This is a genomic window from Bacillus sp. UNC322MFChir4.1 (genome assembly GCF_000746135.1).
Lineage (GTDB): Bacteria > Bacillota > Bacilli > Bacillales > Bacillaceae_G > Bacillus_A.
In genome coordinates, this window is sequence record NZ_KN050815.1 from 1 (window position 1) to 48,224 (window position 48,224).

Consider the following 48,224-nt stretch of genomic DNA (forward strand, 5'->3'; position numbering starts at 1 on the left):
TCTTTATACTTTTTCTGTTTTGGATACTTTGCATCTTTACGAAAGAAATGATCAAACGCTTTTTTTAGACGTACAAACACTTCTTGCAAAGGCTGAGAAGGCATTTCTTTTAGAAAAGGATACGTCTTCTTGTCCAATGTAAGTTGTCTTTGCATATCATAACGATCGTAATTTTCTTTGTTTTGCTTATATTTCCGTTCTTTGTCTAGCAAGGCAGAATTATAGGTTTGACGACAATATTGTAACCAACAGCCTAACACTTCTTTTTGTGTTTCTGTTGGAAAGATTTCATATTTTTGATTCAACAACATTGTCATCCCCTCCCATTCGTTTTGCCCTTGTGTTTCGATGGATTGTTTTAGCATTTCTAATGGTGCACCGCCCACAGCCAGCAAACGATAACTTTGAGATCCAAATCATTCTTTACATACTTTCTATCTGATTCGAGGAAATTCCTTTTTCAATCCTTTGGCTTACGCCAACAAAAATTCATCCCCTCCCTACTCATTGGGCTTCACCCTTCTCATTCCTTGAGGAAGGGGAATTCTTTTGGAAATATGTTAAATTTTGATTGTATTGCTGTTTATTTTTTTCTTAAAAAATTCAAATTTGGCTTAAAATCGAATTGTCCACCCCTTGGTATGTAAAGCCGAAGTGCAACTGGTTCTTTGTTTTCCCGACATTATAAGCAATATTAAGGGCAAATGTTGTTTTTCCCATCGATGGTCTGGCACCAACAAAAATAAAATCATCTTCATGATGTTGCATAAATTTTTCAACACATCCTGTACAAAAGATACAAATTAAAATCCATAAGAAAAAAGAGTACTTTTCTTCAAAGCACTCTTCCAAAGAGATTTACCATTCTCGCCAATCGTCATAAGCACGATGATGTCTGCTTTTAAAATTATTTTCATCAAAATCTCTTTGTTTGTGTTTGTGTTTGTGTTTGCGTTTGTGTTTACAATCTTCACAGTCACAATCTCGGTGATGACCGCTTCTAAAATCGCAGTCTTCACAATCTCGATGATGGCTGATTCTAAAATCGAAATCGTCAAAATCTCTTTGTTTATGTTTGCGTTTACGATTACAGTCATTACAATCGCAATTATGATGATGGCCACTTCTAAAATCACAATCATCAAATTCTCTTTGTTTGCGTCTGTGTTTACGATTACAATCTTCACAGTTACAATCACGATGATGTCTGCTTCTAAAATCGAAGTCATTGAAATCCCTATGTCTACGTCTACAAAACATGAAATCATCAAAATTTCTATGTCTACATCTACCGAACATTAAATCGTCTCAAAATCTACTACAATCTCGGAAGCGTTCGAAACAACAATCCTCTCTCATGAACATGATTCTCCCCTCTTCCAAATAGGATTATCATATTCTATGTTTAAATCCCAAAAACAGATTGTTTACTAGTCTATATTTTCTATTTTAAAGTGAATAAAAACCCCGTTACCTTCCCAGGCAACGGGGTTTCCCTTATTCATTTTCTTTAATAGCTGTTTTAATCGTCCCTGATTTTGTTTTATTTCCATCAAAGAAGCGTAACAAATCACCTTGTATAATATTATCGGACATCTTCAATTCTGACTGCGCTCTATCAATAAGTGATTTTGCCTCTTGTTCTGGTACTTGAACGACTTGACCGTTTTCACGGTTGTAGAATGTGTTATTGTAATAAATATATTTGTCTGTAATAAAGCTTCCATCACGTTCTACAACAAATGGTTTACGTTCTGGTGAAAATAAATCATGACCAAACTCAATATCATTAGAAGTATCAACCCCTAATAAGTGAAGAATTGTCGGTTTTACATCTACTTCACCAGCAGGAGCAGTCATCGTTTTCCCCTCAGTTTGACCTGGAACATGAATAAATAATGGTGTACGTTGTAACAACATATGATCATACGGATTAATCTCATTTTTCCCTAAAAATTGTGCCATTGCACGGTTATGGTTATCTGAAATACCGTAATGGTCACCGTAAAATACGATAACTGAATTATCATATATTCCCGTTTCTTTTAAGCGTTCAATAAAATGTTTTAATGCTTCGTCTTCGTAACGTGCTGTAACAAAATAGTTATCTAATGTTTCGTCACCTGAATTAAATGGTTCAATCATTTTAATGCTGTCATCATACGTAAACGGGAAATGATTCGTTAACGTAAGAAAGCGAGTATAGAACGGCTGTTTAATCTTTTGTAATTTATCCACAGATTGATCAAAATATTCTTTATCCTTTAATCCCCAGCCAATTTTCGTCTCAGGCGTAACTTTATAATCTAATTCATTGTAGTATCGATCATATCCTAAAGATGGATACATCATATTACGATTCCAGAATGTAGCATTATTCGCATGAAATACAGCTGTATAATAGCCTTGCTGGTGTAAAATTTCTGGAGTTGCTACAAATTCATTTCCAGCATTTGTAAAGAATACAGAACCACGATCTAACGGATATAAAGAATTATCAATCATAAATTCTGCATCCGATGTTTTCCCTTGTCCTGTCTGATGATAAAAGTTTTCAAAATAATAACTTTCTTTTTTAAATTGGTTTAAAAACGGCGTAACTTCTTGTCCATTTACTTTCGAATCAATTAAAAAAGACTGCGTTGATTCTAAAGAGACAACGATAACATTTTTCCCTTTTGCCATCCCAAACATATTTGGATCAGGCTTTACATCTACTGTCTTCATATAATTTTCTGCTTCTTGAATTTTACTTCCATCTGCAAATACTTTTTGTGAACTTGTCTTTGCTTGCAACCCAAAATCGTATACTTGATGAACATATAATCCAAGGTTTTTCACAAGCATCACGCGGTCAAATGAACGAGTTAATAATTCAGGGCGTTCTTTTTCTGCAAAACTAAGGTTTACCATAAAAATTGCAATGCAAATTAAAAAATATAATGACTTCATAGAGCCAGAAACACGTTCAGTTTTTGCAAAGTTCGGCTTCTTTTTAGCAATGTAAAACAAAACAATAATATCGATAAACATTAATATAAATTTAAAGTTTAACAATGCTTTAACACTAGATCCTAATCCATCCATATTCGATGTTTGCATTAATACGGGCAGTGTAACAAAATCATTATAAAAACCATAAAACATTACATTACCGATTAAGATAATGGTCATAATAAGGTTAATAACGATAGCTATATAATTCCGTTTTTGCCCCTTTGCAAATAATGCAAGTCCAACTAACAATAAAGAAGACGCTAATGGACTAATAAAAAGAATCCATTCCTGCATTGCAGATTCTAGCTTTAAATCAAAACTAGTTCGCGTAACAATATATGTTTTTAGCCAAATCAAAACAGCGACTAATAATGGAAAACGCATATTTTGAAATTGTTTTTTTAACGCTTCTTTCATTTTCCTCTCCCTTTCTGACTGAACAGTGGTAGTAATAGTAATTTCTCATTATATTTATGTCTTTTTTCTCACCGCCACATTGTATCGGATACATTTGTATTCCGTGTGAACTTTTTCGTTTTTTTTTTTGTAAAATGAAAACAGAAAAAAGAAGCTTTTCTATATAAGCTTCTTTTTTACAAAGCTCCTTCAAATTCCATCCTATTAGAAATTTATGGTCATCCTCCAAATCGAAGAATCACCTTCCTTATTATCCTATATGTTAATTTTTCTTTGCCTCAATTTTTTCTTTTACTTTTTCAGCTTTATCTAAAGATTCCCCAATTTCTTTTTGCTTTTCTCTTATTTCCCCGACGCTATCTACCGCTTTAATCGCTTTATCAATCCCTTGTTCTTCCACTTTCTTTCTCTTTTCTTCTCTCGTTATTTCCTTTTTCTCAATATCTTTTGCCTTTTGCAACATATCTTCAGCATTGGACTTTACTGCTTTTTCAAGTGTCGGATCTTTTTTCATATTTATCACTTGATTCGAATCTTCCATCGCTTGTTTATACTCTCCATCTTTTAATGCAGTCGCGCCATGTTCCATCCGTTTTGCAACTTTCATAAATGTTTTTGTTTCATAAGTAGATTTTTCTTGGTCAGCTTTTTCAAACCACATTATTGCATCACTATACTTCTCATCTTTCAATGCTTTCATACCAGCTTCAACATGCGCATCATAATTGCTAGTACTGCAGCCAGCTAACATAATACATAAACATCCTATAGTTAAAATGATTTTTTTCAAGCTATTTTCCCCCTACAACCTTATACTACTATATCATATTATTTCCGAATGCTTTTACTATCAAATGAAAACTCATTAATTTTTTTATTTTTCAACATATGAGTCTCTACTATACCGAACTTTTCACTTAAAAAGCTCTAATTCTTTCTTTGTCCACATAAAAAGAAGCCCTTCTATATGAAGCTCCCTCGTTCTATAATCCCTTTTCAAATTCCTTTTCTAACTGCTCTGGTTTCGTCTGCGGTGCAAAGCGATTCACTACTTTGCCATCGCGACCTACTAAAAATTTTGTGAAATTCCACTTCACCGCTTTCATTCCTAATAATCCTGGTGCTTGCTCGGTTAAATAGCAAAATAATGGATGTATATTATCACCTTTTACATCAACTTTCATAAACATAGGAAACGTTACACCATAATTTAATTCGCAAAAATTCGTAATCTCCTCTTCTGTACCAGGATCTTGCCCTCCAAATTGGTTACATGGAAATCCGAGTATTTCAAAACCTTGTTTTTCATATTTTTCATACAAATCTTGCAATCCTTTATATTGCGGTGTAAAACCACATTTACTGGCAACATTCACAATTAATAATACTTTTCCTTCATATTCGCGTAACGACTTTTCTTCTCCTAAAATTGTTTTTGCAGAAAAATCATAAATTGTCATATTATATCGACTCCTTCATGTCATACAATTCTATAGTTCTATCATAAAATGTAGGGTTTATATTGTCTAATGAGAGCGTTTTATTTCTGTTCAAAAAATCGTCACAATTCACTAGACATTTTCCTCGGAAAGTTTTACAATAAAAGTGTGAACAAAATGTGACAGTTTAACTTCTAAATTGTGACATTTTCAATTCCATTATAAAAAAAAGGGATGGTGTTGATAATGAAAACTGCACAACGTGAAAAGCTTTCTAATCGCGAATTTTATTTCGTACTATACATGATGATGTTACTAGTTTTAGGTTGGTTTATGGATGTTAACGGTATTTTCTTAAGCAAATACTTTACACTTGCAGGGATAATTACTGTTCCAACAATTGGTGGTCTTGTCGGCTTCTTTATTATGACACTTAGCAAACAACAAAATAACTAAACGTATTACATAAAGGCAGAAAACGATTTTTCGTTTTCTGCCTTTTCTTTTATAATAAAATAATAATAGGACACAAGGAGTGATAATTTTGAAAAAAGTAGAAAAACTATCTTCACAACTATACCTTATCGACGATCACGACCTACAACATGAACAACGTACAGGTACATATGTCTTACTAGGTGATGAAATCACGATAGTTGAAACGTGCGCCTCACCATCTGTTCCTTATCTGTTAGATGGATTACAACAATTGAATATCCAACTGACCGATATAAAAAATATTATTGTTACACATGTTCATTTAGACCACGCGGGTGCTGCTGGCTTAATGATGGAAAAATGCCCAAATGCAACGCTGTTCGTTCATTCCAGAGGCGCTCGTCACATGATTGATCCAACAAAACTCATTCAAGGTGCAAAAGCTGTTTACGGTGATTCGTTTGATAAACTTTTTCACCCTATTTTACCTATTCTCGAAGAACGTGTTCACATCGTACAAGATGGTGAAACATTACAAATTTCAGAAAACCGGACACTGACATTCTACGATACGCCTGGTCATGCAAAACACCACATTAGCATTCATGACTCTTTAACAAACGGTATATTTACAGGCGATACGATTGGTATTTACTACCGTCAATTAGCAGAACTAGCTGTTGAACTTTATTTGCCAACAACATCTCCTACACAGTTTCAACCTGAAGCTATGTTAGCTTCAAAAGACCGTATTCGAAATATGAATGTCGATTTTATTTATTTCGGTCATTATGGTGCCTCTTCTCATATTTCTGAAGTTTGCACGCAGCTAGAACATTGGCTCCCAATATTTGTTGAATCAGGAGAGCAAGTGTTTGAACATGAACAAAACTTTGAAAAAGCGAGCCAAGAACTATCCCTTTTATTACTTGAAAAAGTTTCATCGCATCTGACAAATCAAGGTGTTCCATCGTCACATTCTATTTATGACTTGCTAAAACTCGATTTAGAAATCGGGGCTATGGGAATTATTGATTATTTGATAAAACGAGAACAAACAGAAACAACTTCAAAATAAGAATTTTACTATCTTAGACAACATATTGATCATTGTAACAAAAAAGAGTCCATTTTTCTTGTCATGGACTCTTTTTTTGAAGTTCATTCGATATGTTACTTATGTACTTTCTCGCTGACATAATTCATAAAATGATCCGCTTCTTGAAATTCTGCTTTATATTCTTCAGGCACCTTATCTATCGTTATAGGTTCACTTGATTTCATTTTCACTTGTATTTTTTCATCTGTCATTTGGGCATGTATATATTGCTTAAATTCTTCAGGAGTTAACACTTCTTTACTTGATTTCTCTCCGTTTAACTTATCAAAATAAGGCTGCAGCACCATTAAAACTTTCACCATTTCCTCTTGCTTCTCTTGAGAAAGTTGATCGTAATCAATATTACCATTTGTATCTCCATACTTCATTTTCGCATCCATTAGGCCTTTTAATAGTGTTGTAAACTCTTTATATTCTTCTTTTCCCATTTCACCTTTCGCCTGAGATAACTTCGCATCCACATGCATATAGCCTTGCAGCGTTGCACTTGCAAAATGTTTCTTTACATTATCAAATGAGCCATACACACCATCGGCCAAAAGAGATTGATACGAAAAAGCACTTGTTGGAATAAGTAACGTCGCTGCTAACACACCCGTTATAAGACGTTTTTTCATTGATTTCCCCCCGCGTTTTACTTTCATTTGATTCATTACTTTCTCTTTCAATTCCGGTGATGGTACAATTCCTTTTGCTTCTTCTTGCAAAGATTCTCTTACTTCGTAATCAAGACTCATTATGCATCCCTCACTTTTTTTAATAGAATATTTCCTTCCCGCTCTTTTTGCCGTAATTTCTTTAAAGCTGCATGAATTCTAGACTTAACCGTTCCAACTGGTACATCTAAAATATTTGCTACTTCTTCTTGAGAGTAATCATGTAAATACCGCAGGATGATGACTTGTTTTAATTTATAAGGTAACTTATGTATCAATATAATAAGCTCTTGATTGGACAACTTATTGACAAGATCATTAGAAAAATCAAATTCAATTGGCTTTCGCTGTTCTTCTGCTTTTTTCACAATCCGTAGACGCATCCATCTCTTTCTCCTATAGGAATGAATTTGTCTTACAGCAAGACCGATTAACCATGGCCGAAAAGGACGCTGCCGATCATATTGACTAAGCGATTGATACAATTGCATATATATTTCCTGAACAACATCATCTACATCCGACTTATCCTCTATTAAAAAGTGAGCTGTCTTATACACATCTTCAATTGTTTTATCATAAAGTTCACTGTATGCTTCTTGATTTCCTAATAACGTCCGTTCGATAAGATAACCGTATTCAGCGGATTTTTCCATGTTTCATCCCCTCCTTCCTTAAGTCGTACACTATATATTGGCAAGAACAGAAAATTTCGTTCGATTTTTTAGAAATAAATTTTTCATAACATTTTCTTATAACTCCTAATAACCATTATATAATTTTCCAAATTATGATGGCCGTTTAAAATAAACTATAGAATCTACTTTAGGAGGACTAATCATGAAAGCAATTGTTGTAACTGCCTTTGGAGGCCCTGAAATGATGAAGTATACAGACGTCGCTATGCCGTCTATTAACGTGAATCAAGTTTTAATTCGCGTCGTTGCAACAAGTGTGAACTTTGCTGATATTAAATCTCGATATGGAAAAAAGGGAACTGGAAATCTCCCTTTTATACCTGGTATCGATGCTGCTGGAATCGTAGAACAGGTGGGGGCTAACGTAACGAATATTAAAGTGGGACAGCGCGTTATTGCTTTTCCAATTAACGGATCGTATGCCGAATATGTTGTAGCAAATGAAGAGCTTACTTTTGTTTTACCAGATGAAATTGATTTTGAAACTGCTGCGGCTTGTCCAATTGTTTCCTTTACAAGCTATACACTGCTAGCAAATGTTGCAAGGTTACAACAAGGTGAAACTGTACTTATCCATGCCGCTGCAGGAGGAATTGGCACAACTGCTATTCAACTAGCTAACATTTTAGGTGCTGGAAAAGTCATTGGAACTGTTGGAAATGAAGAAAAAAAGAAAATCGCTTTAGAAGCCGGGGCAGATTATGTTATTTGTTATAAGGAAGAAGATTTTGTACATAAAATGAATGAAATTACGAATGGAGAAGGCGCAGACGTTATATTAGATTCTATTTCCGGAACCGTATCAGAACAAAGCTTGCAATGTCTTGCTTTCTATGGGCGCCTTGTCCATTTTGGAAATGCAAGCGGTGCTATTGGAACATTTCAGACAAAAGATTTACATGCAAGCTGCCGGTCTATTCTTGGCTTTAGCTTTGGCACAACTCGAAAAAAACGGCCTCATTTACTCGGGCATACTGCAGAGCAAATATTTCCTCTGTTAAGCAATGGTAGCCTACAAATTAAAATCGGAAAACGTTTTTCGCTTCAGGATGCAGGGAAAGCACATGAATGGGTCGAAAGTAGACAAAGTACAGGAAAAGTTCTATTAAATGTTCAACCAACATAATACGGTTCTCAAGTGGAGGTACAGCTCATGGGCTCAAGAATTATGCATGTTATTATAGCGGATTTAGTTGCAGAAAAATTAGAGATTCAAGACAAGACCTCTTTCCTACTCGGAGGGATTGCTGCTGATGCAGTTCATTCAAAAGAGGAAAAAGAACTATCACACTTTTATACTGGATCAGTAAAGAACTATACAAGAAAAATTGATTATGATGCATTTCTTAATAAATATAAAGCATATAAAGATTTCCCTTTCATATTAGGATATTATACCCACCTCATTGCTGATGATATATGGCTGCAAGGGTTCTATCTCCCTTGGCTCAAAAATCGAATAGACCATGATCCTAATATCCTTTCTTTGTATCATCACGACTTTAGGCTTTTAAACGGAAAATTACTACATGATTATGATAGAGATAAGAGTACATTTCATATTTTGAATATGAATGCGAATTTGATAGGTATTGAGGAAGTACCAGAGGAAAACATTCATTCTTTTAAAGCATTAGTTTTTGAGGATATACTCTATCCACAGCAAGATTTATATGAGCCCCTTCAAGTATTCACAATGAATCAAATTATAGGTTATATAGAAACTTCTCTTCACAAAAGCGTGTTCTATTTAGAACAACTGCATATTACCTAATAACAAAAAACCGTTGCTACATTATATTCGTAGCAACGGTTTTTCAATTTATCTTGGCTTTTTCTTCCCGTTAAATGCTGGCTTCTTTTTCTTTTGTTCTTTCGGTTTCGATTCAACAAACGATCCTTTAAACATTTCTTGTTTCTTAAATTGAATACCTAGCTTCTTTGCAAATTGAAGTAGCTTTTTCTCTTCTTGCGGTGTTACTAGCGAAACAACTGTACCCTCTTTCCCCATACGTCCTGTGCGTCCTGAACGATGAATATATTGGTCCAGTGTATCTGGCAATTCTAAATGAATAACATGTGTTAAATCATTAATATCTAATCCACGCGCTGCGATGTCTGTTGCTAATAAAATCTCTACTTTTCCTTGACGGAATGCACGCATCGTTGCTTCACGTTCTTGTTTGCTTGCTTCCGCATGAAGAGCCGCAGCTTTCATCTTACGGAATTTCAATTTCTCAGCAATTTCATCTAAACGGAACGGATCATTTAAGAAGGCAACTGCTTTTACATTACCAGTATGCATAATTTTACGAACAAAATCATTTTTTTCTCGGCGTTCACAAACGATATACGTATGTTCCACTAAACTTTTTGTTTCCGCACGTTTAATGCGAACTAATTCTGGTTCAACCGCAAAATCACGCGCTACTTCTTCTGCATCTTTTGTCATTGTTGCCGAGAAAAATACAACTTGACGATCACGCATTGTCGATTTAATTACATCGGACACAGCATCAATCATCTTTTGTTTTACAATTTGATCAAACTCATCAAATACAATTGTTTTCACTTCATGCATTTTCAATTTTTTCATACGGATTAATTCTAAAATACGTCCAGGCGACCCAACGATTACTCGCGGATGTTTCTTTAGCTTCTCTACTTGACGCTTAATATCTGCACCGCCAATTAAAGACGCACCTGAAATTTCCGTACCTGCAGTAAACTTTTGTACCTCTTCATGAATTTGCATTACAAGTTCACGCGTTGGCGCTAAAATAACCACTTGAGGTTGTTTCACCTCAGGGTTAATTTTATGTAAAAGTGGTAATAAATACGCTAATGTTTTACCTGTTCCTGTTGGAGATTCAGCAATAACGTCTTGTCCTTCTAAAATTGTTGGAATAGCTTGCTTTTGAATTTCAGTAAACTCTTTAAAACCAGCCTTCTCCCAAGCTTGTTGCAAAAATGGTTGCATCTCTTTTATCATTTCTTTTTCTCCTTTATCTCTATTTTTGAAGAAATTGTTGTATTATTCGCATCGTTTCTATCATATGAGAAATAACAGCTATTAAGTCATCAACGTGGTCTTCTGTAATCGCTTTTTGAAATAAGATGTCTGCTTTATTATGATATGAAATCGCTTGCTTATTATAATCGTATGAAATTTGTTGCGTAATCATTCGTTCTTTTCCCCATATGGATTGTAGCAACGCTTCGATTTCTTGGCAATCTTTTTCTGGTTGCCCAATAGGAAATTCAAAGAACAGTTTCATTTCACAACCAGGAACAAAATTTGGTACCTCCAATATCTCACCTGATAAATTCTTTGCATCAACTGATAATAAAAATGTCGCTTCCACTAATGGTTCTGTATATTCTGTAAGCTGAAACGAAATGGTATATGTACGGCTAAGTAATGCCAAATCCATTATATCTTTTCGATTCGTTACAATGATGTCTCCATGTAAATCAAAATCATATACAGCTCCTTCAACGACAACTTTTAAATTTTCAAAAGCAGTTGGATCAAACATATATTCCTCCAAAAAACAAGCGCCTTTCCATCGAAAGGCGCCGTGATGTACGTATAGTTTACCGATAAAAGAGAAGAAATACAACCTTTTAGAATAAACCTACTGCTTTTCCATCTTCATTTACGTCCATTTGCAGAGCAGCTGGTTTCTTTGGAAGGCCTGGCATTGTTAACATTGTTCCTGTTAATGCAACGATAAAACCAGCACCAATAGATGGTTTAAATTCTCGAATTGTCACGATAAAGTCTGATGGACGTCCTAGTTTTGTTGGATCATCAGAAAGAGAATACTGTGTTTTCGCCATACAAATTGGTAAGTTACCCCAACCTTCTTCAGCAAATTGCATTAATTGTTTACGAGCTTTTGGCGCAAATTCGATATCTTTTGCACCGTATACTTTTTGAGCAATTGTTCGAATTTTCTCTTCTAGAGAAAGTTCTAAATCATATAAAGGTGCGTATGTATTTTCACCTTTTTCAATTACTTTCAATACTTTCTCTGCAAGGTCGACACCACCTTGACCACCTTTTTCCCATACTTCAGTTAAAGATACTTCGTAACTGCGCTCATTGCACCACTCTTGTAAGTATGCAACTTCTTTATCAGTATCTGTAATGAATTTGTTAATTGCAATAACAAATGGGACACCGAATGCTTGAATTGTTTCAACATGTTTTTGTAAGTTTTCCATACCTTTTGCTAACGCATCAACATTCTCTTCTTTTAATCCATCTTTCGCTACACCACCATGCATTTTAAGGGCACGAATTGTTGCAACAATAACAACTGCTTCTGGTTTGATTCCTGCCGCACGTGCTTTAATGTCTAAGAATTTCTCAGCACCTAAATCTGCACCAAAACCAGATTCCGTAATTACATAATCACCTAATTTCGCTGCCATCGTCGTAGCGATTACACTGTTACAACCGTGTGCAATGTTCGCAAATGGGCCACCATGAATGATTGCTGGTGTATTTTCTAACGTTTGGACTAAATTCGGTTTTAACGCATCTTTCAATAACAGTGTTAATGCACCTTCTACACCTAAATCTTTTACTGTTACAGGTTTATTATCCATGTTATAAGCTACAACAATGCGTGCTATACGTTTTTTTAAGTCTTGTACATCTGTCGCTAAACAAAATACAGCCATAATTTCAGATGCAACTGTAATATCAAAGCCATCTTCACGCGGTACACCTTGTACTGGTCCGCCAAGTCCAATTACAACATTACGAAGTGCACGGTCATTTAAATCTACACAACGTTTCCAGACGATTTTACGCGTATCGATGCGCAGATCATTTCCTTGTTGAATGTGATTATCAATAAATGCTGCAAGTGCATTATTTGCAGTTGTAATTGCATGAATGTCACCTGTAAAGTGAAGATTAATATCTTCCATTGGTACAACTTGCGAGTAACCTCCGCCTGCTGCACCGCCTTTTAATCCCATAGTTGGTCCAAGAGAAGGTTCACGCAGCGCAATCACTGCTTTTTTACCGATTTTATTAAACGCTTGTCCTAACCCAACTGTTACCGTTGATTTTCCTTCCCCAGCTGGAGTAGGGTTTATTGCTGTAACTAGTACGACTTTTCCATCTTCTTCGCCTTGTAAGCGTTTAAAAATATCAAGAGATAACTTTCCTTTATAATGACCGTACGGCTCTAATTCTTCTTCTAAAATGTTTAATTCTGTTGCAATCTCTTGAATTTTCTTCATGCTTGCTTCTTGTGCAATTTCAATGTCTGATTTTACTGTAGTTGTTGCTGTCATATTCCCTAATCCCCCTTTAATTGTTTCTAAAAAATATTGTATCAGTTTTTTGTATTTTCTGCACTTATAATCCAACTTTAAAGTGAAACTTCCATAAATTCAGATTTACCACTTTTTATCAGCAAGAAAAGTTACTTCTTTTGAAACATAAATACCCACATAAATGTTAAAGATTGCTGCAATTCAAGTGGAAGTTGTCCAATCATCTTTTCATTTACTCCTCGTTTATATACTCCCATTCCATCTATTAAATATAACCCTTGCTCCTGTGCAAGTTTTTGAAATTCCCATGGCATCATTGTGTTACAAATGACATTTTTTCCATATAAACGCGGATAGCTATTCTCACGCGGTTTTGCAGTTGGTCCTAAAATAGCAATACAGGCATAACCTTCTTTTCCTAACACTCGTTTTATTTCTTGCAACGCTTGAAGAGGGGCTTCGGTCCATTCTAATGAATTTACCGCTATAACGGATGCAAACTCCTCATCTTGAAACGGCAATGAAGTAAGATCGCCTACTATAAACGATAAATTAGAATGTTCACCTCGCTTTTTCCCTTTTTCAATCATTTGCTCCGATAAGTCAACGCCACAAGCTTTATAACCAGCTTTACTTAGTTTATATGTACCATATCCATCCCCGCATCCTACATCAAGAACAGTTTCTCCGCTTCGTATGTATTTTTGAAAAAACGGAATAATTGTACTGCGGCTACCATGATCCCACATTTCTTGACTATTTTGATTCCAAAAATCTGCATTATCATCCCATTTTTGCTGCGCTGCTTCATGCCAATTAAATTTCGTCATTCTTCCCCCACCTTTCCAATTTACATCTACGTAAAAGTCATTCTACACCATTTTACATTTTTCCTGTTTATTCTTAAGAAGAGATGGATAATATAGCAACAGATCATTGTTTCTCCATTTTTTTCTTTAGTTGTATAAAAATAATAAGCATGTTTTCTTGCTTTAGAAAAAATACTAAGCATACCCTAATTCGAAAGAGAGGGACATCCCTTGCCAAAAAAACGAACACATCATCTAAAAAGCGGAGAAAAACAAGAAGAATATGCGGTTGAAATTAGCCCTCAGCGACTTCCGATTAGACGTCGTCGCACAGAAGTTCACAAAGAAGAAGAACGAACAGACATCGGTATAATTGTTGGATACGTTGCATTATTTCTCTCTTTGTTCTCAATTGCTTTCTATCCCATTACACTTGGATCTCTTTCCATTTTAATTGGACTTCTTGCTGTTCATTACGAAGCAAAAACACTCGGATATACAGCCATTGGCTTCGGAGGATTTTCTTTACTTTTTAGTTTATTATATCCGTTCTTTTTATCAGCACTTTGATAAACAATTTTTTGATACAAACTATGACACGCAATATTTACCTACTAAGAAAAAGGAGTGAATCTGTCACTCCTTTTTCTCATATACAGCTTATTTTTTCGCCAATTTATCCTAGACCTAAAAGTTTGTCCATTTCAAAATTAATTCGTATACTTTCTCTTTTGTAAGGGATGCTTATTAACGAAATAACATCACATATCCGCAGCTACTACAATGATAGGCAGTGATTTCTTGAAACACTGGATAGTTCTCCTCATCTCTCTGTTCAATAAATACTTTTTCAAAGCGATACATATTTGGTGCATATGCCCAGTCTTGTTTTGTACGAGCATATAATGTAGACGAAAAAAAGTCTTCTCCCCCGCAAACCATGCATATCTTATTCAATATTACTCCCTCCCTACGCTTGTCTTATCCTAACTATATGAAAGAAAGTACAAAAAAAAGACCTTCAACATTAGAAAGTCTTTTCGGAGGAAAAGAGAAACATACCCAATACTCCAATGGCGCTATACGTCTTCTTTTTTTCTGTTTCTGTTTGAAAAGTCTGCTCAATCTTAATAAAAAACACACCGTTTCGAACATCCTTACTAACAAACTCCATTTTCTCTTCTTTTTGATCTTTTTTCTGCGTACAATGAAAATCCACTTCATTACACACAATTGAATACTTGTCTTCTAAATGCTTTTGAAAGTCCGCTTCTTTCGGACATGTTAATAGCATAATTGCAACAAGTATAATACTACTAATACCTATTATTATAAATTTCTTATCCATCTTGTCTCCTTTCCAAAAAAGAAAGAAAACTTGACTCATATCGTCAAGTTCTCTTAATCCATTATCCATTGCCACTCTAGCTCTTTCTTATCAAAGATAAGCCATCCTGTTTTAGAAGCTTCACTTTTCAAGTCTTCTAAACCATCTAAAACTTCATTTGTACTTTCATACGAACCAATGACATAAACAGGAATCTCTAAACCGCGTCTTGATTCTACTTTTCCTGCTAAGTCTAAGTATAAGCCCTCTTCCATAAATGGCAGAAGTTCAAGAATAACCTCTTTTGAAATTGCTGGATAAATTTTCGACTTTTGAAAAAATGCGAATCGTTTTCTTCCAAATGAGCCAAGTTTATAAGGAATTGCCTTACTAAGCATGCCAACAAAGTCCTGTATTCTTCGATAGTATACTTTATTATACCATCCGTCATCGTGAGAAAGATAAACAAATCTATTTTTCAAAAGCGGGAAAAACGCCTTCCCAAGCGGCTCCTTTTTGTGCGCCAAATAAAGCAATTCTGCTATTTCTTTTGGCCCCAATTCATCCAAGTCGGTTACATCATCAAAATCAACCCAACAAAATTCCTCAAATCCCTCGACATCTGCTGAAATTAATTTATGTATATTCTCTTCTTCTACATATTCGAATAAAGTATGATAATGAAAATCCGTCCATTCAAAATTATGCTTTAAAAGCAGCATTTGATGAAGCGGTGAAGGAATATTGCTTGCAAATTCCTCAAACGTAATTCCAGATGTGATAAAACAATGATTGCGACGATTACCATTAATATAAATCATATTCTTGATTTGGTCAGATCCTCCAGACAAAGCACCTAGCCACCTTCGTTTTATATGTTTCAATACTATAGGATATTTTATCACGAAAATTTTTAGAAATATAGAAAAAACTACAAAAACTATTTACATTTTCATGTGTTTTATTACATCTCCATTACAAGAAAAAATGCCTGTTTATAAACAGGCATTTTTCATACGATTTCATCTGGATTTTGTGGATGATGTAAATGATCTTGCTTTTTATTATTTTGAAACATCGACTGAATTCTATCAATGGTTTGCGGTGCAAGTTCAATTACTTTCTCTGCCAGATGCGTTGCATTTTGTAAATGAAGGATATTTACACCGTCCTTATTTACTACAAGAAAAGCAACAGGAGTGATAGAAACTCCCCCGGCACTACCACCGCCAAATGCAGGCTGACCTTGTACCTTTTGTACATCATTTGTGGAAAAATCTGATCCACCTGCTCCAAAGCCAAACGCTACCTTTGAAACAGTTAAGACAATGCCGCCATCAGCTGTTTGAACAGGCTCACCGACAATTGTATTTACATCAACCATTTCTTTCAAATTTTCCATAGCTGCTTTCATCAGCCCTTGAATTGGATGATCCACCGTCCATAACCTCCTTTTTCATATCCTTCCTAGTTTTTCCTAAACGTTGTGAACTAAACATAAAATTTTGTTGATTTTTAAAATAATACGTACTAATATTTAGAAAATACAAAAAAGAGGGGTGGCACACATGATTCGTAAATTAGCAGAACAAGATCATGAGCAAGTACTTTCTTTCTTAAAGAAAGAAGCTACATTTAATTTGTTTTTAATCGGTGATATTGAGGCATTTGGATATGATCAAGACTTTCAAGAACTATGGGGGCAATTTACGATAGAAAATGAATTACATGCCGTTCTTTTGCGTTTCCATGATTCTTTTATTGCTTATGCTAGAGATTCATTCCAGCCAGAGGCATTCATTCATCAATTTATTAACTATGACCATATTAAACTCTCTGGAAAATCAGAGATTGTCGAACAGTTTGAAAATCTCACGAGCTTAAAACTTGGTAAAAAACAGCATACATACTTTTGTGAATGTACAACTACCAAACAATTAGCCAAAACTACAAACAAAGGGGATATAAAAATTGCAACCATTGAGGACGTAGATCGTATTATGCATTTACGAAAACAAATTACTGAATTTTCGTTAGCAGACAATAGCGGGAAACTCCTTCGCCAAGCAATTGAAACAAACACAGGCCGGACATATTACATAGAGAAAAATGGAGAAATCATCGCATCTGCATCCACATCCGCTGAAAATTCATTATCCGCTATGGTTGTAGGTGTATGTACACATCCAAATCATCGCGGTAAAGGATATGCTTCCCAAATCGTAAGTAAAATGATTCAAGAGTTCATTGCGGAAGACAGAACGCTTTGTTTATTTTACAGTAATCCTGCTGCCGGGCGAATTTATAAACGTTTAGGCTTTGAGGACATTGGAACTTGGACGATGTATCGCTAAAATAAAATTGCCATCAGCATAGGATATTTTCATTCCCCACTGATGGCAGCTTCATTATATTGATGTTAAATCCTATCTTAGTCTACACACTGAAAATGCTCTACAATTGGAAACGGCTCATAAAAGTGGTGTAATCTCTTCTTCCATTCTTCATACTCACTCGATTTTCGAAATCCTTCCGTATGATCTTCTAACGTCTCCCAATTCACTAATAGAAGATATTTCCCCTGGATTTCTATACATTTATGAAGTATATGACCACGGTAACCTTTCATAGAAGAAATAATATTAGAAGCCTCTTGAAAGGCATGTTCAAATTCATTTTCCATTCCAAGCTTCACTTGGAGCATCGCTGTCTCTAATATCACCACCATCATCTCCTAACTTTTTATTACACGTCGAAATTTGCAAATTCTATCCTTCTCGTAATATGCCTGTTATCACTGTTTCATAATACTTTCTATATAAATACATTTTAATTTTTCGACAAACAAGTCGTTGCTACGCAGAATATAACATAACCTATACTTGCTTGCTCCCTTTGTTTTAAACCTCGCATGTGGCAGGAAAAAGTCCTGACCGCTTCTATACACGGTCAGATGCTCTCGTCCTCCCTAAAGAAATGGGAGGTTTTATGTCGTATTTTTCAACTTATATATTACGTATACCTTTCTTAGATGTAATCTTTTATCCCCTGTTCAAATGCTTTTCTATCATTATTCCTTAACCCAAATAATGCTTCTTGCAAAGCAAACGTACTTCTATAAAAATTCATTCTATCCATCGCTTGATTAAAATTTGGATACAGCGATGAAAATCCCTCTAAAAAATGGCTCCCATAGCTAGATAATAATCCTGCAAAATCGTATGCTGGATCACCAATACCCGCCCCGCCAAAGTCAATAATCCCTGAGATTCTCTTCTTCTCACCATCATATAAAATATTTGTCATTCCAAAATCTCCATGAATAAGACATGGCTGAAATGTAAAATGACTGTTATCACTTAAATAAGCTTCAAAAGATTGAGAGACATCTTGCCTTGCACTTTCTTTCATATAAGAAAACAAGTTCTCTTTCAATTGAAAATATAAACTTTCTATTTCACTATATATATCAGCAGTATTTCCTTTTAAAATCGAACTAATTTCCGACACTGGTATACTATGCAATTCTTTCAAAAAATTTGCTAATTGTGCTGCACTTGTACTTTGTTCTTCTTCAGACAACTGAAAAAATGTTGTATTCCAAAATGGCTCCCCATTAATTTTGTGATAACCAGAAAATACTTCCCTAGGCTCCATTGGCTGAAAATGTTGATAGCTTGGACAAGGGATGGAAAGTGAAACATAGTTTTGTATTTTCTCTAACAGCTTTGTCTCAGCAATGAGTTTTGCAATTCCTTCTTTATATTTTGGAAAACGAAATACTATATTTTCATTTACAATTAGTACATCGTTATTTTGACCAATATCATTTACATAGGCAGTCTGCACGTCAAGATTCGGGTAAATCTTTTCCAAGTATTGAACGTACTCATTTTCTCTTACCATTTCTTCACCTTCTTGACTCTAATTGTTGCGGAATTCTACTTTTCTTCCCAATTTATTTACTCTCACGTCTCAAACTCATAACAGTTTGCCTCTCAACAAACCCCATTTCTTTATACAACTCTTTCGCAAAATTCCCTGCAAATACGTTCAAACGAATTTCTGAGTAGCCCAGCTTATCAAGTTCATCAACCGCTGCTCTCATAAGCTGTCGTGAAAGCCCCTGTCCACGATAAGGATGCAACACATACAATTCATAAATAAAACCTATTTCTTCTCCAGAAAAATAGTCCTTATTGCTCCCAATCAATACCCATCCTTTTAAAATATTATCTTGTTTAATAACAAGATAATATGCTCCTTTTTCTAAAAGTGGCATCGTAATTTCTAATACTTTTTCTTGCGTAAACTTACTCTTTTTCATCGTCCCTTCATATAACGACTCAGCCGCATGAGTTAAAATTTTTTCCGCATCACTTTCAGTTGCTCTTTGAATCATAGAAGCTTCTCCCCCCTCTATTAAATATGTAATACCATTCTTAATATTTTCAGCATATACCCGTCAAAGTCATCTTCAAACGCATCTACCACTGCAAATCCCTTTGCAGTATAAAATGCTTTTCCCGTTTTATTTTCTGATTCTACATTAATATATATCTTCTTAACACCTTCTAATATTGTAATTCCCTTTCGTAATAACGCTGTTCCCATACCATTCCCTTGGTATGCTGGCAATAAGTAAATCGCTCCTAACTCAGCTTCATTTTGATACTTTATTGGCGAAAAATTAGCAAATCCGACAACTTTTCCATCTACTTCACCTACAAATAAATGTGACTGTTGTAAACGATGCTTCATCATGTCATGAGAATAAGCATGCTCTATAAATTTCTCTTGTACTGCTACCGGAATAATGTCTTTATATGTATCGTTCCAAGAAGTCTTGGCCACATATTGTACAGACGGAATATCCTCCTCTTTCATCTCACGAATCACAAAATCCATAGAGATTCCTCCTACTTCTTTTTATACATCTTCCAAATCATTCATCAAGAGATCTAATAACTGGGTACAAATGACTTATCTCTTCGCTATTTTCATCTCTTCCCATTCCTCACGAATCATTCCCATCCGAATTGAATCATAATACTCGCCATTATAATAACGGCATTTTCTCATTCTTCCTTCTAACTGCATACCGAGTTTCTCAGCTACTTTCATCATACGGCTATTTCCTGACCATGTTGTCAAACCGATCCTTCCAATCGTCATATGGTGGAATAGAAAGTCAATATACATACGTAAAGCTTCTGTACCATACCCTCCATTCCAATATGCAGGATTGTAAATCGTAATCCCAATTTCTAACCAACGTGACGGCTCATGTTCCCAGTAATACGTTACAATTCCGATAATTTTACCATCTTTTTCAATAAGAAACTTTGAATATGGATCTTTCATTAATTTAGAACGTAGTCCTTCTTGAAAAACAGCAAACTCTTGTCTTACGAACGGAAAATACGGTGCATCCCATTTTTTCCACTCCGGATTCTCTTCTTTATAAACTTCCTGCCATAGTGGGTACAGATCCTTGTCTTCTATAGCTCGAACAACTATTTTTTCGCCTTTTAAATACATTTGTGTCATAGAATCCTCCTAAAAGTACTTTCTTGTCTTTTAAATAAACTAAATAACCACTATATTTTTTACTAGTTTTATTTATTATAATATTTTTTCTGAAAAATCAAAACAAATAGCCGATTATTTTGTATAATATTGTAAAAATGTGTTTTTGGAGGGATTTTATGTTAAGGAAACTATGGAAATCTTCTATGCAACTACTAACTGTTTTTATTACATTACTTATTCTATTAAACATCCCATCTCTATTTATAAACGAAAGCAGAAATATTTCATTTCAACCAAGCCAATTCATACAAGCCATCGCTAAAATGGGAAAACAAATTTTTTCTTTACACTCGCTTACTTTTCAAATTCCTACACCTACAGGTAACTTTAAAACCGTTCCCTTGTTTCCTAGTGTATTAGAACCATACATGTATTCATTTACCATTTTATTTGCTGCCCTATTTCTTTCTTTATTTGTTGCAATAAGTATTGCTTATTTCTATTTTTTATCATCAAAGCGGTTTAAAAATATGATACAGCGAACTGTTTTCGTATTGGAAGCCATCCCTGATGTAATGATTATGCTCTGTATACAAATGTTTTTTATTTGGTATTTTCGTCAAACAGGTGAATTACCTGTACATATTATGACATTCAATGAAAAAAAAGCCTACATTCTCCCTATTCTTTGTTTGTCGATACTCCCTACAATTCAAATGTTTCGAATGATGATATTGTACATAGAGGAAGAGCGTATAAAACCGTATGTTGAAGTTGCCTACGGGAAGGGCCTTTCATCAAGTTATATCATCCGTAAACATTTATTTAAGAATATTTTCATTCACCTATTCCATCATTCAAAAATGATTTTTGTCTTTTTACTTTCCAATTTATTTGTACTAGAATGCGTGTTTCACATGTCAGGTATTATTCAATTCCTTATTCTCACAAATCATTTTTCAACATCCATTACATTTATTGTCCTGTTAATGATGGTCATGCCTTTTTACCTGTTGTTTCAAATTTGTTCTTATTTTATGAAAAGATGGCAAACACAAATGAATGGAGAGATTATATGAAGGCTATTTGGAAATCAAAACGCTTTGTTATCGGATTAACATATATTGTTATACTTGTCATCGCTAGTTTTATTTACGGTTTTTACTTCAAAGAAGACACTTTAAAGCCAATGAGATTGTTATACGATGAGAATGGAGAGTTAATTGCCGCTTCACCATTTTCGCCAACACAAATGCCTCCGCTTGGTTCGGATCGCTTCGGGGAATCTATCTTCTTTCAAATATTAGATGGGGCAAAATTCACAATTTTATTTGCGATTGGAATAAGTTTATTACGTGTTTTTCTTGGTGCAATACTTGGTGTGTTATTAAGCTTATATGTTACGCGATTAAAATCTTTTGTAAAAACATGTACAGAAGTATTTTATTATTTACCAACCGTTTTCGTTGCATATTTATTAATGCGACCTATGAACAAAATGTTTTTTTCTAACTTAGATAATAAGCTAGAAGTGAATTTTTCTCTTCTAACTTATCAAGCCATCGTTCTCGTCCTTGTTGTTTTGCCAACTATAACAACATATGTATCTTCTGAAATTGATGAATTTATGAAGCAAGAGTATATTTTAAGTTCACAACTATTGGGGGCTAGTCGCCTATATATTGTTCGTACGCATTTACGCGTATTATTAAAAGATCGCCTTTTCTTATTATTTATGCAGCACATTGTGCAAACACTTCTATTAATTATGCACCTTGCGTTAGTACGTCAATTTATTGGAGGGGTACAAAGGAAAAGTGCAGATTTTGGAGAAGATAAATTTATTTCACTTTCTAATGACTGGGCAGGACTAATCGGCCTCAACTATTTTGAACTAAATGTATCTATGTGGATTGTTTTTAGCACACTTATTGCTTTATTTTTAACTATTCTTGTCTTAAAACTAATGACAACAGGAGTGCAAGATGCTTTAACAAAACAAAATTATACTATTAAAAAAGTTGAAAGAATAAATGAAACATCTGAATACAAAAAGGATAATTACTCCTTCACCTTCGCTAACAAACCAGAACCCCCTCATCGGTCTCCTTTAAATATGTAGAATGGAGGAATTTCTACGAAAAATAAATTGAGCTTAATTTTGCTTTGAAACATCATTCTATACTTTTTCTTACCAGCTGAAGTCGTAACAAAGTGGGATTTCAATGGAAATCCCACTTTTACTTTAACGAAAGGAACACATGTAACAATTGCTATTACTTTATCATACTTTGTCGCCTCTATCTCTTTTAAAATGGACAGATCATGTAAACAAGCTAACTCTATATATATTTATATATTCCTATCTTTTTTTATTCCTTTTATATCTGTACAAGTTAAAAAACGACGTAAAAACCACTTTCTTTTTAAGAGAAGACGAGAGCAATTGGCTGTACGTAGAAGCGGTCAGGTCATTTTTCTGCCACATGCAAGGTTTAACAAACGTATTTTGCATAACAGTGATTTATATGCCTAAAATTAAAATAGATTTATAAAGATATAACCATATTTATATTTTTCTCCCTTTCTCAAAAACATAAAAGAGGATATTCAAAAAGTTCCACTTTTTGAATATCCTCTTTTATATCTTTCTATATTCCCTTATGAAATGCATAACTCACCTTTTCATACCCCTCCCGTTCATAAAAACGGTGCGCATCTATTCTTGGAAACGCTGAAGTTAATACGGCACAAGTACAATCATTCTCTTTTCCCCATCCTTCAATATATGATAGCAATGTCTCTCCGTATCCTTTCGAGCGATGTGCTCCTGCTGTAACAAGATCATATATAAAAACATGTTTCTTATTATAAAAATTTGTACAAATTGCCACTCCCGCTAAACTCACTACTTCTCTCTCACTATTATACAAAGCAAATAGACGATAATTTTCTTTTTTCATTTTCCCCAAAAGAGACAGCGCCTCTTCTCTAGAGAGTTTAGTGCGCAGCTGCTGCAACACCGGTAAAACCTCACAAAATTCACGCTCTGTTTTTACCTCTTGTATATGTGTATTCATATTCTTTCCCTCCAACTATTTATCAACAATTCAAAATGTTTTATTATTATTATTATAAGAATCATATGCCCCTTTTATAAGTGACAGTTTTATTCTTTTTTACAGGGGCAGTTTGAGAGGTTGATAACGATGGAGCTTACCATCCCATTAGACTCAAAAAGTAAAATACCTATTTACATACAAATTTATAACTATATGAAAAAAGAAATCTTACAAGGAAGGATCAAAGTCGGTAGCCGCCTACCATCTCATCGGAATTTATCTTTGCAGCTTAATGTAAGCCGTAATACAGTGGAATATGCATATCAACAGCTAATAGCTGAAGGATATGTAGAGAGTAAACATAGACGTGGTTTATTTGTAGCAAGTATAGATTACGATATGATTCGAACAGCAAATAATAAAAATATAGGAAATAGAAAGCAATCTATTCAGGAGAATTTCCGTTTCGACTTCAGTCATGGAAGCATTGATACCTCATCTTTTCCATTGTCAAATTGGAAAAAGATCACAAATCATTGTCTCTTAGAGTATGAAAAGGAATTATTTACAAAAGAAGACCCTCAAGGTGAATGGCAACTACGTTCGGAAATTTCTCGTTATCTCTATCAAGCACGCGGTGTTCAGTCTACTCCAGAACAAATTATTATTGGAGCGGGTACACAGCCACTTCTTTGGTTACTTTTGCAATTACTTGGTTATGAGAACAGCTATGCAATGGAAAATCCCGGCTTCCACCGCGTAAGAGCTATCATGCAAAGCTGCGGCTTACATATACAGCCCATTTCTCTAGATGAAAAAGGAATTCATATTTCTTCTTTATATGAAAGTGGCGCTACTGTCGCATATGTAACACCATCTCATCAGTTTCCATTTGGAATGATTATGCCACTTTCCCGCCGAATGGAACTACTAAAGTGGGCTAACGACAATAACGGGTACATTATAGAAGATGATTATGACGGGGAATTTCGTTATATCGGAAAACCGATTCCTTCCTTACAAGGATTAGACACTAACGGGCGCGTTATTTATATGGGCACATTTTCAAAATCATTTTTACCTTCATTCCGAATGAGTTATATGGTTCTTCCGCAAACGCTACTAGCAAACTATGAACATGATGGAACCATTTTCAAGCAAACTGTCTCCAAAATTCAGCAACTTACGTTTGCTACATTTATGAAAGAAGGATATTGGGAACGACACTTAAATCGCCTTCGTACTGTATATAAAAAGAAACATCACTTATTCATCCAAACCATTCAACAAGAAATGGGCTCTTCTGTTGATATCATCGGTTCTCAGTCTGGGCTTCATATTGTATTACACGTTCATAACAGGATGAATGAACAAGAGCTTATAAATAAAGCAGCTGAACAAAGCGTGAAAGTGTATCCTTTATCTCCGTACGATATGGTAAATAACCTCCAGGTTGAGTCTTATGTTTTGATGGGATTTGGAGGAATATCGATAACTGACATTCCATGTGCCGTTCAATTATTGAAGAAAGCTTGGTTTTAACAAAAAACTCAAAATAACGTATCCTTCCATATTTTTGGTAGTTGTTATATAATTATTTTAAGTGAATTTTCCGACAAGTAATTATATATATGAAAACACAGAAAATCATATCGATACTTATGTCGTTTACTACCTTTTCAGAGGAGCATCAATCTAGTTGGATTACCAATTTTTCTTCTAATTCATACACTAAAAAAGGAGAATATTCTATGCAAATTCAAAACAAATGGAGTAAAAAAGACAGCGATTATATTAGAAAACAACTCATTTCCTTCAATAACTCACAAGTTTCAGAAAGTAATCCATCACCTCTAAAAGATGTCTGTTTAACAGTGAAAAATGATGATGGAGAAATCGGAGCTGGTTTAATCGGTATTATTTTTTGGCAATGCCTACACGTTGATATTTTATGGGTCGATGATAGCCTGCGTCACCAAGGTTATGGCAGTAAACTTCTATTGGAAGCTGAACGAATAGCCAAAGAAACTGAATGTACGCTCATCAAACTTGATACTTTTAGTTTCCAAGCACCTGAATTTTATAAAAAGCATGGCTATGAAGTATATGGTGTTTTAGAAGATTTTCCAAAAGGACATACTCATTATTACTTACAGAAGAGAATATAAAATAGAAATTTTTAAGCTATACAAAAAGGATAGATAACACAGAGACTATTCTGCATTAACTATCCTTTTCTTTTTTCCCCTATACAGGAGAAAAGTAAGATATGAATTATTTAAACATTATTTGTTTCTTAATGGATTTACAATACCAACAATTTTATCATTTTCTTTATAAACACGGGGAATTCTTCGATTTAGCATACACGTTACCTCATAGTTAATTGTCCCTAACATATCAGCAACTTCTTCTACTGCAATCTCTTCATTACCTTGCTTACCATAAAAGACAACCTCATCACCAACATTTACAGGCATTGCTTTCGTTACATCTAACATAAGCTGATCCATACAAACACGGCCAATAATCGGTACTCTCACGCCATTGATTAGCGCATGCCCTTTACTTGACAATTGACGACTAAATCCATCTGCATATCCGATTGGAATCGTAGCAACCCACTCTTCCCCTGTCGCAACATACGTATTGCCGTAGCTTACCCCTTTTCCTTGTTTCGCTCGTTTCACATGAGCTACTTTTGACTTTAATGTTAAAACCGGCTGAAGTGATACTGTCTTATGATTCACTTCTTTCGATGGATACATTCCGTATATCCCAATCCCAACGCGAACCATATTTTGAAATTCATTATTTAGTTCCATTGTTCCCGCACTATTCGAGCTATGAATAAGCGGCAAATGAATTCCCATATCTTTTGCAATATTGACAGATTTCTCAAATGAATTTTTTTGCATCAACGTATATGTTTTATCTACTTCATCAGCTGTAGAATAATGAGTAAACACCCCTTCTACTTCTACATGTTGCATCTTTTTCAATTCTTGAAGAAACGGTACCACTTCTTCTTCTTGTAAACCAATCCGGCTCATACCTGTATCAATTTTAATTTGGATACGTACCCTCTTTTGTAGACGCTCTGCTATACGATCAATATATTTTAAATCTTCAATTCTGTATACAGTCATCATAAGATCGTATTCAATTGCTTCTTCTACAGCATCCTCCGGTGTATACCCTAATATTAAAATCGGTGCTGTTACACCTGCTTCACGAAGTTCAATTCCTTCATCCACAAAAGCAACCGCCAGATGACTTACTCCAACTTCAATTGCAGCCTTCGCAACTTCTACCGCTCCATGTCCATAACCATTTGCTTTTACAGCTGCCATCATTGCAATATTTTCATCGTTTACACGTTTTTTAAATTCTCTCACATTATGTTTTACTGCCTCTAAATTAACTTCAACAATTGTATTTCTTCCGTATCTTGAAATCATTTATTTTAACTCCTAACTCAATAATTCCATTCTATTTATCGTTCAATAGGACCTTTAACACTATAATACTTTTCATTTTCCCAGTCAAACTACTAGAATCTTCAGAATCTTAAGTGTGATATAATTTCTTTAAATCCTTATTATAAACATATGCGAGGAGAAATACAATGTTTATTCAAGCTGCACTGCACCAATTAGAAATTGCGATTGATTCTACAATACAGATGTTAGAACAGGTTACTTATGCTGAATTACAACAACGACCGCTCGATAATAAACGCTCGCTCTTTGAAATTTGTACGCATCTATCCCTTATTTGTCATGCTGATTTATTTATTTTAACCGAAGCATCAAAGGAAGAGTTAGATGCATTTTACTTACAACATACACCGCATACGCTTGAAGAGGTGCAACAGACAATGAAAGAAGGTTTCCAGCTTCTTTCTAAAACATTTCAGGCCTATTCATTAACAGAACTTGAAGAAGTCACCCATTCTTACTGGGGCACTTCCTACTCTCGATTTGAGTGGTTACTTGAAATTGTTGCTCATTTTTATCATCATCGCAGTCAATTACATACCTTATTAGCTGAATATGTAAAAGATCCTCAAATTTCTTTGTTCGAATAAGAAATTTGAGGATCTTTTCACTTCTTTTAAAGTATTACTCACGTCATCGACTCCAAAAACAGAAGAGAAATGGCAACCATTTCTCTTCTTCGTTTCTATTGTTCTTTTGTCGTATCTATAGAAGGCAGCTTTTTCTCTTTAAACAACTCTCCAATTGCTCCTAAGCTTCCTAATGTTTCAACAGCATTTGACGGAAGGAATACTTTATTTGCAGGTCCCTTTGCAATCTCCGTTAGAGATTCAAATGACTGGTATGCAAGTACTCGCTCATCAAGTCCTGACTGACGCAACATTTGAATCCGGATTTGTTCTGCTTTTGCAATTTCTTCAATCGCTCTCGCTTCCCCTTGTGCTTCTAATTCTTTCGCTTCTCGTAAACCTTCTGCCTCGCGAATACGCGCTTCTTTATCCCCTTCAGCCATTAAAATTTTACTTTGTTTCTCCCCTTCAGCTCGAAGAACTTTATCTTGTTTTGCTGCCTCAGCTTCAAGAATAATAGCACGTTTATTCCGTTCTGCTTTCATTTGTTTTTCCATTGCTGCTTGTATATCTTTTGGAGGGTTAATATCTACAACTTCAACGCGTTCAATACGAACACCCCATTTTTCTGTTGCTTCATCAAGTGCCAAACGGATTTCTGTTGAAATTTTTTCACGTCCAGATAATGTTTCATCGAGCTCCATTTTCCCGATAATTTGTCGCATTGTTGCAGATGTAATATTACGAACCCCAAATTCATAATTGGAAATACCATATGTCGCTAGCTCTGGGTCTATAACTTGATAGAAAATAATTGTATCAATCTCAACTTGTACGTTATCTTTCGTAATTACTTTTTGCGGTGGGACATTTGTTTGTTGTATACGCAAATCATGATAAAGGCGTACACGATCGATAACTGGGATAATTATGTTTAAACCTGGATGCATAACACGATGAAATTTACCTAAACGCTCTACAACACCTACTCTTTGCTGCGGAATAATTTTAATTGATAATGCGATAAATACAATAACAATTAATGCTAGAATAATTGATAAAGTTAAACCAACCATTATAATTCACACTCCCTTTTCACGTGCACTACTGTGCTGCTTCTCTTTACAACAATAACGCTTTCCCCATCCAAAATTGGTTCGTCTGATACAGCAGTCCACATATCTCCCTCTATTTTTACAATGCCATTCGCTTCATTTGTAATCGCTTGCAAAATAATACCTTTTTTTCCAACAAGCTGATCCACTGCATCAGTATAACCTTTCGCTTCTCGAAAATTTTTAGAAATTCGTTTTGTGAAAAATGTCAAACTAAGACTGACAACAGATGCTATTACAACTTGAAGTAGCAAAGAGTTGGGTATAAATAGTCCGATTAGACCTCCGACCACGGCACCTATTCCAAGCCATAATAAGTAGAACGTTACAGTCAGCATTTCTGCAATAAATAAAAGACCGGCAATAACAAACCAAATCACCCACCCTGTCATGTGCAACCCTCGCTTCCATTCTATTTTTAATATGTATATGAGGGAAAGAGAACTTTATCACGTTGCATACGCAACATTCATTAATAGGTAAAAAATATATTAAAATTATATATTAATATATTCTTTATTATACATGATAAATCCTCTCGAAAAATATAATAATTCCTCTCAAAAAGTGACAAAAAATCAAAATCTTCTCTAAAAAAGAAAATTTCTCATTATAATGTTACACATTATATAAGAATAAAAGAAGGGGATAGATACAAGGTTAATCCAATATCATTTTTTTATTGATGTTTTGGATATCCCTTTGAATATTTTCATTTAAACGGCTAAGCTTATCAGGATTCGCCACCATGTAAATGGAATTGATTTTCCCTTCTTTAAACTCAAATGAAAATACGTAGGCCAGGTAACCGTTAATCATAACAACAATTCCTGGTCCACCAATAATGGCGACATCAAATTTATTCATTTAAATCCCTCCTATTCTTTTCATTAATCAAGACGGATAGAGGGGTTCAATTGTGACAAAAAAATTAATTAATGAAAACCTTTTTTAGCCTAATATACGAACCAGTTTATCTATGGGCTATATTCATTATTGGACATATGGCGGAACAATTCTATGTCACTCAATGATTCCTTAATCCACCTTTTATTCAGATGTTCTATTTCCTTTAGTCAAAAAAACACCCCTTTAGACAAAAATAGCCAAAGGGGTAAAGATTCGCGACTTTTTTCAAAACATCGCTTTCTTGTTTACTCATAAACTTTTTCTTTTATAGCATCGTCATTTCCCTTTACTCTCTCACATTAATGGGCGGTAAGACCCCAATTGATAAGAACCATCTATTAGTGACCCACTAATGGATGATTCACTTTATAGCTTCTTCTAAAGTAAGCTGATTTTCATACAAATAGGCAGCATATGGATTTCCAACATAGCGAACATGCCATGGTTCATACATATACCCTGTTATATCTTCTTTTTCTTTTTCATAACGGATAATAAACCCAAACTTATGGGCATTTTCAGCTAGCCACTTTCCTTCTTTCGTTTTTCCAAAGGAAGAATCTAATTGAAACTTTGCCGATTGTGATGTAATATCAACAGCTAATCCAGTTTGATGTTCACTTGTTCCTGGAATTGCACTAGACATCGCTGTTTTTGCTTCTCCATCTTGTTTTTTATACATCGTATTTAATGCTTTTTGTCTTTCAAATGAACGAAATGCTGAAACAGCAAATAAAATAATATTTTCACGCCTCGCTTGTTGAAACATACGCTCCAATGATAGAGCTGCTTCTTTACGCATTTTCTTTTTTTCATTATTGCCTTCATATAGAAAACGGACTTGGGGTATCACTAAATCTTGCGGCTCATACAAATCAGGTAAGCGCCTTTTCTTATTTACAAGAACAAGCGTTGAATCTGGATTGTTAACAACTGCAAGCCCACCTTCTATTTTTGCAATTGTTTCTTGTACCTTTGGAAAAATAACGTTTCCTTGTGCTTCTATCGCTTGCTTTTCATTATTTTCTATATAATGAAGCACTGTAATTACGCAAATGGCAATCACTATACCAAACAACATCCATTTTTTCTTCATATAACATCCTTTTATTCTAATAATTTTTCCAAACAAAACTTATCAACTTTCGCTTTAACCGTAATAGTTAATTTTAAAACTAATCATATACCATATATTTTTCCCGTTCTCTCATCGATTTAAACATTTCTCTCCCTATTATCAAAACGATTCTAATTCTTTCCTTATCATTTATTCAGACATACAGTTTTACATAATATAATTATGCGTAGAAACTTCTTGATACATGAACATTCGCTACTATTTTTCCAAATTCCTTTTCCATTTTCATAAGATAATGATACAAATTTCGATACAAAACAAACAGCGTAAGCAACGTTTGCTTACGCTTAGCCATTCACCTTTTCAGCCTGCCAGTAATACTCACTAAATGCTTCTGCAAGTGCATCGATACTACGATCGACTTCCTCTTCTGTATTATCAACACCGCCTACTTCAATAAGAATAGCTTGACCGGATAAATCTTGATTGTATACACCATTTCCAGTACTAAAATCTTTTTGAATAACCCCTCGGCTTAATCCAGGATATTTTTCCTTTAATGATTCATGCAGCGCTGTTGCCAATTGCAGGTTTTTCGCATAATTTTTATTTCCCTTACCAATAACAAATGCTAACTTCGCATAGGATTTATCACCAATTGTTTTCGTTGTGACCTCTTTCCGCGCACTATCTCTATGCAAATCAAAAAAGTATTGCAGCTCTCTATTACTTGTCATTGCTTCTTGCACAATTTCACGAGACATTTTATAAGAACTGCGATCATTTAATCCTCGGCTCACTAACATGTTACCAACATCTGTTTGATCATTCGTTGCGCCTATTCCATAATTTTCTAGTTTTTCACGAAATCTATCTCCGAATATAGAAATGTTCTTTACTGAACTCGTTGCTTTATTCGAGTTTGGATTATTCGTTAAATTTAACAATGGTAAATATGACTCCCAACTATGCGTATGATAAATAAACGCTACTTTTCGATTTCCTGTCGTTTGGGCTGGCTTCTTTTTTTCTTCATGTGATTCGTTATTTTTAGATTTCCCTTGTTCCCCCGCCCGTTCTTTTACAAGCTCTTCTAAAGGTACACTCGATTCAATAGGTAAATTTGTATAATTTGTTCCTTCTCCAGCAATTACAATTTCCGTATCATATTTCGAAAACCCAGGAAGCTCTAATCCAATTAAACTACGAACATCATCAAGGCGAATATTTGTCGCAGCAGATAAAACAAAAGAAGAAATCGAAAAATCTGTATTTAAATGTCGATATTCTTGTGTAAAATAACGATTTTCTGAGCCAAGTACATACATATAGCCATTCATAGACAGTTCATTTAACCATTTATATAAATACGTTGACTTTGTTTCTTTTAATGATGTTACGATCATACTAACAAATAAAAAAGCTGCCATAATGCCCAATAAAAGTAGAAAAATAAATTTCGGAAGACTTGTCCGTTTCACATAAAAATAGCTTCGATTCATTAAATCACCCTCTCTCTCTAAACATATGTACAAGCTATAGAGAATAGACCAAATGAAATTTGGCAACATTGCTACTGAGGTGAAAAGAATTGAAGCTGATGATTGGGGTGTTTCCTATTGAATTGTCGTGTATCTTTGTTTTACTTGCGATATATTCAACACTATTTTTACATAAATTGATTAGACTTCCCTCTAGGAATACTTAAACACGTCCATTCTTTTTCCTTCAATAGTTTCCCAATATAAATCATTTGCCCGATATGTGAAGCATAATGAGCAATTTGTCTTTCAATCGCTTGCATCACCGTATGGGACTCTCGGCGTATATAAACTGTTTTTAGAACATCATTAACTGTAATAGATTCCAACGCCCGAAATACAAATAACCAGCCTTCTTCCCAAGAATATAACAATTCTTCTTTTGAAGCGTATCCACCTTCAAATTCATTATCACGATTCCGATCTTTCTTTTCGCCATCTGTCGTTAGAAAACTTGTCCACCTTGAACGCATATTCCCATATAAGTGTTTTACAAGAATCGCAATACTATTTGCTTCTTCATGAGGAATCCAGCACATTTCTTCATAAGTAAGCTGCGATAACGCCCGATCCCCTTGCCTTTTAATAGCTTGAAAATTTTCTACTGCACACTGTAAATAAGCTTTTGCTATGTCCATTTTTTGTCCCCCTATATTTTAGCTAATCGCTGTCCCATTCGGCACTTCCATACCCGGTTCTAGTAATATAACATCTCCTTTTTCAGGAACACCGCCAAGGACAAGTACTTCAGATTTAAATCCAGCCACTCGTTTAGGCGGAAAATTGACAACCGCAACAACTTGCTTTCCAATAAGTTCTTCCACTGTATATCGTTTCGTAATTTGTGCACTTGATTGTTTCATTCCAAGTTCACCAAAATCAATCTCCAGCTTAATTGCAGGCACCCTGGCTTCTGGAAATATCTCTGCATGATGAATCGTTCCAATACGGATATCTAATTTCATAAAATCTTCAAAAGTAGCCATTTCTATCTCTCTCCTTACTATTCATATATAAATTCATTTTGAGTTATCAACTAAGTCGCTGCTATGTAGAACAAAACTTAACCTGCACTTATTTTAACCTTTGTGTGCGGTAGAAAAAGACCCTAACTGTTTTTATGTGTCCAACTATACCGAAAGAACTTTTTTGCCTTTATTCAATCTATATATTTGACAATCTCTTTCATTTTCCTTTACAAAAAAATGCTTACACATCTTTCTTTCATACTTCCTGTAACACTTTCGAACTATATGTATCCATTTTAATTTTTTGACATATAAATCGTTTCTACGCAGAATACAAAGTTACCGCTACTTGCTTTCTCCCTTTGTTTTAACCTTTCATGTGGCAGAAATAGGTCCTGACCGCTGATATGCATGACTAGATGCTCATATTCTCCCCTAAAAGAAAAGGAATTTTTTCTATTTCATTAACTTATGTATAAATAAAAATCCACCCCTTATTTTCGGGATGGATTTGCCTCTTACTCTACAATCTCCACTTCACGTGAATCTTTCATTTCTTCTACATGTATAACACGGAATCCATGGTCCTCTAAATCTGTTAAAAGTGTTTGTAAGTCTTCTGCCGCAAACTCTTCTCCTAATGTAAACATAATTCTACGTACATATAGTGCCTTGTTATCAAATGTCATTAAACTTTGGATCCCGTTATACTTTTTCAATACAGTTGATAATTTTTGAATAGCACCATTATAATCTTGTGTTCCGATCATAACCGAATATACACTAGAATGAAGACCCCACGCATCTTCTAGTAACTCAAACACTTTTTTATGCGTTAAAATTCCAAGAAAGATTCCATTATCATTCACAACAGAAATATATGGTAACTCCTTAATTGTAAAGAAAACTTTAAAGAATGAAGAGTCTTCTTTTACGTAGCCATCTTTATTGCGCAATAATTCTTTGACATTATTGTCTAAAGAACCTTTGTATTCTAAAACATCTACTTTGTAAATATTCCCCAAAAACATTTCTTCTTTTTCATCTAGAACCGGGACACATCGGTATCCCGTTTTATTCAAATGATCTAATGCTTCTTGTAACGTGAATGTTTCCTTACAAAATAATACCTCTTTTTTTAAAACATAGTTTCCCTTTACTCTCATAAAAATCCCCCTTATGTTAAAATAATTTCTGTGACATAAATATATAATATTTTTAGAAAAAAATAAACGAATTTATTTAATTCTTCTGAATTCTGTTTATTATTCGTCACAAATTCTTCTTATACCTTTCGTTTTTTCAACAAATATCAAAGGAAAATATTCTATAAAAATTTTCTTTCCTACCTAAAAGAGATTGTATATTCGAAAAAAAAACGTTACAATAATAGAAATAATTTTCAGAATATTATAAGGTAAGGTGGTGTGTATGACAACTTCTATTATTTCTTATGTATATCGTTGTCTTTTTGGGATTATAGTTATTATTCTTATTAGTCCAATTCCTTCCGTTTTTCTAAACAGTGAACAATCCTACTCTGAAGCATTACATACAATGATTAATCAGTTGATGCATTTTCGCTCCATCACGATTCCAATAACGGATTGGATTCATGAACCATTCTTTTTCTTTTCTTACTATCCAGAAAATATAACAAAATCATTTCATTCAACTGGATTGTTCCCATACATATGGAAATTATATTTTTTATCTATGATACGACTCTTCTTTTCACTTACTGTTGGATTTTTCATCAGTCTTGGAATTGGTCAATTTTTCACTAAATTATCTTCTAAAAATAGAAAACATTTTTTAGTATTACGTTGGGTTCCCTTTTCATTTGGAACTGTTTCACTTCAATGTAGTGTCATTATTCTCTATCTATTCCTAACATCATACATACCCTTTCCATACTTTTCTTCTCTTTTAATTATTTGGAGTACGTCCATGGTCATTATTATCCAAGCCATTAAAAAATGGATTCCTTTCTTACATACAGCCCAAAAAACAACACATATACATGATTCAGCTTTTCTTAGTAATACACTGTTTGTTTCTCTACTTGCCAGTCATAAATCTATCATTGGATCCATATTAATTTCCTTTACATATATGGAATGTATTTTTCATGTAAATGGATTATTTCAATTTATTGTACAATACTGCGTTACTTCCCCTATACTTGTTACAATAGGCCTTTTATTACTTTATATCCCATACATGCTGCTTTCCCTTTTGCAAATATTATGGAAAAGAAATCGTTATACCGAGCACATTCATAGCCTATCTCGCACAACAATAAAGTGAAACTTTTCTTCAAACGATTCATTAGTTATCCGATTGAGGTCCTTATTAGCGATTCCATTTTTTAAAATCGCAATAAGGACCAATAAATCAAACCTTTTATCAGCTCTTTGCTCCCCCTTATAACTGTTTTTTACTAAAATATTACTTTTTCTTTACATTCTTTGACTATTCTTTCCTTTTCCATATATTATTAAAGTAATACTTTTATTCAGGAGGTGACATCTTTATTCTAATTTTAGAATAAAGAATATCCTTGGACATATTAAAACTTTTCCTCATCGCTTTACTCATTCTTATTTCTGGATTTTTCGTTGCGTCAGAGTTTGCTGTTGTTAAAGTACGCAAAAGTCGGATTGACCAACTTGCTAATGAAGGCAACAAACAAGCAATTCTAGCAAGAAAAGTTATTTCAAATTTAGATGTATACTTATCTGCTTGTCAGCTTGGTATTACGATTACCTCATTAGGTCTCGGTTGGCTTGGTGAACCTACCGTGGAACATTTATTAAAGCCGCTTTTTGAAAAAATAAATATAACAGGTAGGGTGGCGCATACGTTATCCTTTGTTATAGCCTTTAGCATGATTACGTTCTTTCATGTTGTACTTGGTGAGCTCGTTCCAAAGTCATTTGCTATTCAAAAAGCGGAAGAAATTACATTGAAGTTCGCAAGACCTTTAATTCTATTCGATAAAATAATGTATCCTTTTATCTGGTTATTAAATAGTACAGCACTCTTTTTCACAAAACTATTGGGATTACAACCAGTAAAAGAAAATGAACTTTCTCACTCTGAAGAAGAGTTACGTCTTATTTTAAGTGAAAGCTATAAGAGTGGAGAGATTAATCAATCGGAATACAAATATGTAAACAATATTTTTGAATTCGATGATCGAGTTGCAAAAGAGATTATGGTTCCGCGTACTGAAATGATCTGTTTATCAACTGAAAATTCATTAGCAGAAAATATGGAGATTATCTCCACTGAAAAATACACACGTTATCCAGTTATCGGAAAAGATAAAGATGATGTTGTCGGTATAATTAATACTAAAGAAATCTTCCATGATCAAACAAAAGGAATTTGCAAACCGCTACAATCATACATACATCCTGTTTTAACAGTATTTGAAACCGTACCAATAAAAAAGGCGCTCATTCACCTACAAAAAAACCGCGTTCAACTAGCAATTATTATGGATGAGTACGGTGGAACTGCAGGCCTTCTTACAATGGAAGATATTATCGAAGAAATTATTGGAGAAATACAAGACGAATTTGACACTGATGAAACACCAATGATTGAAAAACGTAATCCGACATTAACGGTACTTGATGGAAAAGTACTCATTTCTGATGTAAATGATATGTTTGGCCTTCATATTGATGATAGTGATTTAGATACAATTGGAGGATGGTTTTTATCACAAACCATTGACATAAATATTGACCCTGGTCATATGATTCAATATGAAAATTATCAATTTAAAGCATTAGCAATAGATGGACATCAAGTAAAAAAAATTGCGGTTAGTAAAATGGATATACAAAAAGGAGTTACGCCGTGAATTTCTTATTAACAATATGTATTATCGCTTGTTTTATCATATCATTTATCGCGTTCATCTACCCAATCATTCCAGGTATACTCGCTTTATGGGCGGGATTTTTCATTTATCAATTCGGTATGAACGACTTACAATTAACAAAGTCATTTTGGATTGTTCAAATTATATTTACAATTATTATTTTCATAGCTGATTTTATTACGAATAGCTATTTCTTAAAAAAGTATGGAAGTACAAAATGGAGCGAACGTATCGGTATAGTTTCGATAATTGTTGGATCATTCTTTTTTCCGCCATTTGGGCTGATTATTATCCCATTCCTTTCCGTTTTCGCAACAGAATTAATGCATAAAAAGGCTGTGAATGAAGCCTTTATGGTCGGGGTTGCAACTGTCATCGGATTTTTAAGCAGCACGATAGCTAAAGCGATTTTACAAACCATTATGATTATTATATTTGTATGTTATATTCTTTTTTAGCCATCCTTATCATAAGGATGGCTTTTTAATAGGCAATGCCAACTCGTTTTTTATAATGAATATCATGATAAAGTAATTGATAAACAAAATGGGCTGTATCTCCAACTGTGATCTTCATACCATCTAGCGGTAACATATCCTCTTCAGTACGATAAATAGTTGTTTCTTCTCCATCTATTAAGTGTGTTGGGCAGACAATCGTCCATTGTAATTTGCTATTCGCTAAAGCTAAATAGGCCGCTACATGGTCTTCCGCTGCAGCCGTTGTCTTTCGACGTGATTCACTGGATTGAAAGCGATATAATTGCGGATTCACACGTGCCTGCAAAATCCCAGCCGTTCCAATTGTTATAATTCTTATAATCCCTTCCTCGTTCATAGCGTCTATAATATGCGGCAAACTTTTTGATAACGTGCCGTTTCCATCGGTACCAAGTGCACTAATTACAACATCTGCTCCCTTTACACACTCTTTCACATCTTCTTCATTCCATACATTTCCTTCTATTACACGAAAATTCTCATGTTGTATTTGTAGCTTCTCTTTATTTCTCACAAGCGCTGTCACCTTATGATTATCCTGTAATGCAAATTTTAAAATTCCGACTCCAACTCGACCTGTTGCCCCAAATAAACATATATTCATACTAACTCACACCCTTTCGCTCTCTCTATTATTTCTGAAGAAACAAAAATACACAACAAAAAAGCTTTCTCATTGATCGAGAAAGCTTCTATCATCATATAACATTTATTTCTTTTCAGTGGAGCTTGAAGAACTATCTTTCGAGTTTTTATCTTTTACTTCTCCACTCGTTTCTTTTTCAGTTGTCTTACCTTCTTGTTGCGTCGTCTCATCTTTCTTTTCCTCATTCTTACTACAACCTACCACAAATAAAGAGCTAGCAAGTGCAACGGCTGTTAACGATTTAACCCATTTATTCATTTGCTTTTCCTCCTTTTGATAGAATATGTACATACTCATATTACTTCTCTTTTTTAAAGGAAATATTATAGATTAGTAAAGAAATAGTAAATCATTGTTAATTTTCTAAGGTTTAACTATATATAGGTTAAAAAACGACATAAAACCCCTTTTTTATGGGAGGACGTGAGTATCTGGCCATGCAGAGGAGCGGTCAAGGTCTTTTCTTGCCACATGCGAGGTTTTGTGCAGGTCATGGTGTATATTGCAAAGCAGCGATTTATATGTCGAAACATAAAAACAGACTTATATAACATTTTAATTCATAGGATTGTGATACTAATCAGGTTTTGTCTTTTGAGAATATGGAAAATTTTAACAGATTAATTAAAAAAGACAGCGATATCACTGTCTTTTTCACCCATATTTCTCTTCATCTATCATTTCTTGTATGCTATATTCTTTTTTCACTACATATTGCCATACACTGTAAGCATTTCGGTTCATTTTCAAGAAACAACTTTCTAAAAAAGAGCGAAATTCTGGATTTGCTACTTGTATTGCTACTTGTGCATATTCAAGTGCTAACCGTTTTAAATATGAAATATACGAAATAGCAATTTCTATATCACTTTTTTGTCCGTTGTAGGTCGTATGAATCATTTCCATTGAGGATAAAAGTGGATATTGGTAAATGATATGCTGTACATTTTCACATTCTTGAAAGTTAATTTGTTCATTGTATGCCTGCAATAAGTATGGTAAATGTTTTTGTAGCAATTCCTTTAATTCATGATCTCGTACTTCATTCATATATTCACCAATCACACATATGACTTCATAACTATAATCCATGAGTTTCTCAATATGCTCCATTCAATATTTCCTCCTCTCTATTGATATGTATGCTCGAAATAGAACGACAGAACTTTTGTGAATCTTACAAAACTCTCCTATACTTATGTTTTCAAAAATTGTCTGGTCTGCTAAAAATCCATCATCAATTAAAGTAGTTGTTCCATGAAAAAACCATCTAAATGTTAATATACTTTAGCTCTAGAACCCCCGTAATTTATACGACATACTTTAATAACGAGACAACATTGTTAAATCACTATTCTTATATATTTCCATCTTCCTCTTTCCTTATACAAAAAAAAACGTCTTTATATGGCATATATCCCAGTCAAAGCATTATAAAAGTGCATATTGTATTATGTACTTTATAACTAAAGGAGGAAAAAACAATGGGCTTTGGACATCACGGCGGCGGGTTTGCGTTAGTTGTTGTATTATTTATCCTCTTAATTATTGTTGGTGCTGCATGTTTTTGCTAATTAGCTAAATGCTCCATACAACACTTATGTAGACAAAAAAACTATGAAAAAGAACATCTAATGTTTAGATGTTCTTTTTCTGTATATACAAGTTAACAATTAAAGCAAAAAAACTTTCTTTTTAAGGAGGACGAGAGGATCTGGTCACGCATAGAAGCGGTCATGTTGTATACTGCATAGAAATGACTTCTATATCGAAAAATTAAAATGGATATATTCTCCCTTATCTGCTTTACATTAAAAAAAGCCGACTTTATCAATCGGCTCCTCGATATACATATTGTTCTTTTGGAGATTCTACTGTGTTCCATTTTGTAACTTCTAATACAGGGATATTTGCATGAAACGGTTGATAAAACTCTGTTGAAATTGTTCCTTCGACTTGAATCCATTCATCATTTTTCCACTGGGCATCTTCAGGTTTCTTGACCAGCATGCCATATACACCCGAATCAGCAACACAGTGAATAATTCCAAAGCGAAATAAAAAATATTGTTCTTTTTTAGCAGAATCATCACGAAAGACAAAACCTTTAAAAGAAATTGTTTTACCTGTAAATTCACCAGGATAGTTATAAATAACTTCCATTCCTTTCAAAAAGTTTGTATCTTCTAAAGCAATTTTATCTTTTGCTACAAATTGCTTTTTCTCTTTTTCCATCACTTCTCGATATCCTTCTTTTGCATAATAAATACTTGTATCTGGTCTTAAAAACTGTCGATTCATAAACGGATCTTTACTTTCTGGTTGCGCAACAGGGAAATGAAACCCTTTTGCTTTTACAATGTCAGAATCTAACGTTGCAATCGGAAAAAAGAGTCCCGAAATGATCGGAAAACAAAATAGTGTGTATGCAATTGTACGTTTCCACCATGTATTTTCGTCTTTTGAATGATCATGACCACAGTGACTTTCATTACATCCACATTCATGATCATGGTTATGATCTTGATTATGTTTACCATGCTCTTTTTGAAATACAATAATCATTTGGATTACAGTTAAAAATCCTAAAATAATCGCTGCTGTTTTTGATAAATACGCATATTTCATATTGATATATTTTGTAATATCTCCTGAAATATGAAGTTGTGCTAATAAAATTGTAAATCCAAGTAAAATATAAGCGCGAAACATTAATTACCACCCCATCGCATAAATGAGTAGTGAGCTTGCATAAACAACAACTGTAATTAAAACAACAACAATAATAACAAAACGTGTTTTAAAAGTTGCAAGCATCATAAACATATTTTTAATATCTACCATCGGTCCGTACACAAGAAACGCAACGAGAGACGCTGTTGAAAATGTGCTTTGGAATGAAGATGCAATAAACGCATCAGCTTCTGAACATAACGACAAAATAAACGCCAGTCCCATCATAACAAGTGGTGAAGAATACGGCCCTTGTCCAATTGTAAGGAGTGTAGAGGTCTTCACAAAAGTTTGTACACTTGCTGCAATAAGCGCACCAATAATTAAAAATTTTCCCATTGAGAAAAACTCTTCGACAGCATGTGTACATACGTCCCAAAATTTTTCACGGAATGGTCGATTATGATTTACCACCGGAAAATTAGTATTCCGTAGTTGATGGTCTTTAAACATAAACGATAAGACAAGTCCGACAATAATAGCGACAATAATAGCAACAATAGCGCGATACCAAACCATATGCATACTACTCCCAAACGCTACATATGTCGCAAATAAAACGACAGGATTAATAATGGGTCCAGTCAACATAAAGGCAATCCCTGCGTATGGTGGTACTCCTTTCCCAATAAGGCGCCGAACGATCGGAACAATTCCACACTCACACCCAGGGAACATCATCCCTAGAAAAACTGCTAATAAGACAGACAGAAAACGATTCTTTGGCATCCACCTTGCTACCATATCTTCTGTCACAAACATTTGAATGAATCCTGAAATAAATACACCTATTAATACAAATGGCAGTGCTTCAATTAATATTGAAATAAAAATCGTATTCATTTGCAGGAACGCTTTTGGTAAATGAAACATTTCCATGATGCATATCCCCCATCTTTTCATTAACAATATGTAATTGTAACTGTAATCTGTAGATTGAACAAGTAGTTATAAAAATTAACCTAAATGGAATATTATACATGTTTCATTCCATCAATTCATGAATAGCAGTGAACAAAAAAGCTAATTTATCAATACTTTATAGTAAAAAAGCTGTTTTGGAAGTGTTCCAAAACAGCTGAATTTCATATTAAAAATAACGTTTCTTCCAAAAAACAAAGGCCATTAAGCAAGATAATACCGCCGATATAATCATGGCCATTAAAAACCCATGAGGATTTTCGCTTAAAGGAACTGGAACATTCATTCCAAAAAAACTAGAAACCATTGTTGGTACTGATAATATGATTGTCATAGAAGTTAAAAACTTCATAACACTGTTTAAATTATTGGAAATGACAGAACTGAATGTATTCATCATACCACTTAAAATATGGCTATATATTTCGGCCATTTCAATTGCCTGCTTATTTTCAATTAATACATCTTCAAGTAAATCTTGATCATCTTCATACATTTTTAAAAATGTATTATTGCGCATTAATTTTTGAATCACAATCTTATTTGCCTTTAAAGATGTCGTAAAGTACACTAAGCTTTTTTCAAGCCCTAATAACGTAAAAATCTCTTTATTTTTCATCGATTTATTGAGCTCATGCTCTAAATCGGTTGTTTTTCGATTAATCTGTTTTAAATAACGTAAATAATAAGTAGAAATCGTGTATAAGAGCTGCAGTGCAAAACGTGTCTTTTTAAAAGTATAAAATTCTTTAATACGTTGATTAATAAAACGTTCAAAAATCGGATTTTCTTCCAAACAAATTGTAACAAAACATTCCGGCATGACAATCATACCAATCGGAATCGTATCATACATTGAATTTCCTTCTTCGTCATGTCTAACTGTTGGAATATCGACGATAATTAAAGCATTATCATCTTCTTTTTCAATACGCGAACGTTCTTCATCATCCAAGGGATCTTTAATGAAGTCCAGTTCAACATTTAATGTTTGAACTAAAAATTGAATTTCTTCTTCCGTTGGATGGAGTACATTAATCCAGCAGCCCTTTTGAATCTCCTCGATCTCTTGTAGTTTTCCGTTTCGGTCTGTTAAATAAATATTTAACATACTATCACCCCGATTCTTTTTACATGTAGGAACCAACCTCACTTTGAAATAACAGTCTATTTTAAACCGCCATTTTCAGCATATGAAACAAATGAAGAGATTTCAATAGAAAATTGTTTTGAAAACGCTTTTCTTCACAAATTATTCAAATAGAAAAAGACAGAGCATTCTCTGTCTTTTATAGACATTATGTTGTCTTTATAACATATTTAGAAAGTATCCACAAGTTAAACGAAACAGAAACAGTATAACCAGCATACGTCGCAATAATAAAACTGATATAGTCAAACTGTGGAAGTAACACAATGTTTAATACAATTTTGATCCCGATTCCTATAAGTAAACCAATTACTGTTTTTCCCTGTTGATTAATCCCTTGTAGCATAGCTGCTGTTACAGAAAATAACGAAAATAATATACAAGCCGGTGCGTAATAGCGTAAAATCACACTTCCTAGCGCAGGATCATTTCCTGTCCCAAATAGTAATGTATATACTGGTTCAGCTAAAACCATCATTCCTAACGATGCTGGAATCGTTAGAAATACTACGAGCAAGTTTGTTCTTGTAAAATGTTTATATAATAACTGGTCATTTTTAGCTATATACGCCTTCGTCATCTCAGGAACGAGTGACATACTAAAAGCTGTAGCAACCGAAACTGGAATTAACACTACCATTTGTACGAGCCCAATCACAGCATTTATTTTTTCCGCTTCTCGCTGTAAATATCCCATTTGCATTAATAACTTATTAATTGTAAATGTATCAATTGTTTGATACAAGGGAATTGCAAGACCAATAACAACAAATGGAATAGAATATGCAAATAATTCTTTATACAGTGCGAAAAATGATTTTGTTGTTTGCGGAACACTCATATTTTCTTTTTTCTTTAAATGCCGTCTTCTCTTTAAGTAATATGTAATTAATATTCCAAGTCCTGCTACAGCTCCTACAAAAGCACCAAACGTAGCAACTCCAACCGCCACCGCTGTTGATCCTTTGTTTATATGAAGCACTGCAAAACTTCCAATTAAGATTGTTAACATTCGAAAAAACTGTTCCACTACTACACTTAAAGCAGATGGCCCCATCGATTGAAACCCTTGAAAAAATCCACGTAATAAGCTCATAGAAGGAACAATTAGTAAAGCAAAGCTTACAATTTGAATATTATATGTAACAGCTGTTACACTATTACCTGTTTGATCTCCGCTATCTATAACACCCTTTGCTAGATAGGGAGCTAAACAATATAACAATAAAAACGATATTACTCCCATACCTCCCATAAAAATAAGCCCGCTTTTTAATACTCGTTTCACCGTATAATAATCGTCTAATTCATTATATTTAGATACCATTTTAGAGACAGCTAAAGGAAGTCCCATCGTTGCGATACTAAGCATAATTGTATAAGGACGGTAAGCATATGTATATAATACATATCCTCCCGTTCCAACCATCGCTGTAAAAGGAATAACATATATAAAACCTAACATTTTCGAAATCATAGTTGCCATTGTTAAAAAGAATGTTCCGCGTAAAAACGGTGATCCTTTCATGAAACTCCTCCGCTATACTGTTTTACTACACAATATGGACAACTTGCTTCTTTTAGAACTGATATAAGATAAAACTTTAATCACTCAGAACCTTAAGTTTGCATCTTACTTCCCGCAAATAGCGGGACAAACAAAGAAAAAAGCCAATGAATACTCATTGACTTTAACGAACTGTTTTTCTTTTTTTCAATAATTTCATACCTATGTATACAGCAATAAAAAGAATCGCCCCTGCGATGAAATAATGCGTGTAATCAGCAGCATATTCTTTAATATGACGCCAATTCCCACCAAGTTTTTCACCTAAATAAATAAACAGGATAGACCACGGAATAATCGCGAGTACTGTATATACTGTAAATCGTTGCAATGACATTTTAGCTAGTCCTGCTGGAATCGATATTGCATGACGTACAAATGGGATAAAGCGCGCAGAGAAAATTACGCCTGCACCATATCGATTAAACCACTCTTCTGCTACATCTAAATGTTTCTTATTAATCAATATATATTTACCATATTTTTCAACAAATGGACGTCCGCCGTAATATCCAAGCCAATACAAGAAAATTTGTGCTAACGTTCCACCAATCGTCCCGGCAATTACTGCCCCAACGAAATTAATTTCTCCCTTAGCAACTAAATAACCCGCATAAGATAATACAATTTCACTCGGAATAATTTCGATCATCAGCCCTAACGCAATCCCGGAATAGCCTAAACTTATAAAAAATTGTAGTAACTGTTCAACCAAATTTGCTAACATTCTTCATTATCTCCTTTTTTCTACGCACACACACTTTCTTATTATTTCATAAAAATCTACCCTTGCCAATATGCTACTACTTTATAGTATAAAATTATGCAATAATAAAAAAACATACTTACCTTTTCTATTTCAAAAGGAAAAAGTGCACGATGGAATATAGATTACTAGAAATCATTCCAAAAGACAAGCAAGTTATCAAAAATTTACTAATTCTTCACAAAGAAATATTTTAATCAACCAATCTTTCTTTATTCGGATCTTTCATATAAGCAAACATTTGTCGGATTTGCCATTCTGTGTTTCTTCCTATTGAGAGTTCTGGCAATTCTTCTTCTCCAAAAAAGCGAACATCTTCTGTTTCAATACCGATTTGTCTTTCACCACCTACTATTTCACAACTAATAAATATTTTATATACATCAATTGCAGAAGGTGATGGTTGATGTTTCTGTTTATCAAAAATAGATAACAAACGAAAATTGTCTACTTTGTAACCTGCTTCTTCAAAAACTTCTTTTTGCGCAACTTCCGTAGGTGTATATCCAATATCAGCCCACCCACCTGGAAGTGCCCATTTCCTATCACTTTTTTCTTTTACAAAAAGTAACTTTCCTTCTTGAAACACGACTGCTCGTATATCTACTTTTGGAGTTTGATAACCCGTTTCACTTGCAAATAAACTCTCGACTACTTCCCAATCCGTTTTTGTATAATGTGACATCATTTCAATCGATAATTTTCGAAGCTCTTGAAAACGTTCTATATCATATACATCTTTTGAATATGCTAATCCCGCCTGCGCGATTGCCTGTATTTGTTTGACCCATTCGATCCACTTTATTTCCATCATTTCACCTTCTTCAATTTAGATTATTCTTAATTATATAACAAAAAAGAGATTGATCGTTCAATCTCTTTTTTTTTCGCCTTCATAATTCATCTAAATGTTCTCGTATAAATTCATGACGCTTTTCTATATATTGAAAAATCAAACTTGCCTCACTATCAAACACATCTATTTTCGATTTCACATACGGATCTTGCAAAATATGTGGACGAAGTTCTTCGTACATTCCTTCTACTTTCGGTTTTATATATTCTACTGTAAATTGATGAGAGAGTATATCTTCCAAAATTTTTCTATATTGCTTTCTAAATACATCAACATCAAGTAATCTAGCACTTAACGTATTAAACCCTTGAATACGAACATAATCATGATCCATCTTTCGGCCTTGTACATCTCGTCCCCACGTTGCATCATAATCCCATGGAATCATTTCAAACAACTTTGTGTCTTCATTATGATAGAGCGCATAATTGTGCACAAATCCATCGAAGTTTTGTGTGCATACAACACCCGCTAACCATCTTAAATATTTATCAACATCCACATATTTTACAATTTCTTTTTCATAAGCTGCTCTGGAAATCGTATTCAGTTGATAGATAAATTCGCTAATGTGTTCTTCACTATGTTCATTTCCATACTTCACCTCATACCCTAAGGACAATTTCGCTTTTATATCTTTATCTAACTCACTCACTAATGAAAAATTCGCATCATCATCGACTGCATAGTAAATCGAACCATTTGGTAATTTTCGTTTTCGCAAAAAATCTTCATCTACCGATTCTAACTGTAAATAAACTCCTTCAAATCGATTATTAACCTTCACAAGAACATGTTGCGCCTTTGGCGATAACGTACCAATGTCTGAAAAAAAATCTAGTGATAACTTATTCCGTATTAAAGAAGAATCGTTAAACTCCGAATTAAAATGCAGCTCTTTCACACCTTGAAAAAATTTTGGTTTATAGAACTTCACATGATATGATTTTTTCTTCAATTTTCGAATATGAGAGCCGCGATATACGATATCAACATCATACTTTCTTTTATTATATGTTAACTTAGCTGGAACAGGATCATCAGACCAAACATCTTTTCGTAACTCGACAATATACATTGGATGAATAAAAAAATCATAAGAAGGTATCATTTTCTCCCTTCCCCTCTCTTTCATCTACAATCAATGTATGCTTTTTTTTTCCGATTGTCACATCCGCCATAATTTCATTTTTATCAGCCATATATGCTTCTCCGATGCAAAAAAATAAATTCTTCATTATGTAATAGTACGAAAAGAATTTCTTTTTCAAATTACTAAAATAAGGAGGTATTCTTTATAAACTGTGATATTCAAAAATCTGTAAATCTTCTAAAACCTCGTATCACTCCTGCAGGTCAAAAAGATCAATATACTAATTCATAAATAGTTGGCTACCTATCACAGTCTGTTTTCTTTAGGGTATAACACCATTTTTCAAAAAGAACAAACACAATTTATCTAGTCGACATACCCTATTTATAGAAAGTTCATTATTCAAAATTCAAAAATAAATAAAATCTCATTTTTTATTAAGGAGGCTTTTCATAAATGTATTCAAAAGACGACATTCAAAAAGCAGTGGAAGAGATAAAAGCGACAGGAATGGAAACCTTTCTAAACCAAGAGCCTAAATCCAACCGTAAACGTTCTCGTTCTTGCCGCTCCGATCGTTCTCGTTCTTGCCGTTCTAAACGTTCTCGTTCTTGCCGTTCT

Annotated in this window: 58 protein-coding genes and 1 pseudogene; 17 read left to right on the forward strand and 42 right to left on the reverse strand. The window is 34.1% G+C overall.

Annotated elements, in window-relative coordinates; genetic code table 11:
* From BR72_RS24390 to BR72_RS24410, 6 genes are all read right to left on the reverse strand, one after another.
* The coding region (locus BR72_RS24390) for a helix-turn-helix domain-containing protein (protein WP_156107982.1) at nucleotides 1-317 on the reverse strand (317 nt) is incomplete at its 3' end.
* Nucleotides 318-603: 286 nt separating this feature from the next.
* Nucleotides 604-768 (reverse strand): DnaB-like helicase C-terminal domain-containing protein, encoded by a 165-nt coding sequence (locus BR72_RS26150; RefSeq protein ID WP_156107980.1) that lies wholly within the window; start codon nucleotides 766-768, stop codon nucleotides 604-606.
* A gap of 35 nt (nucleotides 769-803) precedes the next feature.
* Nucleotides 804-1,229 carry a hypothetical protein gene (locus BR72_RS26605; RefSeq protein ID WP_035438038.1) on the reverse strand — a complete coding sequence of 142 codons (426 nt, stop codon included), beginning with the start codon at nucleotides 1,227-1,229 and terminating at the stop codon, nucleotides 804-806.
* 268 nt (nucleotides 1,230-1,497) lie between these two features.
* Nucleotides 1,498-3,414 carry an LTA synthase family protein gene (locus BR72_RS24400; protein ID WP_035438040.1) on the reverse strand — a complete coding sequence of 639 codons (1,917 nt, stop codon included), beginning with the start codon at nucleotides 3,412-3,414 and terminating at the stop codon, nucleotides 1,498-1,500.
* Nucleotides 3,415-3,676: 262 nt separating this feature from the next.
* Complete coding sequence (locus tag BR72_RS24405) at nucleotides 3,677-4,204, reverse strand: COG3014 family protein (RefSeq protein ID WP_035438042.1); 528 nt, start codon at nucleotides 4,202-4,204, stop codon at nucleotides 3,677-3,679.
* 193 nt (nucleotides 4,205-4,397) lie between these two features.
* On the reverse strand, nucleotides 4,398-4,874 hold the full coding sequence (locus BR72_RS24410) for a glutathione peroxidase (RefSeq protein ID WP_035438043.1): 477 nt from the start codon (nucleotides 4,872-4,874) through the stop codon (nucleotides 4,398-4,400).
* A 213-nt stretch (nucleotides 4,875-5,087) separates the two neighbouring features.
* Here BR72_RS24410 and BR72_RS24415 point away from each other — a divergent pair, with 213 nt between their 5' ends.
* Together BR72_RS24415 and BR72_RS24420 are read left to right on the forward strand one after the other, a co-directional pair.
* Nucleotides 5,088-5,309 (forward strand): DUF3925 family protein, encoded by a 222-nt coding sequence (locus BR72_RS24415; RefSeq protein ID WP_197059971.1) that lies wholly within the window; start codon nucleotides 5,088-5,090, stop codon nucleotides 5,307-5,309.
* Nucleotides 5,310-5,397: 88 nt separating this feature from the next.
* Entirely contained in the window at nucleotides 5,398-6,369 is a 972-nt protein-coding gene (locus BR72_RS24420; protein ID WP_035438048.1) for an MBL fold metallo-hydrolase, read from the forward strand.
* A 95-nt stretch (nucleotides 6,370-6,464) separates the two neighbouring features.
* Here BR72_RS24420 and BR72_RS24425 read toward each other — a convergent pair whose 3' ends face one another.
* Both BR72_RS24425 and BR72_RS24430 read right to left on the reverse strand, forming a co-directional pair.
* Nucleotides 6,465-7,148 carry a DUF3600 domain-containing protein gene (locus BR72_RS24425; protein WP_035438050.1) on the reverse strand — a complete coding sequence of 228 codons (684 nt, stop codon included), beginning with the start codon at nucleotides 7,146-7,148 and terminating at the stop codon, nucleotides 6,465-6,467.
* Complete coding sequence (locus BR72_RS24430; protein ID WP_035438054.1) at nucleotides 7,148-7,723, reverse strand: sigma-70 family RNA polymerase sigma factor; 576 nt, start codon at nucleotides 7,721-7,723, stop codon at nucleotides 7,148-7,150. Before BR72_RS24430 ends, BR72_RS24425 begins: the two co-directional genes overlap by 1 nt.
* A gap of 184 nt (nucleotides 7,724-7,907) precedes the next feature.
* Between BR72_RS24430 and BR72_RS24435 the strand changes: the two genes are divergently transcribed.
* Both BR72_RS24435 and BR72_RS24440 read left to right on the forward strand, forming a co-directional pair.
* The gene (locus BR72_RS24435) at nucleotides 7,908-8,891 is read left to right on the forward strand and encodes a quinone oxidoreductase family protein (protein ID WP_035438057.1); all 984 of its coding nucleotides are present in this window, start codon (nucleotides 7,908-7,910) and stop codon (nucleotides 8,889-8,891) included.
* A 27-nt stretch (nucleotides 8,892-8,918) separates the two neighbouring features.
* Entirely contained in the window at nucleotides 8,919-9,539 is a 621-nt protein-coding gene (locus tag BR72_RS24440; protein ID WP_035438060.1) for a zinc dependent phospholipase C family protein, read from the forward strand.
* Between the two features lie 48 nt (nucleotides 9,540-9,587).
* On the opposite strand, the gene BR72_RS24445 is transcribed toward BR72_RS24440, so the two are convergent.
* The 4 genes from BR72_RS24445 to BR72_RS24460 all read right to left on the reverse strand — a co-directional run bounded on the left by BR72_RS24445 (nucleotide 9,588) and on the right by BR72_RS24460 (nucleotide 13,893).
* A complete protein-coding gene (locus BR72_RS24445; protein ID WP_035438062.1) occupies nucleotides 9,588-10,757 on the reverse strand; it encodes a DEAD/DEAH box helicase in 1,170 nt (389 codons plus the stop codon).
* A 19-nt stretch (nucleotides 10,758-10,776) separates the two neighbouring features.
* A complete protein-coding gene (locus BR72_RS24450; RefSeq protein WP_035438063.1) occupies nucleotides 10,777-11,304 on the reverse strand; it encodes a hypothetical protein in 528 nt (175 codons plus the stop codon).
* Between the two features lie 88 nt (nucleotides 11,305-11,392).
* Entirely contained in the window at nucleotides 11,393-13,081 is a 1,689-nt protein-coding gene (locus BR72_RS24455; RefSeq protein WP_035438065.1) for a formate--tetrahydrofolate ligase, read from the reverse strand.
* Nucleotides 13,082-13,212: 131 nt separating this feature from the next.
* The gene (locus BR72_RS24460; protein WP_035438067.1) at nucleotides 13,213-13,893 is read right to left on the reverse strand and encodes a class I SAM-dependent methyltransferase; all 681 of its coding nucleotides are present in this window, start codon (nucleotides 13,891-13,893) and stop codon (nucleotides 13,213-13,215) included.
* A gap of 210 nt (nucleotides 13,894-14,103) precedes the next feature.
* Between BR72_RS24460 and BR72_RS24465 the strand changes: the two genes are divergently transcribed.
* Nucleotides 14,104-14,442 (forward strand): hypothetical protein, encoded by a 339-nt coding sequence (locus BR72_RS24465; RefSeq protein ID WP_035438069.1) that lies wholly within the window; start codon nucleotides 14,104-14,106, stop codon nucleotides 14,440-14,442.
* 177 nt (nucleotides 14,443-14,619) lie between these two features.
* Here BR72_RS24465 and BR72_RS24470 read toward each other — a convergent pair whose 3' ends face one another.
* From BR72_RS24470 to ytfJ, 4 genes are all read right to left on the reverse strand, one after another.
* Complete coding sequence (locus BR72_RS24470; RefSeq protein ID WP_035438071.1) at nucleotides 14,620-14,829, reverse strand: hypothetical protein; 210 nt, start codon at nucleotides 14,827-14,829, stop codon at nucleotides 14,620-14,622.
* A 70-nt stretch (nucleotides 14,830-14,899) separates the two neighbouring features.
* Entirely contained in the window at nucleotides 14,900-15,220 is a 321-nt protein-coding gene (locus BR72_RS24475; RefSeq protein ID WP_035438221.1) for a hypothetical protein, read from the reverse strand.
* Nucleotides 15,221-15,273: 53 nt separating this feature from the next.
* Nucleotides 15,274-16,050 (reverse strand): hypothetical protein, encoded by a 777-nt coding sequence (locus BR72_RS24480; protein ID WP_035438073.1) that lies wholly within the window; start codon nucleotides 16,048-16,050, stop codon nucleotides 15,274-15,276.
* A 161-nt stretch (nucleotides 16,051-16,211) separates the two neighbouring features.
* Nucleotides 16,212-16,637, reverse strand: a complete 426-nt coding sequence (gene ytfJ / locus BR72_RS24485) for a GerW family sporulation protein (protein WP_035438075.1) — start codon at nucleotides 16,635-16,637, stop codon at nucleotides 16,212-16,214.
* A 130-nt stretch (nucleotides 16,638-16,767) separates the two neighbouring features.
* On the opposite strand from ytfJ, the gene BR72_RS24490 reads away from it, so the two are divergent.
* Nucleotides 16,768-17,553 carry a GNAT family N-acetyltransferase gene (locus BR72_RS24490; protein ID WP_035438076.1) on the forward strand — a complete coding sequence of 262 codons (786 nt, stop codon included), beginning with the start codon at nucleotides 16,768-16,770 and terminating at the stop codon, nucleotides 17,551-17,553.
* Between the two features lie 77 nt (nucleotides 17,554-17,630).
* On the opposite strand, the gene BR72_RS24495 is transcribed toward BR72_RS24490, so the two are convergent.
* The 5 genes from BR72_RS24495 to BR72_RS24515 all read right to left on the reverse strand — a co-directional run bounded on the left by BR72_RS24495 (nucleotide 17,631) and on the right by BR72_RS24515 (nucleotide 20,749).
* A complete protein-coding gene (locus BR72_RS24495) occupies nucleotides 17,631-17,921 on the reverse strand; it encodes an antibiotic biosynthesis monooxygenase family protein (protein ID WP_035438078.1) in 291 nt (96 codons plus the stop codon).
* A 305-nt stretch (nucleotides 17,922-18,226) separates the two neighbouring features.
* Nucleotides 18,227-19,105: a phosphotransferase family protein gene (locus BR72_RS24500; RefSeq protein WP_035438080.1), complete on the reverse strand. Its 879-nt coding sequence runs from the start codon at nucleotides 19,103-19,105 to the stop codon at nucleotides 18,227-18,229.
* 52 nt (nucleotides 19,106-19,157) lie between these two features.
* Nucleotides 19,158-19,601 carry a GNAT family N-acetyltransferase gene (locus BR72_RS24505; protein WP_035438081.1) on the reverse strand — a complete coding sequence of 148 codons (444 nt, stop codon included), beginning with the start codon at nucleotides 19,599-19,601 and terminating at the stop codon, nucleotides 19,158-19,160.
* Nucleotides 19,602-19,621: 20 nt separating this feature from the next.
* Nucleotides 19,622-20,107: a GNAT family N-acetyltransferase gene (locus BR72_RS24510; RefSeq protein WP_035438082.1), complete on the reverse strand. Its 486-nt coding sequence runs from the start codon at nucleotides 20,105-20,107 to the stop codon at nucleotides 19,622-19,624.
* 75 nt (nucleotides 20,108-20,182) lie between these two features.
* Nucleotides 20,183-20,749, reverse strand: a complete 567-nt coding sequence (locus BR72_RS24515) for a GNAT family N-acetyltransferase (RefSeq protein ID WP_035438085.1) — start codon at nucleotides 20,747-20,749, stop codon at nucleotides 20,183-20,185.
* Between the two features lie 158 nt (nucleotides 20,750-20,907).
* Between BR72_RS24515 and BR72_RS24520 the strand changes: the two genes are divergently transcribed.
* The 3 genes and pseudogenes from BR72_RS24520 to BR72_RS27715 all read left to right on the forward strand — a co-directional run.
* On the forward strand, nucleotides 20,908-21,810 hold the full coding sequence (locus tag BR72_RS24520) for an ABC transporter permease subunit (protein ID WP_035438089.1): 903 nt from the start codon (nucleotides 20,908-20,910) through the stop codon (nucleotides 21,808-21,810).
* Nucleotides 21,807-22,853, forward strand: a complete 1,047-nt coding sequence (locus BR72_RS24525) for an ABC transporter permease subunit (protein ID WP_035438090.1) — start codon at nucleotides 21,807-21,809, stop codon at nucleotides 22,851-22,853. The genes BR72_RS24520 and BR72_RS24525 overlap by 4 nt, the downstream gene beginning before the upstream one ends.
* 51 nt (nucleotides 22,854-22,904) lie before the next feature.
* Nucleotides 22,905-23,001 (forward strand): annotated as a pseudogene (locus tag BR72_RS27715) (DUF1648 domain-containing protein); the annotation flags it as partial.
* Between the two features lie 381 nt (nucleotides 23,002-23,382).
* Here BR72_RS27715 and BR72_RS24530 read toward each other — a convergent pair.
* Nucleotides 23,383-23,811 (reverse strand): GNAT family N-acetyltransferase, encoded by a 429-nt coding sequence (locus BR72_RS24530; protein ID WP_035438093.1) that lies wholly within the window; start codon nucleotides 23,809-23,811, stop codon nucleotides 23,383-23,385.
* 129 nt (nucleotides 23,812-23,940) lie between these two features.
* Here BR72_RS24530 and pdxR point away from each other — a divergent pair, with 129 nt between their 5' ends.
* Both pdxR and BR72_RS24540 read left to right on the forward strand, forming a co-directional pair.
* Entirely contained in the window at nucleotides 23,941-25,335 is a 1,395-nt protein-coding gene (gene pdxR, locus BR72_RS24535; RefSeq protein WP_035438095.1) for a MocR-like pyridoxine biosynthesis transcription factor PdxR, read from the forward strand.
* A 209-nt stretch (nucleotides 25,336-25,544) separates the two neighbouring features.
* Nucleotides 25,545-25,961, forward strand: coding sequence for a GNAT family N-acetyltransferase (locus tag BR72_RS24540; protein WP_035438097.1), 417 nt, complete (start codon nucleotides 25,545-25,547; stop codon nucleotides 25,959-25,961).
* Nucleotides 25,962-26,078: 117 nt separating this feature from the next.
* Here BR72_RS24540 and alr read toward each other — a convergent pair whose 3' ends face one another.
* Nucleotides 26,079-27,254, reverse strand: coding sequence for an alanine racemase (gene alr / locus BR72_RS24545; RefSeq protein ID WP_035438099.1), 1,176 nt, complete (start codon nucleotides 27,252-27,254; stop codon nucleotides 26,079-26,081).
* A 167-nt stretch (nucleotides 27,255-27,421) separates the two neighbouring features.
* Between alr and BR72_RS24550 the strand changes: the two genes are divergently transcribed.
* The gene (locus BR72_RS24550) at nucleotides 27,422-27,883 is read left to right on the forward strand and encodes a DinB family protein (RefSeq protein WP_035438100.1); all 462 of its coding nucleotides are present in this window, start codon (nucleotides 27,422-27,424) and stop codon (nucleotides 27,881-27,883) included.
* A 95-nt stretch (nucleotides 27,884-27,978) separates the two neighbouring features.
* On the opposite strand, the gene BR72_RS24555 is transcribed toward BR72_RS24550, so the two are convergent.
* From BR72_RS24555 to cbpA, 9 genes are all read right to left on the reverse strand, one after another.
* Nucleotides 27,979-28,938 (reverse strand): SPFH domain-containing protein, encoded by a 960-nt coding sequence (locus tag BR72_RS24555; protein ID WP_035438102.1) that lies wholly within the window; start codon nucleotides 28,936-28,938, stop codon nucleotides 27,979-27,981.
* Nucleotides 28,938-29,369, reverse strand: coding sequence for an NfeD family protein (locus BR72_RS24560; protein WP_035438104.1), 432 nt, complete (start codon nucleotides 29,367-29,369; stop codon nucleotides 28,938-28,940). Before BR72_RS24560 ends, BR72_RS24555 begins: the two co-directional genes overlap by 1 nt.
* A 268-nt stretch (nucleotides 29,370-29,637) precedes the next feature.
* Nucleotides 29,638-29,844: a hypothetical protein gene (locus BR72_RS24565; protein ID WP_035438106.1), complete on the reverse strand. Its 207-nt coding sequence runs from the start codon at nucleotides 29,842-29,844 to the stop codon at nucleotides 29,638-29,640.
* 403 nt (nucleotides 29,845-30,247) lie between these two features.
* The gene (locus BR72_RS24570; RefSeq protein WP_035438110.1) at nucleotides 30,248-30,982 is read right to left on the reverse strand and encodes a M15 family metallopeptidase; all 735 of its coding nucleotides are present in this window, start codon (nucleotides 30,980-30,982) and stop codon (nucleotides 30,248-30,250) included.
* Nucleotides 30,983-31,184: 202 nt separating this feature from the next.
* Nucleotides 31,185-31,319 (reverse strand): hypothetical protein, encoded by a 135-nt coding sequence (locus tag BR72_RS27405; protein ID WP_256217104.1) that lies wholly within the window; start codon nucleotides 31,317-31,319, stop codon nucleotides 31,185-31,187.
* Nucleotides 31,312-32,466: a stage II sporulation protein P gene (gene spoIIP / locus BR72_RS24575; RefSeq protein ID WP_035438112.1), complete on the reverse strand. Its 1,155-nt coding sequence runs from the start codon at nucleotides 32,464-32,466 to the stop codon at nucleotides 31,312-31,314. Before spoIIP ends, BR72_RS27405 begins: the two co-directional genes overlap by 8 nt.
* A gap of 167 nt (nucleotides 32,467-32,633) precedes the next feature.
* Nucleotides 32,634-33,143 carry a DUF1572 family protein gene (locus tag BR72_RS24580; protein WP_035438114.1) on the reverse strand — a complete coding sequence of 170 codons (510 nt, stop codon included), beginning with the start codon at nucleotides 33,141-33,143 and terminating at the stop codon, nucleotides 32,634-32,636.
* An 18-nt stretch (nucleotides 33,144-33,161) separates the two neighbouring features.
* Nucleotides 33,162-33,491, reverse strand: a complete 330-nt coding sequence (gene csaA / locus BR72_RS24585) for a chaperone CsaA (RefSeq protein ID WP_035438117.1) — start codon at nucleotides 33,489-33,491, stop codon at nucleotides 33,162-33,164.
* A 500-nt stretch (nucleotides 33,492-33,991) separates the two neighbouring features.
* The gene (cbpA, locus tag BR72_RS24590) at nucleotides 33,992-34,639 is read right to left on the reverse strand and encodes a cyclic di-AMP binding protein CbpA (protein WP_035438119.1); all 648 of its coding nucleotides are present in this window, start codon (nucleotides 34,637-34,639) and stop codon (nucleotides 33,992-33,994) included.
* 265 nt (nucleotides 34,640-34,904) lie between these two features.
* Here cbpA and BR72_RS24595 point away from each other — a divergent pair, with 265 nt between their 5' ends.
* The 3 genes from BR72_RS24595 to BR72_RS24605 all read left to right on the forward strand — a co-directional run bounded on the left by BR72_RS24595 (nucleotide 34,905) and on the right by BR72_RS24605 (nucleotide 37,829).
* Nucleotides 34,905-35,783 carry a hypothetical protein gene (locus BR72_RS24595; protein ID WP_035438121.1) on the forward strand — a complete coding sequence of 293 codons (879 nt, stop codon included), beginning with the start codon at nucleotides 34,905-34,907 and terminating at the stop codon, nucleotides 35,781-35,783.
* 253 nt (nucleotides 35,784-36,036) lie between these two features.
* Entirely contained in the window at nucleotides 36,037-37,350 is a 1,314-nt protein-coding gene (locus BR72_RS24600) for a hemolysin family protein (RefSeq protein WP_035438124.1), read from the forward strand.
* Complete coding sequence (locus BR72_RS24605) at nucleotides 37,347-37,829, forward strand: DUF456 domain-containing protein (RefSeq protein WP_035438126.1); 483 nt, start codon at nucleotides 37,347-37,349, stop codon at nucleotides 37,827-37,829. The genes BR72_RS24600 and BR72_RS24605 overlap by 4 nt, the downstream gene beginning before the upstream one ends.
* A 25-nt stretch (nucleotides 37,830-37,854) precedes the next feature.
* On the opposite strand, the gene BR72_RS24610 is transcribed toward BR72_RS24605, so the two are convergent.
* The 3 genes from BR72_RS24610 to BR72_RS24620 all read right to left on the reverse strand — a co-directional run bounded on the left by BR72_RS24610 (nucleotide 37,855) and on the right by BR72_RS24620 (nucleotide 39,630).
* Nucleotides 37,855-38,475 (reverse strand): NAD(P)-dependent oxidoreductase, encoded by a 621-nt coding sequence (locus BR72_RS24610; protein WP_035438129.1) that lies wholly within the window; start codon nucleotides 38,473-38,475, stop codon nucleotides 37,855-37,857.
* 105 nt (nucleotides 38,476-38,580) lie between these two features.
* Nucleotides 38,581-38,775, reverse strand: a complete 195-nt coding sequence (locus tag BR72_RS24615) for a hypothetical protein (protein WP_035438131.1) — start codon at nucleotides 38,773-38,775, stop codon at nucleotides 38,581-38,583.
* Nucleotides 38,776-39,171: 396 nt separating this feature from the next.
* On the reverse strand, nucleotides 39,172-39,630 hold the full coding sequence (locus tag BR72_RS24620) for a spore coat protein (RefSeq protein WP_035438133.1): 459 nt from the start codon (nucleotides 39,628-39,630) through the stop codon (nucleotides 39,172-39,174).
* Between the two features lie 371 nt (nucleotides 39,631-40,001).
* On the opposite strand from BR72_RS24620, the gene BR72_RS26160 reads away from it, so the two are divergent.
* Nucleotides 40,002-40,091: a YjcZ family sporulation protein gene (locus BR72_RS26160; protein WP_081905000.1), complete on the forward strand. Its 90-nt coding sequence runs from the start codon at nucleotides 40,002-40,004 to the stop codon at nucleotides 40,089-40,091.
* A gap of 256 nt (nucleotides 40,092-40,347) precedes the next feature.
* On the opposite strand, the gene BR72_RS24625 is transcribed toward BR72_RS26160, so the two are convergent.
* The 7 genes from BR72_RS24625 to BR72_RS24655 form a co-directional block, all read right to left on the reverse strand.
* Nucleotides 40,348-41,229, reverse strand: coding sequence for a TIGR03943 family putative permease subunit (locus tag BR72_RS24625; RefSeq protein ID WP_035438135.1), 882 nt, complete (start codon nucleotides 41,227-41,229; stop codon nucleotides 40,348-40,350).
* 3 nt (nucleotides 41,230-41,232) lie between these two features.
* The gene (locus BR72_RS24630; RefSeq protein WP_035438137.1) at nucleotides 41,233-42,129 is read right to left on the reverse strand and encodes a permease; all 897 of its coding nucleotides are present in this window, start codon (nucleotides 42,127-42,129) and stop codon (nucleotides 41,233-41,235) included.
* 211 nt (nucleotides 42,130-42,340) lie between these two features.
* On the reverse strand, nucleotides 42,341-43,282 hold the full coding sequence (locus BR72_RS24635) for a magnesium transporter CorA family protein (RefSeq protein ID WP_035438139.1): 942 nt from the start codon (nucleotides 43,280-43,282) through the stop codon (nucleotides 42,341-42,343).
* Between the two features lie 187 nt (nucleotides 43,283-43,469).
* Nucleotides 43,470-44,849, reverse strand: a complete 1,380-nt coding sequence (locus BR72_RS24640; RefSeq protein WP_035438141.1) for a putative polysaccharide biosynthesis protein — start codon at nucleotides 44,847-44,849, stop codon at nucleotides 43,470-43,472.
* A 163-nt stretch (nucleotides 44,850-45,012) separates the two neighbouring features.
* Nucleotides 45,013-45,615, reverse strand: coding sequence for an undecaprenyl phosphate transporter UptA (locus BR72_RS24645; RefSeq protein WP_035438143.1), 603 nt, complete (start codon nucleotides 45,613-45,615; stop codon nucleotides 45,013-45,015).
* A gap of 232 nt (nucleotides 45,616-45,847) precedes the next feature.
* A complete protein-coding gene (locus BR72_RS24650) occupies nucleotides 45,848-46,465 on the reverse strand; it encodes an NUDIX hydrolase (RefSeq protein WP_035438145.1) in 618 nt (205 codons plus the stop codon).
* A gap of 82 nt (nucleotides 46,466-46,547) precedes the next feature.
* A complete protein-coding gene (locus tag BR72_RS24655; RefSeq protein ID WP_035438147.1) occupies nucleotides 46,548-47,621 on the reverse strand; it encodes a CotH kinase family protein in 1,074 nt (357 codons plus the stop codon).
* Between the two features lie 438 nt (nucleotides 47,622-48,059).
* Here BR72_RS24655 and BR72_RS27720 point away from each other — a divergent pair.
* The coding region (locus BR72_RS27720; protein WP_371261878.1) for a CotG/ExsB N-terminal domain-containing protein at nucleotides 48,060-48,224 on the forward strand (165 nt) is incomplete at its 3' end.

Bases quoted from the DNA above. Each gene is read 5' to 3' on its own strand.
- BR72_RS26150 (WP_156107980.1), bottom strand. From the start codon at position 768: ATGCAACATCATGAAGATGATTTTATTTTTGTTGGTGCCAGACCATCG.
- BR72_RS26605 (WP_035438038.1), bottom strand. From the start codon at position 1,229: ATGACTTCGATTTTAGAAGCAGACATCATCGTGATTGTAACTGTGAAG.
- BR72_RS24400 (WP_035438040.1), bottom strand. From the start codon at position 3,414: ATGAAAGAAGCGTTAAAAAAACAATTTCAAAATATGCGTTTTCCATTA.
- BR72_RS24410 (WP_035438043.1), bottom strand. From the start codon at position 4,874: ATGACAATTTATGATTTTTCTGCAAAAACAATTTTAGGAGAAGAAAAG.
- BR72_RS24415 (WP_197059971.1), top strand. From the start codon at position 5,088: ATGGTGTTGATAATGAAAACTGCACAACGTGAAAAGCTTTCTAATCGC.
- BR72_RS24425 (WP_035438050.1), bottom strand. From the start codon at position 7,148: ATGAGTCTTGATTACGAAGTAAGAGAATCTTTGCAAGAAGAAGCAAAA.
- BR72_RS24430 (WP_035438054.1), bottom strand. From the start codon at position 7,723: ATGGAAAAATCCGCTGAATACGGTTATCTTATCGAACGGACGTTATTA.
- BR72_RS24435 (WP_035438057.1), top strand. From the start codon at position 7,908: ATGAAAGCAATTGTTGTAACTGCCTTTGGAGGCCCTGAAATGATGAAG.
- BR72_RS24440 (WP_035438060.1), top strand. From the start codon at position 8,919: ATGGGCTCAAGAATTATGCATGTTATTATAGCGGATTTAGTTGCAGAA.
- BR72_RS24445 (WP_035438062.1), bottom strand. From the start codon at position 10,757: ATGATAAAAGAGATGCAACCATTTTTGCAACAAGCTTGGGAGAAGGCT.
- BR72_RS24450 (WP_035438063.1), bottom strand. From the start codon at position 11,304: ATGTTTGATCCAACTGCTTTTGAAAATTTAAAAGTTGTCGTTGAAGGA.
- BR72_RS24455 (WP_035438065.1), bottom strand. From the start codon at position 13,081: ATGACAGCAACAACTACAGTAAAATCAGACATTGAAATTGCACAAGAA.
- BR72_RS24460 (WP_035438067.1), bottom strand. From the start codon at position 13,893: ATGACGAAATTTAATTGGCATGAAGCAGCGCAGCAAAAATGGGATGAT.
- BR72_RS24475 (WP_035438221.1), bottom strand. From the start codon at position 15,220: ATGGATAAGAAATTTATAATAATAGGTATTAGTAGTATTATACTTGTT.
- BR72_RS24490 (WP_035438076.1), top strand. From the start codon at position 16,768: ATGATTCGTAAATTAGCAGAACAAGATCATGAGCAAGTACTTTCTTTC.
- BR72_RS24500 (WP_035438080.1), bottom strand. From the start codon at position 19,105: ATGGTAAGAGAAAATGAGTACGTTCAATACTTGGAAAAGATTTACCCG.
- BR72_RS24505 (WP_035438081.1), bottom strand. From the start codon at position 19,601: ATGATTCAAAGAGCAACTGAAAGTGATGCGGAAAAAATTTTAACTCAT.
- BR72_RS24510 (WP_035438082.1), bottom strand. From the start codon at position 20,107: ATGGATTTTGTGATTCGTGAGATGAAAGAGGAGGATATTCCGTCTGTA.
- BR72_RS24515 (WP_035438085.1), bottom strand. From the start codon at position 20,749: ATGACACAAATGTATTTAAAAGGCGAAAAAATAGTTGTTCGAGCTATA.
- BR72_RS24520 (WP_035438089.1), top strand. From the start codon at position 20,908: ATGTTAAGGAAACTATGGAAATCTTCTATGCAACTACTAACTGTTTTT.
- BR72_RS24525 (WP_035438090.1), top strand. From the start codon at position 21,807: ATGAAGGCTATTTGGAAATCAAAACGCTTTGTTATCGGATTAACATAT.
- BR72_RS24530 (WP_035438093.1), bottom strand. From the start codon at position 23,811: ATGAATACACATATACAAGAGGTAAAAACAGAGCGTGAATTTTGTGAG.
- pdxR (WP_035438095.1), top strand. From the start codon at position 23,941: ATGGAGCTTACCATCCCATTAGACTCAAAAAGTAAAATACCTATTTAC.
- BR72_RS24540 (WP_035438097.1), top strand. From the start codon at position 25,545: ATGCAAATTCAAAACAAATGGAGTAAAAAAGACAGCGATTATATTAGA.
- alr (WP_035438099.1), bottom strand. From the start codon at position 27,254: ATGATTTCAAGATACGGAAGAAATACAATTGTTGAAGTTAATTTAGAG.
- BR72_RS24550 (WP_035438100.1), top strand. From the start codon at position 27,422: ATGTTTATTCAAGCTGCACTGCACCAATTAGAAATTGCGATTGATTCT.
- BR72_RS24555 (WP_035438102.1), bottom strand. From the start codon at position 28,938: ATGGTTGGTTTAACTTTATCAATTATTCTAGCATTAATTGTTATTGTA.
- BR72_RS24560 (WP_035438104.1), bottom strand. From the start codon at position 29,369: ATGACAGGGTGGGTGATTTGGTTTGTTATTGCCGGTCTTTTATTTATT.
- BR72_RS24565 (WP_035438106.1), bottom strand. From the start codon at position 29,844: ATGAATAAATTTGATGTCGCCATTATTGGTGGACCAGGAATTGTTGTT.
- BR72_RS24570 (WP_035438110.1), bottom strand. From the start codon at position 30,982: ATGAAGAAAAAATGGATGTTGTTTGGTATAGTGATTGCCATTTGCGTA.
- BR72_RS27405 (WP_256217104.1), bottom strand. From the start codon at position 31,319: ATGGCTAAGCGTAAGCAAACGTTGCTTACGCTGTTTGTTTTGTATCGA.
- spoIIP (WP_035438112.1), bottom strand. From the start codon at position 32,466: ATGAATCGAAGCTATTTTTATGTGAAACGGACAAGTCTTCCGAAATTT.
- BR72_RS24580 (WP_035438114.1), bottom strand. From the start codon at position 33,143: ATGGACATAGCAAAAGCTTATTTACAGTGTGCAGTAGAAAATTTTCAA.
- csaA (WP_035438117.1), bottom strand. From the start codon at position 33,491: ATGGCTACTTTTGAAGATTTTATGAAATTAGATATCCGTATTGGAACG.
- cbpA (WP_035438119.1), bottom strand. From the start codon at position 34,639: ATGAGAGTAAAGGGAAACTATGTTTTAAAAAAAGAGGTATTATTTTGT.
- BR72_RS24595 (WP_035438121.1), top strand. From the start codon at position 34,905: ATGACAACTTCTATTATTTCTTATGTATATCGTTGTCTTTTTGGGATT.
- BR72_RS24610 (WP_035438129.1), bottom strand. From the start codon at position 38,475: ATGAATATATGTTTATTTGGGGCAACAGGTCGAGTTGGAGTCGGAATT.
- BR72_RS24615 (WP_035438131.1), bottom strand. From the start codon at position 38,775: ATGAATAAATGGGTTAAATCGTTAACAGCCGTTGCACTTGCTAGCTCT.
- BR72_RS24620 (WP_035438133.1), bottom strand. From the start codon at position 39,630: ATGGAGCATATTGAGAAACTCATGGATTATAGTTATGAAGTCATATGT.
- BR72_RS26160 (WP_081905000.1), top strand. From the start codon at position 40,002: ATGGGCTTTGGACATCACGGCGGCGGGTTTGCGTTAGTTGTTGTATTA.
- BR72_RS24625 (WP_035438135.1), bottom strand. From the start codon at position 41,229: ATGTTTCGCGCTTATATTTTACTTGGATTTACAATTTTATTAGCACAA.
- BR72_RS24630 (WP_035438137.1), bottom strand. From the start codon at position 42,129: ATGGAAATGTTTCATTTACCAAAAGCGTTCCTGCAAATGAATACGATT.
- BR72_RS24635 (WP_035438139.1), bottom strand. From the start codon at position 43,282: ATGTTAAATATTTATTTAACAGACCGAAACGGAAAACTACAAGAGATC.
- BR72_RS24640 (WP_035438141.1), bottom strand. From the start codon at position 44,849: ATGAAAGGATCACCGTTTTTACGCGGAACATTCTTTTTAACAATGGCA.
- BR72_RS24645 (WP_035438143.1), bottom strand. From the start codon at position 45,615: ATGTTAGCAAATTTGGTTGAACAGTTACTACAATTTTTTATAAGTTTA.
- BR72_RS24650 (WP_035438145.1), bottom strand. From the start codon at position 46,465: ATGGAAATAAAGTGGATCGAATGGGTCAAACAAATACAGGCAATCGCG.
- BR72_RS24655 (WP_035438147.1), bottom strand. From the start codon at position 47,621: ATGATACCTTCTTATGATTTTTTTATTCATCCAATGTATATTGTCGAG.